This window comes from Henriciella sp. (assembly GCF_029937755.1).
Taxonomy (GTDB): Bacteria; Pseudomonadota; Alphaproteobacteria; order Caulobacterales; family Hyphomonadaceae; genus Henriciella.
In genome coordinates this window covers 1-56130 of sequence record NZ_JAPYPG010000006.1, presented here as the reverse complement: position 1 = coordinate 56130, position 56130 = coordinate 1, and the positions used below count along the sequence as shown (strand labels likewise).

General features: G+C 62.4%; 53 protein-coding genes and 1 tRNA gene (1 of these 54 only partly in view). 29 read left to right on the top strand and 25 right to left on the bottom strand.

Annotated elements, in window-relative coordinates; all coding sequences use genetic code 11:
* The 3 genes from rpoD to Q1K29_RS13305 form a co-directional block, all read right to left on the bottom strand.
* Window positions 1-1537 carry the 5' portion of an RNA polymerase sigma factor RpoD gene (gene rpoD, locus Q1K29_RS13315; RefSeq protein WP_300395577.1) on the bottom strand. Its footprint begins 434 nt before the window's first position, so only the first 1537 of its 1971 coding nucleotides appear in the window; the start codon lies at window positions 1535-1537; its stop codon lies off the left edge, out of view.
* Between the two features lie 63 nt (window positions 1538-1600).
* On the bottom strand, window positions 1601-3433 hold the full coding sequence (gene dnaG, locus Q1K29_RS13310; RefSeq protein WP_300395576.1) for a DNA primase: 1833 nt from the start codon (window positions 3431-3433) through the stop codon (window positions 1601-1603).
* Between the two features lie 86 nt (window positions 3434-3519).
* Complete coding sequence (locus Q1K29_RS13305; RefSeq protein ID WP_300395575.1) at window positions 3520-4284, bottom strand: CPBP family intramembrane glutamic endopeptidase; 765 nt, start codon at window positions 4282-4284, stop codon at window positions 3520-3522.
* Between the two features lie 223 nt (window positions 4285-4507).
* On the opposite strand from Q1K29_RS13305, the gene Q1K29_RS13300 reads away from it, so the two are divergent.
* Together Q1K29_RS13300 and Q1K29_RS13295 are read left to right on the top strand one after the other, a co-directional pair.
* Complete coding sequence (locus Q1K29_RS13300) at window positions 4508-5113, top strand: TetR/AcrR family transcriptional regulator (RefSeq protein WP_300395574.1); 606 nt, start codon at window positions 4508-4510, stop codon at window positions 5111-5113.
* Between the two features lie 83 nt (window positions 5114-5196).
* Complete coding sequence (locus Q1K29_RS13295) at window positions 5197-5595, top strand: hypothetical protein (protein WP_300395572.1); 399 nt, start codon at window positions 5197-5199, stop codon at window positions 5593-5595.
* Window positions 5596-5606: 11 nt separating this feature from the next.
* On the opposite strand, the gene Q1K29_RS13290 is transcribed toward Q1K29_RS13295, so the two are convergent.
* Together Q1K29_RS13290 and Q1K29_RS13285 are read right to left on the bottom strand one after the other, a co-directional pair.
* A complete protein-coding gene (locus Q1K29_RS13290; protein ID WP_300395571.1) occupies window positions 5607-7631 on the bottom strand; it encodes a caspase family protein in 2025 nt (674 codons plus the stop codon).
* A gap of 212 nt (window positions 7632-7843) precedes the next feature.
* The gene (locus Q1K29_RS13285) at window positions 7844-8332 is read right to left on the bottom strand and encodes a GatB/YqeY domain-containing protein (RefSeq protein ID WP_300395570.1); all 489 of its coding nucleotides are present in this window, start codon (window positions 8330-8332) and stop codon (window positions 7844-7846) included.
* Between the two features lie 130 nt (window positions 8333-8462).
* On the opposite strand from Q1K29_RS13285, the gene carA reads away from it, so the two are divergent.
* Window positions 8463-9638 (top strand): glutamine-hydrolyzing carbamoyl-phosphate synthase small subunit, encoded by a 1176-nt coding sequence (gene carA, locus Q1K29_RS13280; RefSeq protein WP_300395569.1) that lies wholly within the window; start codon window positions 8463-8465, stop codon window positions 9636-9638.
* Window positions 9639-9943: 305 nt separating this feature from the next.
* Complete coding sequence (locus Q1K29_RS13275; RefSeq protein ID WP_300395567.1) at window positions 9944-10297, top strand: 2OG-Fe(II) oxygenase; 354 nt, start codon at window positions 9944-9946, stop codon at window positions 10295-10297.
* A 4-nt stretch (window positions 10298-10301) separates the two neighbouring features.
* Here Q1K29_RS13275 and Q1K29_RS13270 read toward each other — a convergent pair whose 3' ends face one another.
* From Q1K29_RS13270 to Q1K29_RS13260, 3 genes are all read right to left on the bottom strand, one after another.
* The gene (locus tag Q1K29_RS13270; RefSeq protein WP_300395566.1) at window positions 10302-12305 is read right to left on the bottom strand and encodes a prolyl oligopeptidase family serine peptidase; all 2004 of its coding nucleotides are present in this window, start codon (window positions 12303-12305) and stop codon (window positions 10302-10304) included.
* A 53-nt stretch (window positions 12306-12358) separates the two neighbouring features.
* Window positions 12359-12865, bottom strand: coding sequence for a hypothetical protein (locus Q1K29_RS13265; RefSeq protein WP_300395565.1), 507 nt, complete (start codon window positions 12863-12865; stop codon window positions 12359-12361).
* A gap of 69 nt (window positions 12866-12934) precedes the next feature.
* A complete protein-coding gene (locus Q1K29_RS13260) occupies window positions 12935-13846 on the bottom strand; it encodes a M48 family metallopeptidase (protein ID WP_300395564.1) in 912 nt (303 codons plus the stop codon).
* 116 nt (window positions 13847-13962) lie between these two features.
* Here Q1K29_RS13260 and Q1K29_RS13255 point away from each other — a divergent pair, with 116 nt between their 5' ends.
* The 12 genes from Q1K29_RS13255 (at window position 13963) to Q1K29_RS13200 (ending at window position 27304) form a co-directional block, all read left to right on the top strand.
* The gene (locus Q1K29_RS13255) at window positions 13963-14490 is read left to right on the top strand and encodes a paraquat-inducible protein A (RefSeq protein WP_300395562.1); all 528 of its coding nucleotides are present in this window, start codon (window positions 13963-13965) and stop codon (window positions 14488-14490) included.
* A gap of 5 nt (window positions 14491-14495) precedes the next feature.
* Entirely contained in the window at window positions 14496-15233 is a 738-nt protein-coding gene (locus Q1K29_RS13250; protein WP_300395561.1) for an MBL fold metallo-hydrolase, read from the top strand.
* A 49-nt stretch (window positions 15234-15282) separates the two neighbouring features.
* Window positions 15283-16482, top strand: coding sequence for an acyl-CoA dehydrogenase family protein (locus Q1K29_RS13245; protein ID WP_300395560.1), 1200 nt, complete (start codon window positions 15283-15285; stop codon window positions 16480-16482).
* 103 nt (window positions 16483-16585) lie between these two features.
* Window positions 16586-17857 (top strand): Tad domain-containing protein, encoded by a 1272-nt coding sequence (locus Q1K29_RS13240; RefSeq protein WP_300395558.1) that lies wholly within the window; start codon window positions 16586-16588, stop codon window positions 17855-17857.
* 129 nt (window positions 17858-17986) lie between these two features.
* Window positions 17987-18325, top strand: a complete 339-nt coding sequence (locus Q1K29_RS13235) for a YMGG-like glycine zipper-containing protein (protein WP_300395556.1) — start codon at window positions 17987-17989, stop codon at window positions 18323-18325.
* Window positions 18326-18527: 202 nt separating this feature from the next.
* Window positions 18528-18857 (top strand): hypothetical protein, encoded by a 330-nt coding sequence (locus tag Q1K29_RS13230; protein ID WP_300395555.1) that lies wholly within the window; start codon window positions 18528-18530, stop codon window positions 18855-18857.
* A gap of 130 nt (window positions 18858-18987) precedes the next feature.
* The gene (gene carB / locus Q1K29_RS13225; RefSeq protein ID WP_300395554.1) at window positions 18988-22266 is read left to right on the top strand and encodes a carbamoyl-phosphate synthase large subunit; all 3279 of its coding nucleotides are present in this window, start codon (window positions 18988-18990) and stop codon (window positions 22264-22266) included.
* A 69-nt stretch (window positions 22267-22335) separates the two neighbouring features.
* Window positions 22336-22809, top strand: a complete 474-nt coding sequence (gene greA / locus Q1K29_RS13220) for a transcription elongation factor GreA (RefSeq protein WP_300395553.1) — start codon at window positions 22336-22338, stop codon at window positions 22807-22809.
* Between the two features lie 185 nt (window positions 22810-22994).
* The gene (locus tag Q1K29_RS13215; protein ID WP_300395552.1) at window positions 22995-24095 is read left to right on the top strand and encodes a mitochondrial fission ELM1 family protein; all 1101 of its coding nucleotides are present in this window, start codon (window positions 22995-22997) and stop codon (window positions 24093-24095) included.
* Between the two features lie 78 nt (window positions 24096-24173).
* Window positions 24174-25091: a cation diffusion facilitator family transporter gene (locus tag Q1K29_RS13210; RefSeq protein ID WP_300395551.1), complete on the top strand. Its 918-nt coding sequence runs from the start codon at window positions 24174-24176 to the stop codon at window positions 25089-25091.
* Window positions 25092-25200: 109 nt separating this feature from the next.
* Complete coding sequence (gene trxB, locus Q1K29_RS13205) at window positions 25201-26169, top strand: thioredoxin-disulfide reductase (RefSeq protein ID WP_300395550.1); 969 nt, start codon at window positions 25201-25203, stop codon at window positions 26167-26169.
* 148 nt (window positions 26170-26317) lie between these two features.
* On the top strand, window positions 26318-27304 hold the full coding sequence (locus Q1K29_RS13200) for a hypothetical protein (RefSeq protein ID WP_300395549.1): 987 nt from the start codon (window positions 26318-26320) through the stop codon (window positions 27302-27304).
* 3 nt (window positions 27305-27307) lie between these two features.
* Here Q1K29_RS13200 and Q1K29_RS13195 read toward each other — a convergent pair whose 3' ends face one another.
* Window positions 27308-28060 (bottom strand): hypothetical protein, encoded by a 753-nt coding sequence (locus Q1K29_RS13195; protein ID WP_300395547.1) that lies wholly within the window; start codon window positions 28058-28060, stop codon window positions 27308-27310.
* A gap of 65 nt (window positions 28061-28125) precedes the next feature.
* Between Q1K29_RS13195 and Q1K29_RS13190 the strand changes: the two genes are divergently transcribed.
* The 3 genes from Q1K29_RS13190 to Q1K29_RS13180 all read left to right on the top strand — a co-directional run bounded on the left by Q1K29_RS13190 (window position 28126) and on the right by Q1K29_RS13180 (window position 30798).
* Window positions 28126-29238: an NAD(P)/FAD-dependent oxidoreductase gene (locus Q1K29_RS13190; protein ID WP_300395545.1), complete on the top strand. Its 1113-nt coding sequence runs from the start codon at window positions 28126-28128 to the stop codon at window positions 29236-29238.
* A gap of 91 nt (window positions 29239-29329) precedes the next feature.
* Window positions 29330-29406: transfer RNA gene (locus Q1K29_RS13185), tRNA-Met, on the top strand.
* Between the two features lie 570 nt (window positions 29407-29976).
* On the top strand, window positions 29977-30798 hold the full coding sequence (locus tag Q1K29_RS13180) for an alpha/beta fold hydrolase (protein WP_300395543.1): 822 nt from the start codon (window positions 29977-29979) through the stop codon (window positions 30796-30798).
* A 9-nt stretch (window positions 30799-30807) separates the two neighbouring features.
* Here the strand turns inward: Q1K29_RS13180 and Q1K29_RS13175 are convergent, their stop codons facing one another.
* The 4 genes from Q1K29_RS13175 to Q1K29_RS13160 form a co-directional block, all read right to left on the bottom strand.
* On the bottom strand, window positions 30808-31398 hold the full coding sequence (locus Q1K29_RS13175) for an ATP-dependent Clp protease proteolytic subunit (RefSeq protein WP_366524217.1): 591 nt from the start codon (window positions 31396-31398) through the stop codon (window positions 30808-30810).
* Between the two features lie 94 nt (window positions 31399-31492).
* A complete protein-coding gene (locus tag Q1K29_RS13170) occupies window positions 31493-33526 on the bottom strand; it encodes a hypothetical protein (RefSeq protein WP_300395539.1) in 2034 nt (677 codons plus the stop codon).
* Window positions 33527-33547: 21 nt separating this feature from the next.
* A complete protein-coding gene (locus Q1K29_RS13165) occupies window positions 33548-34078 on the bottom strand; it encodes an adenine phosphoribosyltransferase (protein ID WP_300395537.1) in 531 nt (176 codons plus the stop codon).
* The gene (locus Q1K29_RS13160; RefSeq protein WP_300395535.1) at window positions 34075-35142 is read right to left on the bottom strand and encodes a hypothetical protein; all 1068 of its coding nucleotides are present in this window, start codon (window positions 35140-35142) and stop codon (window positions 34075-34077) included. Before Q1K29_RS13160 ends, Q1K29_RS13165 begins: the two co-directional genes overlap by 4 nt.
* A 115-nt stretch (window positions 35143-35257) precedes the next feature.
* Between Q1K29_RS13160 and Q1K29_RS13155 the strand changes: the two genes are divergently transcribed.
* Window positions 35258-36508 (top strand): hypothetical protein, encoded by a 1251-nt coding sequence (locus Q1K29_RS13155; protein WP_300395533.1) that lies wholly within the window; start codon window positions 35258-35260, stop codon window positions 36506-36508.
* Here Q1K29_RS13155 and Q1K29_RS13150 read toward each other — a convergent pair whose 3' ends face one another.
* Window positions 36509-37402 (bottom strand): S-methyl-5'-thioadenosine phosphorylase, encoded by an 894-nt coding sequence (locus tag Q1K29_RS13150; RefSeq protein ID WP_300395531.1) that lies wholly within the window; start codon window positions 37400-37402, stop codon window positions 36509-36511.
* A gap of 116 nt (window positions 37403-37518) precedes the next feature.
* On the opposite strand from Q1K29_RS13150, the gene Q1K29_RS13145 reads away from it, so the two are divergent.
* Window positions 37519-38325: a DUF1206 domain-containing protein gene (locus tag Q1K29_RS13145; RefSeq protein WP_300395530.1), complete on the top strand. Its 807-nt coding sequence runs from the start codon at window positions 37519-37521 to the stop codon at window positions 38323-38325.
* A gap of 45 nt (window positions 38326-38370) precedes the next feature.
* On the opposite strand, the gene Q1K29_RS13140 is transcribed toward Q1K29_RS13145, so the two are convergent.
* The 4 genes from Q1K29_RS13140 to Q1K29_RS13125 are packed head-to-tail and all read right to left on the bottom strand — an operon-like array spanning window position 38371 to window position 41739.
* Complete coding sequence (locus Q1K29_RS13140) at window positions 38371-39393, bottom strand: cytochrome c1 (RefSeq protein ID WP_300395528.1); 1023 nt, start codon at window positions 39391-39393, stop codon at window positions 38371-38373.
* An 11-nt stretch (window positions 39394-39404) separates the two neighbouring features.
* Window positions 39405-40859, bottom strand: a complete 1455-nt coding sequence (locus Q1K29_RS13135) for a cytochrome b N-terminal domain-containing protein (protein ID WP_300395526.1) — start codon at window positions 40857-40859, stop codon at window positions 39405-39407.
* A gap of 16 nt (window positions 40860-40875) precedes the next feature.
* Entirely contained in the window at window positions 40876-41445 is a 570-nt protein-coding gene (gene petA, locus Q1K29_RS13130; protein WP_300395524.1) for a ubiquinol-cytochrome c reductase iron-sulfur subunit, read from the bottom strand.
* A 42-nt stretch (window positions 41446-41487) separates the two neighbouring features.
* On the bottom strand, window positions 41488-41739 hold the full coding sequence (locus Q1K29_RS13125) for a hypothetical protein (protein WP_300395522.1): 252 nt from the start codon (window positions 41737-41739) through the stop codon (window positions 41488-41490).
* A 10-nt stretch (window positions 41740-41749) separates the two neighbouring features.
* Here Q1K29_RS13125 and hemF point away from each other — a divergent pair, with 10 nt between their 5' ends.
* A complete protein-coding gene (hemF, locus tag Q1K29_RS13120) occupies window positions 41750-42622 on the top strand; it encodes an oxygen-dependent coproporphyrinogen oxidase (RefSeq protein WP_300395520.1) in 873 nt (290 codons plus the stop codon).
* A gap of 4 nt (window positions 42623-42626) precedes the next feature.
* Here the strand turns inward: hemF and Q1K29_RS13115 are convergent, their stop codons facing one another.
* From Q1K29_RS13115 to Q1K29_RS13090, 6 genes are read right to left on the bottom strand one after another with little or no spacing between them, the layout of a single operon-like run.
* Window positions 42627-43016, bottom strand: coding sequence for a type II toxin-antitoxin system death-on-curing family toxin (locus Q1K29_RS13115; protein WP_300395518.1), 390 nt, complete (start codon window positions 43014-43016; stop codon window positions 42627-42629).
* A complete protein-coding gene (locus Q1K29_RS13110) occupies window positions 43013-43306 on the bottom strand; it encodes an AbrB/MazE/SpoVT family DNA-binding domain-containing protein (protein WP_300395516.1) in 294 nt (97 codons plus the stop codon). The genes Q1K29_RS13115 and Q1K29_RS13110 overlap by 4 nt, the downstream gene beginning before the upstream one ends.
* A gap of 56 nt (window positions 43307-43362) precedes the next feature.
* The gene (locus Q1K29_RS13105) at window positions 43363-44559 is read right to left on the bottom strand and encodes a CCA tRNA nucleotidyltransferase (protein WP_300395514.1); all 1197 of its coding nucleotides are present in this window, start codon (window positions 44557-44559) and stop codon (window positions 43363-43365) included.
* Window positions 44556-44996, bottom strand: a complete 441-nt coding sequence (locus Q1K29_RS13100; RefSeq protein ID WP_300395512.1) for a DUF6111 family protein — start codon at window positions 44994-44996, stop codon at window positions 44556-44558. The genes Q1K29_RS13105 and Q1K29_RS13100 overlap by 4 nt, the downstream gene beginning before the upstream one ends.
* Window positions 44993-45631 carry a CoA pyrophosphatase gene (locus tag Q1K29_RS13095; protein WP_300395510.1) on the bottom strand — a complete coding sequence of 213 codons (639 nt, stop codon included), beginning with the start codon at window positions 45629-45631 and terminating at the stop codon, window positions 44993-44995. Before Q1K29_RS13095 ends, Q1K29_RS13100 begins: the two co-directional genes overlap by 4 nt.
* A 5-nt stretch (window positions 45632-45636) precedes the next feature.
* A complete protein-coding gene (locus Q1K29_RS13090) occupies window positions 45637-46236 on the bottom strand; it encodes a DUF1285 domain-containing protein (RefSeq protein WP_300395508.1) in 600 nt (199 codons plus the stop codon).
* Between the two features lie 52 nt (window positions 46237-46288).
* Here Q1K29_RS13090 and Q1K29_RS13085 point away from each other — a divergent pair, with 52 nt between their 5' ends.
* The 5 genes from Q1K29_RS13085 to Q1K29_RS13065 all read left to right on the top strand — a co-directional run bounded on the left by Q1K29_RS13085 (window position 46289) and on the right by Q1K29_RS13065 (window position 53484).
* Window positions 46289-47278, top strand: coding sequence for a MoxR family ATPase (locus Q1K29_RS13085; RefSeq protein WP_300395506.1), 990 nt, complete (start codon window positions 46289-46291; stop codon window positions 47276-47278).
* A 29-nt stretch (window positions 47279-47307) separates the two neighbouring features.
* Window positions 47308-47730 carry a hypothetical protein gene (locus Q1K29_RS13080; RefSeq protein ID WP_300395504.1) on the top strand — a complete coding sequence of 141 codons (423 nt, stop codon included), beginning with the start codon at window positions 47308-47310 and terminating at the stop codon, window positions 47728-47730.
* Complete coding sequence (locus tag Q1K29_RS13075) at window positions 47727-48593, top strand: DUF58 domain-containing protein (RefSeq protein WP_300395502.1); 867 nt, start codon at window positions 47727-47729, stop codon at window positions 48591-48593. The genes Q1K29_RS13080 and Q1K29_RS13075 overlap by 4 nt, the downstream gene beginning before the upstream one ends.
* The gene (locus Q1K29_RS13070; RefSeq protein ID WP_300395500.1) at window positions 48590-51451 is read left to right on the top strand and encodes a DUF4159 domain-containing protein; all 2862 of its coding nucleotides are present in this window, start codon (window positions 48590-48592) and stop codon (window positions 51449-51451) included. Before Q1K29_RS13075 ends, Q1K29_RS13070 begins: the two co-directional genes overlap by 4 nt.
* 71 nt (window positions 51452-51522) lie before the next feature.
* Window positions 51523-53484 carry a hypothetical protein gene (locus tag Q1K29_RS13065; RefSeq protein ID WP_300395499.1) on the top strand — a complete coding sequence of 654 codons (1962 nt, stop codon included), beginning with the start codon at window positions 51523-51525 and terminating at the stop codon, window positions 53482-53484.
* A 1-nt stretch (window position 53485) separates the two neighbouring features.
* Here the strand turns inward: Q1K29_RS13065 and Q1K29_RS13060 are convergent, their stop codons facing one another.
* Window positions 53486-53923: an FKBP-type peptidyl-prolyl cis-trans isomerase gene (locus tag Q1K29_RS13060; protein ID WP_300395498.1), complete on the bottom strand. Its 438-nt coding sequence runs from the start codon at window positions 53921-53923 to the stop codon at window positions 53486-53488.
* 259 nt (window positions 53924-54182) lie between these two features.
* On the opposite strand from Q1K29_RS13060, the gene Q1K29_RS13055 reads away from it, so the two are divergent.
* Window positions 54183-55235 (top strand): energy transducer TonB, encoded by a 1053-nt coding sequence (locus Q1K29_RS13055; RefSeq protein ID WP_300395497.1) that lies wholly within the window; start codon window positions 54183-54185, stop codon window positions 55233-55235.
* Between the two features lie 242 nt (window positions 55236-55477).
* A complete protein-coding gene (locus Q1K29_RS13050; RefSeq protein ID WP_300395496.1) occupies window positions 55478-56092 on the top strand; it encodes an SIR2 family protein in 615 nt (204 codons plus the stop codon).
* Window positions 56093-56130: the final 38 nt, after the last annotated feature.

Below are 56130 nucleotides of genomic sequence, written 5' to 3'. Positions count from 1 at the left end.
TTTGGCGCTGCGAGCGGACGATCTTGTTGATCGTCTCGATCATGTGCACCGGAATACGGATCGTGCGGGCCTGGTCGGCGATGGAGCGCGTGATGGCCTGGCGAATCCACCAGGTCGCATAGGTCGAGAACTTGTAGCCGCGGCGGTATTCGAACTTGTCGACCGCCTTCATCAGGCCGATATTGCCCTCCTGGATGAGATCCAGGAATTGCAGGCCGCGATTGGTGTACTTCTTGGCGATCGAGATCACGAGGCGCAGGTTGGCCTCGACCATTTCCTTCTTGGCGACGCGGGCTTCGCGCTCACCCTTCTGGACGCGCTGGACGATCAGGCGATAGTCGTCGATCGGCACGCCGATCTCTTGCGCGACGGCAGAGATTTCCTCGCGGATTTCGTCGACCTGAGCTTCTTCCCTTTCGAAGAACTTGTCCCACTTCTTGGTCGACTTCGACCTCTCGAGAACGGTCTCCTTCCAGTTCGGATTGAGCTCGTTGCCAAAATAGAAGTCGAGGAATTCCTTACGCGGAACGCCATGCGCATCGGCCAGCCGCATCAGCTTGCCCTCAAGGCCCATCAGCTTCTTGTTGATGGCATAGAGCTGCTCGACCAGCGCCTCGATCCGCGCATTGTTGATGTGCATCGTCTTGAGATTGTCGACGATGGATTGGGCAAGCGTGTCGTATTCCTCGCGCTGCTTGTCGGTCAGGCCCTTGCCCTCAAGACGCTTGTCGACCAGCTTTTCCTGCAGCTTGCGGTACTGGTGGAAGGCGAGCGCCATCTCGTCGAGCTTGCCGAGCACACCGTCGCGGAGTTCCGCTTCCATGGCCGACATGGACATGGCCGCGCCTTCTTCCTCGTCCTCGCGCTCCTCGCGGGCGAGACGCTCTTCGGTGGTCTCGTTCTCGCGTTCCTTGGCTTCGGCTTCCTTCTGCTCTTCGGTCTTCTCTTCCGGCTCCGGCGTCGGATTTTCCGCGCCATAGGTCGTTTCGAGATCGATCAGGTCGCGCAGCAGGATGCGCTCATTCATAAGCTCGTCGCGCCACACCATCATGGCTTCGAAGGTCAGCGGGCTTTCGCACAGGCCGCGGATCATCGCATCGCGGCCAGCCTCGATGCGCTTGGCAATCGCGATCTCGCCTTCGCGCGAGAGCAGTTCGACCGCGCCCATCTCGCGCAGATACATGCGCACCGGATCATCGGTGCGGTCGGCGCCACGGGCATTGCCCTTCTTGGCGACCGCGCCCGTGCCGGTCTTTGTGACGGCCGTTGTCTTGGCGCCGGAAGAGTTGTCGACATCGTCTTCGTTCTCGACGACCTGAATGCCCATTTCGGACAGGGCCGACATGGTGTCTTCAATCTGGTCGGATGTCAGTTCATCGGACGGCAGGACATTGTTGAGCTCGTCATGCGTGACATAGCCCTTGGCCTTGGCCTGCTTGATGAATTTCTTGACGTTGGAATCGTTCAGATCGAGGACCGGACGGTCTTCCGTTTCCACTTCGCCGTCCTCATGTTCACTCTTCTGGGCTTTCGCCATGTAGTTCTCCCGCCTGTCGCCGCAGCCGCTCTCTGCAACAACTTGGTCCTTTATGCCAGTGGATCAATCCCGATCCACCTGCTCTGCTGCCTCGTTGAGACGCGCCGCACGGGCCTTGCGTTCCGACACCTCGTGATGCAGCCGCCGCCAGCTTTCGGGTGACGACGTCACCTCATCACCGGCACCGGCCGAACCGTAAGGTCCGGACTCTTCTCTGGCCACATATTGCTCCAAGGCGATCAGCCATTCCCGTTCCTCTGGGCCATCCGGGGCAATCTCAGGAATTTCGGGATAAGATTCCAGCAAGTCTGCAGCGCGCGTGTTACCTCGAGATACTAAATGGTCACGGATTACGCCCCGGTCAACACCCTTGTCTGCCTCGGCTGAGGAAATCAGCACATCGCGGATCGCGGCGACATCCGGATCGGGGAATGCCGCCATTGTCAGCGTTTCCAGCGCAATGTCGATCAGGTGGGGGCTATCGATGGCGCGCACGAGCAGGCCGAGGCCGCGTGTCTTGGCGGGCGTGCCGGTCTGCGGGGCGCCCTTCGGAGCAGGCTCTCCACGCTGCCCCCGCTGGCCGCCACTGCCGCGCTTCGACTTGCGCTGCTGCCAGAGATGGTCGCGCATGCGGGATTTCAGGTCACGCTCATAGGCGGACTTCACTGCCGGGTTGCGGATCTGGGCGGCCGCCTGCATCAGCCGCGACTCCAGCCCGGCCTGGCGTTCCGGCGTGTCGATGGCTTCGGCGTCACGCTCGCGCCGCCACAGAACCTCGACCAGCGGCAGGGAATGCTCCAGCGCCGAGCGCATGGCCTCAGGGCCAGACTGGCGGATCAGGTCATCCGGATCCATGCCGTCGCCCAGCAGGCAGAAGAAGAGCGACCGGCCCGGCTCCAGGTGTGGCAAGGCCCGCTCGATGGAGCGGTAGGCGGCGCGCAGGCCGGCGGCATCGCCATCGAAGCACAGCACCGGTTCCGGCCCGGCGCGCCAGAGCAGGCCAAGCTGGTCTTCCGTCAGCGCGGTGCCCAGCGGGGCCACGGCATGGCCAAAGCCGGCTTCCGCCAGCGCGATGGCATCCATATAGCCTTCGCAGACGATCAGCCCGCCTTCATCGGTCGAGCCGAACGCCTCGCGTGCATCCTTGTAGCGATAGAGCACGCGGCCCTTGTGGAAGAGCTCGGTATCATTGGAATTGAGATATTTCGGCTTGGCATCCGGCTGCAGCCCCCGGCCCCCGAATGCGATGACCTGGCCGCGCACGTCCGTGATCGGGAAGATCACCCGGCCGCGGAACCGGTCATACGGGTCGCCGCCGCCCTCTTTCTGGACAGCGAGGCCGGCCTCCATGATCTCCTTCATCGTGAAGCCCTTCGACTTCAGATGCTCGATCGTGGTGCGCCAGTCATCGGGCGCATAGCCCAGACGGTGGCGCGCCCAGGCGCCCGCGCTGAGCCCCCGGCCTTCGAGATAGGTCCGCGCCTCGGTGCCTTCGGCCGCACGCAGCCTGTCCTCATAGAACGCACACGCCGCCTCACAGCACTCATAGAGCCGCTTGCGCCGGTCATAGGTTTCCTCGTCCTGAGGCGTCGCCTTGGGGAGTTGCATCCCCGCCTCGTCGGCGAGCTTCTCGACCGCTTCCATGAAAGAGAGCCGCTCGGTCTCCATGATGAAGGCGATGACGTCGCCCCCGATACCGGAGGAGAAATCCTTGAAGATGCGCTTCTGGTCGTTGACGTAGAAGCTCGGGCTTTTCTCATTGGTGAAGGGCGACAGGCCAACCCATTCCTTGCCCTGCTTCTTCAGCTTCACCTTGCGCCCGATCACATCCGAAGGGCGGATGCGCGCCTTCAGTTCTTCGACGAAGCCATCGGGGATGCGGACGGGTGAGGACATAGCCAGCCAGTGTAACGCACAAGACCGCCCGGCGGAACGATCTGATTGCGGTGATGCACAGGCTTGAGCGCAGCCTGTGGACAAAATCAGGCTGGCGCCCCTTCGGTCCTGGGCTGGACCTCGACATAGCCCTCGCGCGGCAGGATCACCCAGACCATCAGCCCGCTCAGCACATCGACGGCCACATGCAGGAAGATGCCCGGCCACAGCGATCCCGAGAGGACGTAGCAGAGCGTCAGCACAATGCTCACCGGCAGGATCCGCACCAGCCCCTGCACACCCTGATAGGCATGCGCCACGATGAACATGGCGAGCGCCGCCACGGCCGCGAGCCAGATTGGCATCCACAGCGCAAACAGGCTGATCAGGAAGGCCCGGAAGACCACTTCCTCGGTGATACCGGCCGTGACAGCAAGAAGCTGGTAGCCCCAGACATCCTTGCGCCGGCGCGGCATGATCTGGTCATAGTCACCGCTCCCGAACACGACGTCCTTCACCTGGGTACGGGTCTCTTCATTGCGCCGGATAGCGATGAGCTGGATGACCTGCTGCCCGGCAAAGGCAATCGCCAGCCCCCAGGCAAGCCCGAGGCGCCAGCCACCGGCCTCCCCCGAACTGAAGCCGAGATCGGCAAGCGTGCGCCCGGACGCCATCCACGCCCAGACGGAGATCGCAGCCAGGCCCCACAGGATGCCAATGCTCGCAAACCACTGGCGCATGGGGCTGGTGGTCCGGCGCTTCAGGCCCTTCGCCCGGCGCCAGACGTCCATGGCAATCATGACAAGCCAGATGACCGCGACGGCGGCAAAGCCGAGAAGGAGTTCAGCCTCCTTCATGATCCCCTCAAACATCGTTCATTCCTTCTGTTCCTGCTCCATCAGGGCGCGCGCGGCGATCAGGTTCCGGGGGCCTGCATTCCAGCCTGCAGACCATCTTACCTGAATTGACTTCCGTGTGACGCACCCATAATGTGAATGTGAATTCACTTTCGCATACTACGGAGAACGTGACGTGTCAAAGCCCCGTGCCAGACCAGCGGCCCAGACCCGGTCAAAACAGACATGCGAGAAACTGATGGCAGCACTCGAACGCCTGCTGCGCGAGAAGGACTTCGACACGATCGGTGTGGCCGAGCTCGCCCAGGAAGCCGGCGTCGCGGTCGGAACGGTCTATCGCCGCTTCGAGAACAAGCAGGCCCTCGTGCCGTTGCTCTTCGATCTCTGGCGCGACCGCAGCCGCGAACAGCTGTCGCATGCCGCGATCACCGAAGACGACATTGCCCAGAGCGACCTGCGTTCTCTCCTGCGCCGCCAGATCCGCGCCGCGCACGCCTTTATCTGCGAACAGGCCCACATCCTGCGGGCGGTTCACCTGCAGGGGCGGCTGAGACCGGATCTCATCGGCGAAGACTGGAAAGACCTCTGGGACGAGGCCCGCGCCGGAAACCGCGCCTTTCTCGACCTCGTGAAAGACCGCATCGCGCGTGACGATCTCGACCGCGCCGCCGACACGATGATCTACCTCGCCAACACCGCGCTCGTCGAAAAGGCCCTCTACGGCAAGGATGGCGCCGGCCATGTCATGCGCCTCGAGGGCCAGGCCTTCGCCGACGAAATGGCCGATGTGATCTATGCCTACCTCACCCTGCCTGAGGTCAGCTCTGACACCGCCGCCCCATAAAAGCTCGCCACGTTTTTATGGTTAATAAAAGGCTAATTTCTGCTATGGGTTGAGCGTCTGACATCTAGAGAGGGAGAGATCGGGTGGGTCATCTGAGAAAAGAATTATTCTTGGAGCTGGCGAATTTTGAAGCCAGCAAAGAGCTATCAGACGAACAGAAGGAGGTTGTTTGCAAAAAGCGTGAACAACTTTTCAAACTTCTCATGTTGAGAGCAGCGAATTTCGTTGAAAAGACTTCACAGGCACGACCCGTCAACGATCAGCACGTGAAAGGGATGGAACCAAAGGACCGATTGGCAGAGGTGACACTAAAGCTGAGTTTGGGAAACATTCAGTTTCATGGGAGTGATGATGACGAAAGTGGCGGTTCGGCCAACACTTCTAACCTGGATGTGCCAGCCGCGGTTGACCCCGTCTTCTTTGATGATGAAACAAACATGAATTTGATCGCGGAGCTAAGCACCAACTGGCCCTGCATCTGAGCGCCACGCCGCTAGTCCAGCGCGCTGACCTCGATCAGGTCTGACGGACAGCCCAACCCCTTGATGGTCTCGACGGTCGAGGGGCTGACGCGCATGTCGTCGCCATAGAGCAGGCCGGCGCGGGCCACCGTTTCGCAGGCCGCCTCGCCCTGCCCCGCGGCAGACTGGGTCTCTGCAATGCCGAGCAGGCTGAAGAACTCTCCCACCGGCGAATCCATGTCACGCGACAGCTCCAGCGACCTCAGATATCCGGCCCTTGCCACGTCGGCATGGCCGAGCTTCAGGTCGATCGACGCGAGCTGCCGGTATCCGGTCGCCAGTGAGTGCGGCCGCCCGGTCGCCTCTTCAAGCGCCACATAAGCCTCGAAGAAAGGCCGGGCCGCATCCAGCCGGTCTTCCAGCAATGCCATATTGCCCATCGTCGAGAGGGCGACACCAAAGTCCCGGTCAAAACCGCGCTGCCTCTGCCACGGCATCAGTTCTTCCAGCATCTCGCGCGCTGTCTCATGCTCGCCGCGAATGGCGAAGCTGAGAGCGGCATTGGTACGTGCCTGCGATTCCAGCCGGTCGAGACCGGCGGCTTCAGCCCTCTCCGCCGCGTCCAGCAGGATCTCGCTAGCCTCGGCCAGCTTATCCTCATAGACCCGGATCGTCCCATCCTGGATGTCGAGAAAGATGCTATCTTCCGCCCGGCCCGGCGACAGTGTGCGGGCCCGCTCAAGGTAGCGGCGGGCAGCCCCGATATCGTGGGTAAACCGCGCCAGCCGGATCAGCCTCAGATGGGCATAATAGTCTGACGGCGCCACATCGATCAGGGCCTCATAGGCTTCGCGCGCGACCGGCATGTCGGCATCGGCAGCAAAGGCGCCGATCTGGTGCAGCATGACGCGTTTTTCGTCCGGCCCGAGCGCATCTTCATTGTCGTCATAATAGGCCTGCAGCGCCTTGATGGCCGCGTCGAGATTCCCCTCTTCCAGCAGCTTCAGAATGGCCTTGTCGATATCCTGTTCCGACTGAGCCAACCGCGAGATAATGGCGCGCAGCATGCGCATGTCGACCGGCAGGGCATCGGGGCTCGCAATTGTGTCAACGGCGGCCTCGATGCGCAGGGTACGGGCTGGTCCGGGGAGGGCGCGCAACTCCTCGACGCGGGCCTCGACCAGGCTTCGGCTGGCGGCCTTCGGATAGCTGCGCAGGAAAGCGTCGAGCAGGTCGGCGCTGTTGCTCTTCATGGCAAGTTGCAAAGCCACCGTTTCGGCCGATACGGTGCTCACCGTCTCATCACAGCCGGCAAAGCAGAAGTCGGTTTCACCGCGAAGACCGGATTCGGTCCAGGGCTGCTGGGTGTATTTCGTGTCCCGTTCGACGCGTGTCGCAACCCGGCGGAACATGGTTTCGGCGGCCAGGCCCGGCTGGACGAGATAGGTGGCCAGCGCCGCGCTATAAGGGCTATTGGCACCGAGCCCGTCAGACGCCGTCTTGCCCGGCGCGGTCGCATAGGCGATCAGCGTGCCGCGCACCCGTTCCGGCGCCGCCAGACCGCCCCCACCAGAGCGCACACTCATCGGCATCGGATTGTCGCGGCAGGCATCGAGGACGATGAAATTCGCCTGATTGCCGGCAATGGACAGCAGCTCCACCAGCTGGCCGAGCCGCGGGGCCTGCGCCCAGACATCGGCTTCCGATCGCGGCGCGGCATCCACCGGGATGAGATAGTTGAGCCCCTCGGACTGGATGGCATGTCCGGCATAATAGAAGAAGCCGACACTCTCCTGACCGGCATCCTTGAGCTTCTGGCCATGCCGGATGAAGGCAGCCTCAAGATCACTTTCGCCAAGATCGGTCAGCACCTCGGTTTCGAAGCCGACAGCCTCAAGGGCAGCCGCCACGAGGCGTGCATCGCTTGCAGGGTTCGGGAGGTCCCAGCCACGCTGGGTATAGTCCGAATTACCGATAATGGTCGCAATCCGTTGCGCTGTGGCTGGCGTGACAAGCCCCAGACACCAGATCAGACACAAGATGAAAGCTACCCGCATGCCGGATTCCCCTCATGAGGGCATCATAGCACGCTATTCACAATTTATTAACCATGTAGCGTTGACAGGCGCACGAATCGTGAGGCGGGCAGCGGCGCGCCTGCCGAGTCCGTCACAGCCGGACTGTTTCCGGACTATAACCGGACTGTTTTCGGACTGTCGTTTTTGCGGAATTTTAGCGGGAGATTTCTCGGTCCGTCCCGCCTCTGTCCCTACACCAGAGCGCGGCGTACGGCCTTACCGGCAGTGCCGGTATCGATACGGCCGGGATAACGATTCTGCAGCTCGGCCATACAGCGGCCCATATCCTTGAGCTTGTGGGCTTCAAGATCCTCGACGACCTGCTCGACAGCGCCTTCAAGCGCATCACCTTCGAGCGGACGGGGCAGGAAAGCCTGCAGGATTTCCATTTCCTCGCGCTCACGCTCGGCATCGCTGATGCGGCCGGACTCGTCATATTCGCGCGCTGAAATTTCCCGCTGTGCGACCATTGTTTCCAGCAGTTTCCGGACTTCCGTCTCCTCGCAGCCTTCGCAATGACCCTGGGTGCGTGCCGTCACGTCCCGGTCGCGCATGGCGCATTTGACCAGACGGAGCGTCCGGGCCCGGATTCCCTGGGGGTCGTCCTGTTCTGCGGATTGGAGCGCGGCCACGAGGCGGTCGCGAATGGTGGTAGATGGAGAAACGCCTGTCTGTCCCATACCTGCACTTTTCACATGGACCGCCCGCTTGACGGGCAGGTCACTGCACGCCTATCTCGCGCCGGAAGGATGCGGTCGATTGGTGACCGAAGTCCTAATGGCGCCCGACAGGACGCGAGGAGATACGCTCATGGCCAGCAAAAATCAACCAGACTCTCCAGCTACGGGTGCGATCGCTCTGGCGGATGGAACGGTCTTCCTTGGCACGGGTTCCGGCGCGCCGGGCGTTGCGGTGGGGGAACTTTGCTTCAATACATCCATCACCGGCTATCAGGAAATTCTGACCGACCCGTCCTATGCCGGCCAGGTTGTCCTCTTCACTTTCCCCCATGTCGGCAATGTTGGCGCCAACCCGGACGACCATGAGGAATCGTCTGAACCTGCAGCAAGGGCGGCCACGGGCGCGGTGTTCCGCGAACCGATTACCCCACCCTCGAACTGGCGCGCCAAGGACCATTTTGACGCCTGGCTCAGCAAGAAGAATATCACAGCCGTCTCCGGCGTGGATACACGGGCGCTAACCCGCATCATCCGGGAACGAGGCATGCCGAAATGTGCAGTTGCACACTCGCCAGAGGGCAAAATCGACATCGAGGCCCTCATCGAGGCGGCCCGCGCCTGGGAGGGTCTGGAACATGCGGATCTTGCCCTGAACGTCGTCGGCGATGCCGCCTATGAAAATTCCGAGCGGCTGTGGGACCTCGTCACCGGCTACGCCAATAACGACCAGACTGAATATCACGTTGTTGTGCTCGATTATGGCGTGAAGAAGAACATCCTGCGCAATCTCGCCCATGTCGGCGCCCGCGCCACCATCCTGCGCGGCGATGCGCCCTATGACGAGATCATGAAGCTTAATCCGGACGGCATCGTCCTCTCTAATGGCCCCGGCGACCCGGCCGCCACGATCAAACGCTGCGGCGACACGATCCGCCAGCTCATCGACAGCGGCAAACCCCTGCTCGGCATCTGCCTCGGCCACCAGCTGCTCGCCCTCGCCCTCGGCGCGAAGACCATGAAGATGCCGCAGGGCCATCATGGCGCCAACCATCCGGTCAAGGATTTCGAGACCGGGAAAGTGGAAATTGTGTCGATGAATCACGGCTTTACAGTCGATCCCGAGACCCTGCCCGAAGGCGTCGAGGAAAGCCACAAATCCCTCTTCGACGGCACCAATTCCGGCCTGCGCGTCATGGGCAAGCCAATCATCTCGGTCCAGCACCACCCCGAAGCGAGCCCCGGCCCGCAGGACAGCTTCTACCTGTTCGAACGGTTCGCAAGCTTCATGAAGGACCAACGCAGCTGAACGCCATCACCCTCGCGCCGGGCGACAACCGCCTCGGCGCCATCGCCGACGATCTCGCCACAAAGGGCTGGACGTGGCAGCCGGACCTCCTTCCGGACGCGCTGACCCGCGCTCTGCGCGAAGAACTGCTGGCCCGTGACGCAGCAGCTGATCTTGCGCTGGCAGGCATTGGGCGGGAGGAAGACTACCAGGTCGACCGGGATATCCGCCTTACCCGCATCACATGGTTCGACGGCTCAACGGCCGCCCAACAGGAATTCCATCTCTGGAGCGAAGCCCTGCGCGGCGGGCTCAATCGCGAACTGATGCTCGGTCTTTTCGAGATGGAAGTCTGCTTCGCCGTCTATCCGCCGGGTGGTTTCTATGACCGTCATCTCGACAGCTTCGCCGGCGCGCGTAACCGGGTTGTCTCCCTGGTTGCCTACCTGAATGAGGACTGGGACGAAGACTGCGGCGGCGCGCTGGCCGTCTGGCCGGAAGGCGCGAGCGAGGATCAGCCCCCAGCCGCGAGGATAATTCCCGAGGGCGGTGGTGTCGTGCTGATGCTGTCGGAGACCATTCCTCACCAGGTCGAGGTCACGCACAAAAAGCGCCTCGGCCTGGCCGGATGGTGGCGGGTCAACCAGTCGGGCATCGACCGGATCGACCCGCTAAGCTAGCCGCTTACTCGGTATCCAGCACCTTCCTGATGAACATGGTCTGGGCTTCACTCTGGAAGTCGCGATTGGACTTCTTCTGGAAGCCATGACCCTCATCCATGGCGAGCAGGAACCAGGCTTCGCCGCCATTGGCACGGACCGCACGCAGGATCTGTTCGGCCTCGGACGCTGGCACCCGTGGATCGTTAGCGCCCTGGATGATGAAGAGCGGCTTGGAAATCTCCCCAGCGTTCCTGAGCGGCGAGATTTCCCTGAAGAAGGCGGCGATCTCCGGATCGCGCTCATCCCCGTATTCGGCGCGGCGCAGATCGCGGCGGTAGCCTTTGGTGTTCTCAAGGAAGGTACGGAAGTCCGAAATCCCGACGATGTCGATGCCGCCGGCGAGCCGCTCATCGTAATCAACCATGGAGGCCAGCACCATATAGCCGCCATAGGAGCCGCCAAAGACAAGGACATTGTCGCTGTCGAGGTCAGGCTGCGTTTCGATCCAGTCGAGTAGCGCGCCAATATCCTCGACTGATTTCTTGCGGTTCAGGCCGTTGTCGAGACTCACATAGGTCTTGCCATAGCCGGCCGAGCCGCGAACGTTTGGAACGACGACCGCCGCGCCCAGCTCGTTCACCCAATACTGATAGGTCGATGAAAAGTACGGTCGTGACTGTCCTTCCGGCCCGCCATGTATGGAGATAATGACCGGATGCGGCCCGTCGCTTTCAGGACGGTAGACGAAGGCCGGAATGTCCATGCCGTCGTCATTCGGATAGTCAAAAAAGGTCGGGCTGACGAATTCACCGGTATCGAGCCCGCCGACCTCGGCTTCTGTCCAGCGTGTGAGTTCGAGGGTATCAACGTCGAAAGAATACGCGTCCGCCGGGCTGGTCGCCCCGGTGAAGGTGAAGCCGACATTCTGGCCCATCGGATCGAACACAAGTCCGCCCGTGACGCCGACTGGAAGGTCCGGCCCGTCGATGACCATGCCGGAGTCCATGTCGAGTAGCTTGATTGAACTCAAGCCGCCCTCATTAATGGAAAACGCGACGAGATCCTCATCGGGCGACAGCGCATAGGATTCCACATCCCAGTCGATCGCATCGGTATAGGACGTCATTTCGCCGGTGGCAGGGTCAACGCGGACAAGGTTCTTGAATTCCGACCCCTCGTCCGTCGAGGTCAGGACCGAGCCGTCCTCCAGCAGGTACAGGCCGTCATAAGCAACATCGAGCCCCGGATTGATCTCGGTGAATGCGCCCGACTGCAGGTCGAGGGTGAAGATACCGCTTTTCTGGATGGATATGTACTGCTGCACAGCCACCGTCCCGCCGTCAGCCGAAAAATCGACCGGAAAGAGGGCCCCCTCCCCTTCATGAGCGACGCGGATGGTGGACGGCTGGGCCGGATCACCAACCATGATGTCATAGTCCGGGTCCCCGTCGCGAGCTTCATACCACACCGCCCTGTCACCCTGATCGGACCAGATCAGGCCACCATTACGGGTGCCCGGTTCGGTAAACTGGGTGACACTGCCGTCTTCCAGGTCCTTGAGATAGCCCTGATAGAACTCGTCACCGCCGGTATCCTTGGCAAACAGGAAAGCGCCGCCCTCCGGATTGACGTCAGCACCGCGAACGGGCTCTTCGTAAAAGGTGATCTGCCGGCGCACTGCGCCCGGAAAGCGCACATGGTGGACCTGGCTCACCTCACCGAACCGCGTCGTGATCAGAATGCCCTGGTCGGTCCAGTCGGCGAAGCTGTGCGTGCGGACGTTCTGGTACTGTCGGAGACCTTCGCTAACGGCCGCGGGAATCTCGGGGATGTTCTCCATGACGAGATTGCCGTCGGTGACCCGCTCGACTGGCTGCTTGCCACCACCCGGTGTGTTCATCGCCGTCGGTGGCGCAAGCGGATCAACAGGCGGGGCCCCTTGCGGCAGGTTGGAGGTGGCGCAGGCGCTCGCCAGCAGCATGGCACCCAGCGCGCTTGCGCCGGACTTCGCAGACTTGAAGGACATTTTCAGCTCTCCCCGGGGACGGTTGCATCAGCCCCCGTTATAGGGCGGCGAGCCTAGTCGTGAAGCCCACAAGCTGAAGCAGGCAGCGGATTGAGGACAAGCTTTCGCGCTGTCGGAATTGATACGCCTCGCACGAGATAGCAGCCCGTCAGGCGGATCCTCGCCCAATCCTGTTGCGCGTCTCCACCCGTGACGGGCGAGTACTCGCAGGACAGTCCGTTGGCAGCATGATTTTCGCGGTCCCCAAGCCAGACCGACATCAGGAGATGGTTCGACCCGGTGGGGACAGACACCTGTTCCACGCCCTCCATCATGCCGAATTCGCAGGTTTGCGGCGTCGTGATCTTGCCCTCAGCGTCCATGACAGACGGCCAGGCCAGTGGCAGCATGTTGAGATCCAGCAGCGCGACATCACCATCCTGAAGGTCCTCAAGGCCCTGAAGCGCCTCGAACTCCGCTTCGCCCGGCAAATCCCCCTGGACCGTTTTGACTTCAGTCTCGGCGGTGGCTGCAGCGCTCAAGCCGCAGGCGAAAAGACCTGCAATCAGGTGGCGTTTCATAAGGCGTCCCCTTCTGGTTCTTTATCCGCGACCTCACTGCAGGATTGCGGCGAGCCGAAGGCGGCGTGCTCAGGACGGCAAGGCCCCGCAGCGGCGCTCATACTTCTCGACATATTCCGGCATCCATTCGCGGAAGTTCTGCGCGCGGGTTTCCGACGCCGGGTGTGTTGAAAGCCATTCGGGTGGGCGTTGACCGCCAACCTGCCCCATCCGTTCCCACAGGTCAGGCGCTTCCCGTGGGTCGTAGCAGGCCCGCACGAGCAGCTCGAGGCCAATCCTGTCCGCTTCGGTTTCGTGCTGCCGGGAGAAGGCCATGAGGCCGCCTTGTGTGGCGACACCCATGGCCTGAAGGACCATCTGGCGCTGGCCGGTATCCATGTCGCCAATGCCGACGGCAACGGCCGCCATGCCAAGCTGGGCCAGCTGACCCTGGCTCATCCGCTTGGCCCCGTGATGGGCCAGCGCGTGACCGATCTCGTGGCCCATAACCACGGCGAGCATGTCAGGATCCTGAATATCCGCCTGCGTCACCAGGCCGTTATTGTCGCCAGTAATGTCGATAATGCCCGTATAGACCGCGACATAGCCGCCCGGCAGACAGAACGCGTTAGGCTGCGCGGACTCGATGACATTGTAGGTCCACGCGAAATCCGGCGCGACGGGCTCGAATTCCCAGCCTTCTTCGAGCAGGTCCTGCTCGTAATCGATCGCGGCTTCCTGCAGGCGCTGGCCAATCTCGCGTACCGTTGCCACGAGCTCCCGGGCGTTCGGATCGCACGGCGACGCACCCGTCCGGCATAGGACGCTGCCGCGCTCCTGCTGCAGGATCTGCTGGTAGGACTGTGCGCCAAGCTGGCTCGCCTGCTCAACGGAAATGGCGTTGAACTCGCTCTGCCCCGAATAAGGGTTCGTTTCCTGATTTGAGAAATAATAGACAGCCAGACCGGCAAGCGCGATCAGAACGATGATGCCGCGTTTCATGTATTGAGCCTCTCCCGGTTGCCAGCTTTGAAGCGCCTTTCCGTGACACTAGTTCCGAACGCGCATGGTTGGAAGCGTTGACAGGGCACGTGCGAGCCGCTGAAGGTCACCCACCCATGAGCGATACCCCGTCTTCATCAGAACAGACCGGCGCAAAGTCCGGCAAGCTGCCGAGCAAGCTGATCGACGTGCTGGCCGAATGGACACTCTATGTCTCGGCCGCGCTGATCATCATGGGCATTTCCCAGCCCTCCATCATGAAGCCGAACACAATCGGCCTGCAGATCGAGTATAATCTCTGGGGCGTAGTGCGGACCCTGTTCGAGTTCGATCTCGTCTTCATGGGGCTCGTCGTGATCTTCTTCTCCGGCGTCTTCCCGCTGTCGAAGTCGCTGCTCGCGGCGATCATCTTCCGGCGCGGCGCACCGCCCTCGCCGAAGCTCGCCTGGTGGCTGAACGTGCTCGGCAAGTGGTCGATGCTGGATGTTTTTCTTGCCGCCCTGCTCATCGGCCTGTCGCAGACCATGGCCTATGTCGGCTTCTATCCGCGCATCGGCCTCTACTATTTCACCGTCGGTGTGGTGTTGAATAATATCGCAACACTCCGACTATCCTTTTCGAGATGGAAACCGGACACTAACTAGAAGCCATGACAGACCAACAGCCGAACAAGCCGAAGCTCGAAATCCGCGTCATCCCGACGACGCCGCTGCAGCAGAACACCTCCATGATCTGGTCGATCGAGACCATGGAAGGCGTGTTTGTCGATCCGGGCGGCGACATCGACAAGCTGATGGGGGCGGCCGAACAGTTCGGCGTGAAGATCGTCGGCGTCTGGCTGACGCACGGCCATATGGACCATGCCGGCGCCGCAAAGGCCGTGAAGGACCGCACGGGCTGCGAGATCATCGGCCCGCACAAGGACGACCAGTGGCTGCTCGACATGATCGAGGAGTCCGGCAAACGCTATGGCATCACCGATGGCCAGGACGTTACGCCCGACCGCTACCTCGAGGATGGCGATGAGCTGGAACTCGACGGGGTAAAATTCGGCGTTGCGCACTGCCCCGGCCATACGCCGGGCCATGTGGTCATTCACAACAAGGATGCAGCCCTCGCCTTCGTTGGCGATGTCCTTTTCCAGGGTTCGATCGGGCGGACAGACTTTCCGCGCGGCAATCACCAGCAGCTGATCGACTCGATCACGTCAAAGCTCTGGCCGCTCGGCAACGAGATGCGCTTCATCCCGGGCCACGGCGCGATGAGCACCTTCGGTCAGGAACGCCAGTCCAACCCCTTCGTGGCGGATGCCGTCACAGGCTATGCCGGCGCGCAAAAGGGCGAAGCCAGCGAGATGGACCAAAGGCTCGCAAAGCGCTGGAGCTGACCCGAGGGCATACCCTGACCGGACGGAGCCCTTGAGGTAAGGTCTCCGCATGGACCTCAAGACCGATCCCGCCCTCGAAGGCTTCCGCGCGGATGTGCGGGCCTTCTTCGCCAATGAGTTTCCGAAAGACATCCTCGAGAAGACCCGACGCGGCGCGTCGCTAACCACAGAGGAAGTCCGCAAGTCCGAACAGGCCCTAGGACAGAAGGGCTGGCTGGCCACCGCCTGGCCGAGCGAGCATGGCGGGCCGGGCTGGTCGCTTGAGGAGCAATACATCTTCGACGAGGAACTGGAGCGCGCCGGCGTGCCGACCGTGACGCCTATGGGCGTCGTCTATGTCGGGCCGATCCTCTACACTTTCGGCACCGACGCGCAGAAACAGCGCTGGCTGCCCGGCATCCGCGAGGGCCGCGAAGGCTGGGCGCAGGGCTATTCCGAACCCGAGGCCGGGTCCGACCTCGCCTCGCTGCAATTCTCCGCCGTGCGCGAAGGCGATGAGTATGTCCTCAACGGCACCAAGATCTGGACGTCTGCGGCCCAGCACGCCGACTGGATATTCTGCCTCGCGCGAACCGACAATTCCGGCAAGAAGCAGGAAGGCATCAGCTTCATCATCTCCGAGATGGACCGGCCGGGCGTCACCGTTACCCCGATCATCACCATCGACGGCAAGCACGCCCTCAACCAGGTACATTTCGAGAATGTCCGCGTGCCGGTGGACTATCTTATCGGCGAGGAGGGCAAGGGCTGGACCTACAGCCAGTACCTGCTCGGCCATGAGCGCACGTCCTATGCGCGCATCGGCGGCAAGCGTAAGCAGATCAGGCACCTGCGCGAGATCGCAAGCGCCGTTCCGACGGGAGGCAATTCACGCCTCATCGATGATCCGGACTTCGCCCGAAAACTGTCGGATGCCAGCCTCGCCGTGGATGCGCTCGAGATGACGGTGTTGCGGGTACTCTCTGCGGTCAAGGATGGCGGAGCGCCCGGCAAGGAGGCTTCCATCATCAAGGTCCTCGCCACCACTGCAGCTCAGCAGATCACCACGCTCTACCTCGATGCCGCCGCGCTGAACGGCGTTCGCGGGTTCGCTGACTCTGTCAGCCCGGGCTGGCTGGAGGGCGATGCTTCGGCTGCATTCGCGGCCCCGGGGGTCTCGGTCTATTTCGGCACACGGGCGCAATCGATCTATGGCGGGACGAATGAAATCCAGCGCAATATTATCGCCAAGAGAGTATTAGGTCTTTAAAGTTTACAACACTCCAATACCGAAACTGCGGTAGTCTCTGCCTCTGCTAAATTAAAGCAGTAAGTATTAAGCATTGTTAACCCCTATCAATGTTAGATATGGCATGAGCTTTCGCAAGGTCAAAAAAACCTTCCCGCAATTGTTGTCGCGCTCTGCCGGCAGCACCATGCCGATTTTTGCCATCAGCCTGATGTCCATCATGGCTATGGTTGGCGCGACCATTGCGCTCGGGATGGACACACGCTCAGGGCATCAGCTGCAGCTTGCCGCCGATGCATCGGCCCTGGGTGGGGCAACAGTCTTCCTGAACCACGCCTCGCCGAAGTCCAATGAACGCCTTGAAGCCGCCAGGCACGAGGCGACCATACTGGCGACGAACAATTCCAATTATGAGCTGCGCGACCTTGATGTTGCGGCAGTCACTGAGGATGCCTACGGGCAGCATACGCGCCTGTCGGTCGAACTTGAATTCAAACCGGTGAATTACTTCTCGAAATTTGCCGGGAAGAGTGCCACCACGCCGATGCGCCGGCGTTCCGTGGCCGAGGCAACCTGGGGCTTCCCCCTCTGCATACTGACGCTGGAAGAGCGAAACGCAGGGATGCGCATCAAGGACCAGGGAACGCTCGACGCAACGAACTGCATCGTCTGGACCAACTCAGACAGTTCTCAAGCGATGCGCTTTTCCGGTGGCAGCGCAACCGCGCGCGCCTTCTGCGCCGTTGGCGAAGTCGATCAGGATATTCGTGCCGGTGTCGAGCCCGAACCGGAATCTGATTGCCAGCCACTTCCCGATCCGCTGGAGGGCTATGACCTGCCTGTGTCCGGGCTGTGCGACTCTGTCAGTGCAAATATTGTGCGCATTGGCTCGACACGGCTTACGCCCGGCCTCTACTGCGGCGGGCTAACCATTAGGGCGCGTAATGTAACGCTCGAACCCGGTGTCTACATCTTTCGCGGCGGTGGACTTAAAATTGATGCGCGCGGATCTCTCACCGCTGAGGGCGTTACTTTCATTTTTGATGATCGCACCGGGCAGATCGACATCAAGAGCGGCAGTGAGCTCAAGATCACCGCGCCCGCACACGGCGAGACGGCGGGAATTGCCTTCGCACAGATCAATTTGTCAAAAAACTGGAAGCGCCAGATGCGCATTCGCGGCAAGATCGATGTCGAAGGCGTGATCTACATGCCCTCCTACGATATCGAGGTCACTCAAGGCGGCGGCGGACGCACCAAGTCGCCCTATCTGCAGATCGTCAGTAATACCCTTGAGGTTTCCAACCAGGGCCGGCTCGCCATCGATTTTGATATGACCGAAACGGATCTCCCCCTCGTGATCAAGCCGCGGCGAGAGGCCAGGCTGGTCGAATAGGCAGGCCTGCGGGCCCACGGGAGCCATCGCCGCGCCCCAAAGCTTTCACAGAGTTCACCATATGGGGCCGGAACCCTTCATGTGACGCGACGTTGGTCCGGCGCGAAACAAGCAAAGGGAGCTATCCCCATGAAGACCCTGATGAAAACCACCGCTATTGCAGCAACGGGCCTGATCATGGCCGCATGTACCCAGTCGGGTTACACTGAACGCAACGCCGCCGCGGGCGCCGCTGCGGGTGCCGTGGCCGGTGCTGTGATTGGTAACAACACTGGTGATGGCGACGCTGGCAAGGGCGCGGCCATCGGTGCTGCAGTCGGTGGCGCTGCTGGTGCTGCCAAGGGCTGCACGGAAGCAGCCGATTGTGACACGCCCGGCGTGAAGGACCAGCCCGATGAAAAGGATAGTGATGGCGACGGCTACGCCAACGCCTATGACGAGTATCCCTACGATCCGAACCGCTGGTAGGCCAGCGCGACAAGTTCCTGCCTAGTCCCCCCTCCACGAGGCAGGCACAAGCCCCCGCATCCATGTCCCCGGATGCGGGGGCATTTTGTTTGTACAGACAATTTTCGGCAAATGGCACGCCGCCTGCTTGGCCCCAGTTCTTGGGTCGAATTTCAGGAACCTTTCAGTTCGGATCGGCTTCAATGCTTGGAAAGGCTCGCTCATGATCCGGTTTCTCACCATCGTCACAATTTCAGTCGCCCTTTGGCTTTGTGCCTGTACCGCAGAGCCGGCACCGAATGAGACCGCGATGACGGCGTGCGAAGCAGCCCTGGACAAGGCCGCCGAGATTCTCCCGACCGACCTGGTCTCAGACGTTACGGATATGGAGGCCGGCCAGAGCGGAACAGCCGTTTCTTGTGCCGTCCGATCGGACAAGGCCCATCTGATGATTGATGCACGCATTACCTGCGCCGGACCTGAAGTGGGTTTCGCCAAATGCACCGCGATCGAAGCGGTACAGACGATGGACGGTGTCTCACTCTATCCCTGACGGTTGGTTGTATTTGTGGACCAAAACGCCACAGACAGCAGTTTTGCCCCACACCGGCCTTGCCCACACCCTCGACTCCTCGCTATAGCGCACGCGTTTGACTGACGGTCACGAGTAGCGAGGAAAGACGATGCCAAAACGCACCGATTTGAAGTCCATCCTCGTTATCGGTGCTGGCCCGATCATTATCGGGCAGGCCTGCGAGTTCGACTATTCCGGTGTCCAGGCAGTAAAGGCCCTCAAATCCGAGGGCTACCGGGTCATCCTGGTGAATTCCAATCCCGCTACCATCATGACCGATCCCGACCTTGCGGATGCGACCTATGTCGAACCGATCACGCCGGGGTTTGTCGAAAAGATTATCGCTGCAGAAAAGCCGGACGCGATCCTGCCGACCATGGGCGGCCAGACAGCGCTGAACTGTGCGCTCGATCTCTATCGCGACGGCACGCTCGAAAAATATGGCGTCGAACTGATCGGTGCGCGCGCCGATGCGATCGAGATGGCAGAAGACCGCCGCCTCTTCCGCGAGGCGATGGACCGGATCGGCCTGGAAAATCCCAAGGCCGCTATCGTTGCCGCGCCCGAGATCAAGAACGATGCCGGCAAAATTATCGGCTATGACCGGATTGGTGGCCTGCAGCAGGCCATGGACGTGCTGGAAGAGGTCGGCCTGCCCGCCATCATCCGCCCGGCCTATACGCTCGGCGGGACGGGCGGCGGCGTTGCCTACAATGTCGAGGAATACGAGGAAATCGTTCGCTCTGGCCTCGCCGCATCCCCGGTGGGCCAGGTGCTTATCGATGAGAGCCTGCTCGGCTGGAAGGAATTCGAGATGGAGGTCGTCCGCGACAAGGCGGACAATGCGATCATCATCTGCGCCATCGAGAACATCGATCCCATGGGCGTGCATACCGGTGACTCGATCACCGTGGCCCCGGCGCTGACGCTCACCGACAAGGAATACCAGATCATGCGCAACGCATCGATCGCGGTGTTGCGTGAGATCGGCGTGGAAACCGGTGGCTCGAACGTTCAGTTCGCGGTCGATCCGGATTCGGGCCGCCTTGTCGTCATCGAGATGAACCCCCGCGTCTCGCGCTCGTCAGCCCTCGCCTCCAAGGCCACCGGTTTCCCGATTGCCAAGATCGCTGCCAAGCTCGCTGTCGGCTACACGCTGGACGAGCTGACCAATGACATCACGGGCGTGACGCCCGCCTCCTTCGAACCGACGATCGATTACGTTGTCACCAAGATCCCGCGCTTCGCCTTCGAGAAGTACAAGGGCGCCGAACCGCTGCTGACCACGGCGATGAAGTCGGTCGGCGAGGCGATGGCCATCGGCCGGAACTTCCAGGAAAGCCTGCAAAAGGCACTCTGCTCGCTTGAGACCGGCCTGACCGGCCTCAACGAAACCGAAGCCGAGACTGAAGAACAGCTCCACTCCGAGCTTGCCCGCCCCACGCCAGACCGTCTGCGCCATGTTGCCCAGGCCTTCCGCAAAGGCTTCACCGTCGAAGACATCTACCGGATCACCGGTATCGACCGCTGGTTCCTGCGCCAGATTGCGGCGCTTATCGAAACCGAGGAGGGCCTGCGCCGCGACGGCCTGCCGGACAACGCTCACGACATGACCGTGATCAAGGGCATGGGCTTCTCGGATGCGCGCCTCGGTGAGCTGACCGGCCAGAGTGAGAAGGCTGTGCGCACCGGCCGTCACAAGCTTGGCGTGCGCCCTGTCTACAAGCGTATCGACACCTGCGCGGCCGAATTCGCCGCCAAGACACCTTACCTCTACTCGACCTACGAACACCCGCCTTATGGGCAGACACAGGCCGATGACGAGGCCGGTGTGTCTGACCGGAAGAAAGCCATCATCCTTGGCGGCGGTCCCAACCGGATCGGCCAGGGGATCGAGTTCGATTACTGCTGCTGTCATGCGGCTTTCGCCATGGAAGAGATCGGCGTCGAGTCGATCATGGTGAACTGCAATCCGGAAACCGTGTCGACCGATTACGATACCTCCGACCGGCTGTACTTCGAACCGCTGACCGAGGAGCACGTCTCGGAGATTATCGCCAAGGAGCAGAGCGCCGGCGAACTGCAGGGCGTGATTGTCCAGTTTGGTGGTCAGACACCGCTGAAGCTCGCAACCCCGCTGCATGAGGCCGGCATCCCGATCCTGGGCACCAGCCCGACCAGCATCGACCTTGCCGAGGATCGCGAACGCTTCGCGGCCATGCTTGACCGGTTGAACATCCAGCAGGCGCCTTCAGCCACCGCACGCTCCGAAGAAGAGGCGCTGGAGAAAGCCAGGGACCTAGGCTACCCAATCATGCTCCGCCCCAGCTACGTGCTCGGTGGCCGCGCCATGGAAATCTGCCGGGACGATGCAGACGTAAAATCATTCGCCAAGGAGGCCATGAAGGTCTCCGGTGACCAGTCTCTCTTCCTCGATCGCTATCTTGCCGACGCCATCGAGGTCGATATCGACGCCCTGTGCGACGAGACCAATGTCCACGTTGCCGGCATCATGGAGCATATCGAGGAAGCCGGCGTGCACTCGGGCGACTCTGCTTGCGCACTTCCGCCCTACTCGCTGTCTGAAGAGATCAAGAAGCGCCTGTCTGACTCTGCCGCCGCCCTGGCGCGCGAGCTCAAGGTGCGCGGTCTGATCAATATCCAGTTTGCGGTGAAGGGCGACGAGATCTTCGTCCTTGAAGCCAATCCGCGCGCCTCGCGCACCGTGCCGTTCGTGGCAAAGGCGGTTGGCGCACCGATCGCCAAGATTGCAGCCAAGGTGATGGCGGGCGCCAGCCTTACCGACTTCGACCTTTCGAAAGCGGTGCCGCGCCGCGTGGCCGTCAAGGAAGCGATCTTCCCGTTTGCCCGCTTCCCGGGTGTCGATCCCGTGCTCGGCCCGGAAATGCGCTCGACCGGCGAGGTGATGGGCTGGGACGACGATTTCGGCGCAGCCTTCCTCAAGTCGCAAGCCGCCGTCGATGTTCACCTGCCGACCGAAGGCTGTGTCTTCATGTCTGTGAAGGACGGCGACAAGGAGAACGTAATCGCTCCCGCGCAGGATCTTGTCGATCTCGGCTTCTCGCTGATTGCCACCAGTGGCACGGCCGCCTTCCTCGAAAGCAAGGGCCTGCCCGTCAAAGCGGTGAACAAGGTCAACGAAGGCCAGCCGCACATTGTCGATCTCATGATCAATGGCGGCGTCCAGCTCGTCTTCAACACGACCGAGGGTGTCCAGTCGCTCAAGGACTCCGCCTCGATCCGGCGAACAGCCCTCACCCGCAAGATTCCCTACTTCACGACCCTTGCGGCCTCACGCGCCTCTGTGCAGGCGATCCGGGCGCTTCGAGACCGAGACCTGACGGTCCGGCCCTTGCAGACAGCCTGATTGCAACCTACTTGACGCAAAACCCGTTTGGTCGGAACCTACACGTTTACAAAGACGGTTATCCAGAACATGCAAAGAACACCCATGACCGCCGAAGGGCATGCTGCCCTCGACGCAGAACTGAAGCATTTGAAGTCAGTGGAACGCCCCGCCGTGATCGCGGCGATCGCCGAAGCACGCGAACATGGCGACCTGTCGGAGAACGCCGAGTACCACGCTGCGAAGGAAAAGCAGAGCTTCATTGAAGGCCGCGTTGCCGAGCTGGAAGACAAGCTGGCCCGTGCTGAGGTCATCGACGTCTCCAAGCTCAAGGGCGAGAAGATCGTCTTCGGCGCGACGGTGACGCTGATCGACGCGGACACCGAGAAGGAAGCCACTTACCGCATCGTAGGCGAAGACGAAGCCGATATCGCCAAGGGCAAGGTATCGAACACGTCTCCGATCGCACGTGCGCTGATTGGCAAGTCTGTTGGTGATGAAGCCGAAGTGGCAGCACCTGGGGGCGCGCGCGTCTACGAGATTTCCTCGGTCGAATTCAAGTAACAAGACCACGATCCTGACTCCCCATTCCTGTAAGGGACTGGACAGGATGCAAGATACAGCCGGCCTCGTCGCATTGAGGCCGGAACCTGAGAGCTGTGCGTCATCTTTCAGCGCGACGTGCAACTTGGCCGAAAAACTGGCAGACTCGCCTTAACCACGAATCGCGGGGATCGATCCTGACCGCCATGACCGCGCCGCAAACGAAACCGCCGATTGCCCCGCAAGTGGGTCCGTCCGTCTGGGCGGTCTCCGATGGACGTGCCGGAAATGCCGCCCAGGTCCGCTCGATTGTGCAGGCGCTGGGCACCACGGGGCGCTGGATGCGCATTGCGCATATCCAGGGCGAAGGCCATCGCGACAAGCCGATCACGCTGACACCTCGCGCGCCATGGACATGGCTGCCGGGCGGCCGCTGGCCGCTCGAAAAACTCGCCCTGCCCGCCGAGCAGCGAGCGCTGTTCTCACCGCCCTGGCCGGATGTCTGGATCGCCGCAGGCCGGCGCAGCGCCCCCTACACGGCCGCCATCCGTCAGATGTCCGGGGGCAAGATGCTGACAGTCCAGATTCTTGACCCAAAGACCGACCGCGATGCGTTCGACCTCATCGTCGTGCCCGAACATGACGAGCTCGACGGCCCGAACGTCATTCGCACCGTCGGTGCGCCCTCCTTTTTCGCGCCGGACGATATCGAGGACGCTGGACAGGCCTTCGCCGACCTCGCCGACGAAAACGGCCGGGCCTGTATTGTCATTCTAGGGGGCGACTCCAAGGCGCACACATTCACAGAAGCGGTGGCCGACAAGCTCGGCGAAGACCTCGCCCGGCTGTCGGGGCTCGGCTGGCGTCTCAGGATCACCGCCTCCCGGCGCACGCCAATTCCCGTGGTCGCCAAGATGCGGGCGCTTTCCGACCGGATCGGCGCGCGCTTCTGGGCAGGGCCGGAAGATGGCCCGAACCCCTACCTGGCCTGGCTCCTCTATTCCGATGCCGCCATCGTGACCGAGGACAGTGCCAACATGCTGTCGGATGCGGCCTGGCACGGCCTGCCAATTCATATCGCCCGGCTGGAGGGGACGAGTGCGAAGTTTGACCGGTTGCATGAAAGCCTGATCAATCGCGGATGTGCCCGCTGGTTCGACGGATTTCTTGAAGGCTGGTCCTACGAGCCGCTGCGCGAAGCTGACCGGGTCGCGGATGAAATTGTCAAAAAGCTTCTCGATCGCCATCCACAGCCGCAGCTTGGCGGGACCGGCGACAAGGTCGTCATGCCAGACTGGATGCAATGAAACGGAATAACATATCTAAACTGTTGTTTTTTATGTGTTTTATTGACTTCCCGAACAAGTCGCCACATCTGTAGGCCAATGGCACACGAGCACTCTCATGAGCATGGGTCCGGCGGGCATCACCACGCGCATCATCATGCCGTTCCAGATTCCGCCGACGCCCGGAAGCGCGTAGCGCTGGCAGCACTGCTGACCTTCACTTTCATGATTGCGGAAGTGGTCGGCGGCGTCATTTCCGGGTCACTCGCCCTGCTTGCCGATGCCGCTCATATGCTGACCGATGCCGGGTCGCTTGCGCTTGCCTGGCTTGGCTTCAAGCTGGCTGAGCGACCCGCCGACGACCAGCGCAGCTTTGGCTGGGCACGGTTCAAGATACTCGCCGCTTTTGTAAACGGCATGGCACTTCTTCTGCTGGCCGCATGGATCCTGTTCGAGGCCGTCCAGCGCCTGATCACACCGGAACCCGTCATGGGCAACGTCCTGATGGGCGTTGCTGTGGTGGGCCTGCTCGTGAACATCATCGCTTTCTATCTCCTGCATGGCGGCGACCAGGAAGATCTCAACCTGCAGGGCGCGCTCTGGCATGTCGCCGGCGACCTGCTGGGCTCTGTCGCTGCGATCGCCGCAGCGCTGGTGATCATCTTCACTGGCTGGATGCCCATCGATCCCCTGCTGTCCATCCTCGTGGCCCTGCTGATCGTGGTCGGCGGCATTCGCGTCACCATGCAGTCGGCTCACATCCTCATCGAGGGCGTGCCATCGGGGCTGGAGCCAGCCGACATCAAGGCGGACCTGGAAGACCATCTCAGCGATGCCATCAAGGTCAGCCATATCCACGCCTGGGCGCTGACCGAGCAGAAGCCCCTGGTAACGCTGGAAGTCACAGCGAAGGAAGGCGTGTGCCTCGATACGCTCCGCAAGGCTGTAAAGGCGCGACTTTCGGAGAAGTTCAATGTGAGCCATGCGACGGTGGAAGTGCGCAAGCCTGTGCAATAGTGCTGCTTCACGCCGGGTTGAGCACGCCGGGGGTTTATTCACCGGCCAAGAATCCCCATACCTGTAGGCCGATAAAGACAACACTGACCAGACAAGTGGAGTGTGGGCGATGAGCGAAACGATCCATTCCGAAATCCTGATTATCGGCTCCGGCCCGGCCGGCTGGACAGCTGCGATCTACGCTGCCCGCGCCATGCGCGATACCCGTGTGGTTGCCGGCCTTCAGCCTGGCGGCCAGCTCACCATCACGACCGAAGTCGAGAATTATCCGGGCTTTGCCGAGATCCAGGGTCCGGAACTGATGGAGAAGATGCGCGACCACGCCGAGAAGATGGGCGCGAAAGTCTCCGAGGATCACATCGCAGAAGTCGATCTGGAAAACCGCCCATTCAAGGCAATCGGCGAAAGCGGCACCGTCTACACCGCAGACGCGATGGTGATTTCAACGGGCGCTCAGGCAAAGTGGCTTGGCCTGCCCAGTGAGGAAAAGTTCCAGGGCTTTGGTGTCTCCGCTTGCGCGACCTGCGATGGTTTTTTCTATCGCGGCAAGGAAGTCATCGTTGTCGGTGGCGGCAACACCGCCGTCGAAGAAGCGCTCTTCCTCACGAACTTCGCCTCCAAGGTCACCGTCGTGCACCGCCGCGACAGCTTCCGCGCAGAGAAGATCCTGCAGGACCGCCTGTTCAAGCACCCCAAGGTCGAGATCCTCTGGGACACGGTCCTTGAAGAAGTGATTGGGGACGAGAACCCGCTCGGCGTCACCGGTGCCCGGCTCAAGAACGTGAAGACCGGCGAGGAAGAAACCCGTGATGTCCACGGCGTCTTCATTGCGATTGGCCATGCTCCGCAGACGGAACTCTTCAAGGGCAAGGTCGATATGAAGGCCAATGGCTACATCATCACTGACCCGGGCACGACCAAGACCAATATTCCAGGCGTTTATGCGGCTGGCGATGTCACTGACGAAACCTATCGTCAGGCTGTGACGGCCGCGGGCATGGGGTGCATGGCTGCCCTGGAAGCCGAGCATTGGCTGGAAGAACAGACGGCTATCGAGGAAGCTGTCGCTGCGGAGTAATCGCCGTTACGCAGTACACGACCACCGCTTATGCACCCCCTCGCAAACGACAGGCACAGACGCGCGTAAAACGAGCGGCTGCAATCGGCACCACCATGCCTGCCCTGAAATGCTGGACGCGTCCTGCGGCCTCTATAAAGTGCCTGTCATGATGCGGTTCGTCCTGGCAGCTCTCTTCACCAGCCTTCTCTTGCCTTTAAGCGCTTCCGCACAGTCGGAAGAGCTTGATGCGGCCATCGATGCCTATCGCGCCGAAGATTACAGCCATGTCGATGTGATTGCGCGTTACGCCGAAGACGGCGCACCCCAGGCGATCGCGCTCCTCGGACAGGCCTATCTTTATGGCTACGGCCTCGAACAGGACCAACCGCTCGGCGTGGCCCTGCTCGAGCAGGCAGCCGGCCTCGGCGAACGCTCATCAACCATCCATCTCGGACGGGTTTTCGAATTCGGCCTTGAAGGCATTCCAGCGGATCCGGAGACGGCAGCCAAATGGTACGTCATGGCGGCCCGCGCCGGTGACACCCAATCGGCGCCCGCCGCGTTGAGACGCCTTTCGCGTGACATCGTCATCGCTGCCGGCGGCACGGCATGGGCCAACGACAGGGAAACGATCGCTGACAATAAGGATGCAGCACCGAACCGTTCAGTCGCACAGGAAACAATCTCCCCTGCAAGTGCCCTGCTTGGCACGGCGAACGTCCCTGCTCCGCTTGCCATGAAGGATGGCTCAAGCTTTCCGATCCTCGCTGATACACGCCTGAACCGGATCGGCGACGCCTCGGCCAGTTGCGTGGCCGTCTTGCGCCCGGAAATCGAGCGACAGAAGCTTGCCATGGAAGACCTTATGAAACTCGATGGATTTGGCGCTAGCGTCACTACGGGCAGCCGACACACCGAACTGGCCGAGTCGGACCAGCGTGTCGCTTCGATGACCCAGGCCCTGAACGCCAGCGAGGCTGTCTTGAACGATCCCAGGCGCAATGGTGGCCTCGGCGCTGATGAAGTCCGCACGGCCCTGCTCGTCCACACCGAAGCGCTGGAGAAGCGCCCTAACAGTGCTCCGGCAGCATCGCTATGCGCGAGCCGCATTATCCCGCTCATCGGTGAGAGCGCTGCCTGGCCACAGCCCTAGTCTCTAGAGCAGGACTTCAGCAGCCCGCTCGATATCCTTGCGCGAATGCGTTCTGACATAGAGCTGGAAGGAGCGGGCACGCGCCTGCATCAGTTCAGCAAGGGCGGTTTCGGCTTGTGTGGTCATCGCCCGCTCAAGGCACATCTCGATATCACTTTCGTATTTTCGGGCATTCAGGGCTGCAAGCGCGCGGGCATACTGCCAATGCAGGGAGGGGTCTGCTTGCCCTGTCTCGATCGCTTGCACGTAATGGTTTCGCGCCTTGCGCATACTCGCGCCCATGAAGGCCGAGCCGATCGCTCCACCGCGGCGCACCACCTCGATATTCCACACCGCCATGAAGCCATGCGCGTAGACATTGTCCGGATCATCCTCAATCACCGCCTCGGCAAGGTCGCGAGACATGCCGCCATAACCGGAATCCAGCGCTTCGCGTGTGCTCATTTCACGCGATTTGAGAGACAGGGCGATGGCTAGCTGAAGGCGCCCTTCGGGGTGTTTCGGATCAAGGGCGACCGCCTGCCGCGCCATGGCTTCCGCTTCGTCGAGCCGTTCAACGGTCGGCCGGCCGCTGGCAACGGCATCAGCAAGAAGCGCCCGGGCAGCCCGCGCATAATTGTCTGCGCCGCCTTCAGCGCGCGCCAGCTCTGCCGCCTCAAGGAAGCGCCCCGAAGCAAAAGCCTGCTCTACCCTGTCTGCAGACGCCGTCTGGCAGGACAGGAGCAGGGCAATAAAAATGGCACCCACCCATTTCATGATGGTTGATAATAGCGCGAAATGCCGCCTCGCCCAATCGCGGTTTTTTCTCTAGATCGCGATATATGGAAACGCTCGAAGCAGACCTTGTCATTATCGGTGCCGGTGTAGTCGGCCTGGCGGTTGGCCGGGCTGCGGCCATGCGCGGACGGGATGTCATCATCCTCGAAGCGGAAGACGGCATCGCGGTTCACACATCCTCACGCAATTCCGAGGTCATTCATGCCGGGCTCTATTATGCCACCGGCTCATGGAAGGCGAAATTCTGCGTCGCCGGGCGCCGGGCGCTTTACCGCTATCTGAAGGACCATGGCGTCGCCTACAAAAATTGCGGCAAGCTCGTTGTGGCCCAAGCGGAAGAGGAAGAGGCGCTTGGCGGGATCCTCGAACGGGCCCGCAACAATGGCGTCGAGGAGCTGGAGCTCATTTCGGGCGAGGAGGCCCGCGCCCTCGAACCCGCGCTGAGCCAGGATATCACCAAAGCCATTCGATCGCCCGTCTCGGGCATCTTCGACAGCCATGGCTATTTCCTGGCCCTTCAGGGCGAGCTTGAGGACCATGGCGGCATGATCGCCTTCGGAACGCCGGTCGAGAGCGGGACGCTGACCGGGGACGGCGTCGAGCTGGTTACCGGCGGCGAAAGCCCGGCCCGTATCAAGGCGCGCTCGGTCATCAATGCCGCCGGTCACAATGCCACCGCGATTGCGCGCCGAATTGACGGCCCGCACATCGATCACCTGCCAACGCCCCACTTCGTGAAGGGCAGCTATTTCAGCGTGCTGGGCAAAACGCCGTTCACGCGCCTCATCTACCCGATGCCGGATCGCGCCAGCCTCGGCCTCCACCTCACGGTCGACCTGTCGGGACGCGGCCGCCTCGGACCGGATGCCGAGTGGCTGCCGGAGGGCTCGACCCCGCCCTTTGACTATCGTGTCGATCCTGAGAGGGCCGTACACTTCTACGCCTCCGCCCGGCGCTACTGGCCCGGCCTGCCGGATGGGGCGCTGGCGCCCGACTATGCCGGCGTGCGTCCCAAGATCGTTGCAGAGGGCGAGCCTTCGGGAGACTTCATGATCGATACCGTGGATACGAGGCTCATCAATCTGCTCGGCATGGAAAGCCCCGGGCTTACCTCTTCGCTGGCGATTGCAGACCATGTGGCAAGCCTGCTGGATTAGGCGGTTGCGAAGCCCTCACGCAATGTGTATTCAGCCCGCTTCGGGACCGCATGCCGGTGCCGGCAGGCCCCTGCGGCAATTGAATGGTTAGGGTTGGGTAGCTCAGCTGGTTAGAGCGCATGACTCATAATCATGAGGTCGGGAGTTCAAGTCTCCCTCCAACCACCATTCATTCCGGGTGGCCCTGCGGGCCAGAAATCAGTCCAGTTTCAGCCCATTTCCAGCCCACCTGCCGGAATGCCTCGAGGGCCACTGCGATCACGTCGTGATCGAGAGCCCTCCAGGGTTGGCGTGGGGTGTAGAGCGTCCAGTCGGCAGGGTCCGGCGCATCGCCCTCATACACCCGTCACGATGATCCAAGCGCGGGTCATGCTGAAATTGGACCACAGGATTTCAGGGGTGGGATGGATTTCGGTCTTCCTTCTCTCCGTCAGGAAGAAAGAAACAAGCGCCCAGTGATCGCTAAAATTGCCGCCAGATATACAAGCCGCTTGCGCCGACGGTCAGGAATTACACAGTCATTTACAAGGAATGGGTTGGCAAGATCAGCGAAAACCCTTACCTTTTCCGACACTAGTAGAGTATCCGAGTAGAGTGTTTAAGGGAGACCTGTCTGGTCTCCCTTTTTCTTTGGCCCTGTTGTTGCAACTGCAGTGTGTGCTGGATACCGCGGCCCCGCCCCGGATAGGTTCACGACCGCGTCAGGCGACGCGAATCACATCAGGATGACGACACAGTTTGACACTCGCTGAAACCCAGACCACCGCGCGCGGAGACTTGCCGCCGGACTATTGGTGCCGATCCGGCGGCGTAAGCTTGCGGGCCAAGGTCTGGCATGAAGAGCGTCCGGGCCTTCCTGTCCTGTTTCTGAACGGTGTCGGCACCAGTCTCGAAATTGCGGCACCGCTGGCGAAGCGATTTCCCGGCAGGCGCTTCATCGCGCTGGAAATGCCTGGTTCCGGCCTGACGCCAATGACCGACCTCCCCCTGCCGCCACCCCTGCTTGCCCGGCTGGTAATCGATTCAGCCCGCCAGCTTGGCGCGTCCCGTTTCGACCTGATCGGCCTGTCGCTCGGCGGCGCGCTTGCCCAGCAGATCACGCTTCAGTATCGCGACCGTGTGGCGCGGCTCGTGCTCGCGGGTACGTGTAGCGGCTTCTCCATGATGCCGCATGACTGGACCGATGACGGCCTGCTGCGCACGATCAATCCGTTTGCAGCGGTTCTGAGCGATTTGATGTCCGATATAAGCGGGCCGCATCTGAGCGGCCTGATCCATCCGAGCCCCTCATCCATGGCCGCGCAATTCGCGTCCTTTGTCGGCTGGTCGAGCCTTGCCTTCCTGCCGCTGATAAGAACGCCTGCCCTGGTGCTGGCCGGCGCGCGCGACCGGATCATTCCGCCCGCCAATGCGCTTCAGCTCTCGGCCTTCATACCGAATGCGGAGCACCGCATCCTGCCGGATGCCGGACACCTCTTCCCCTTCACCGAGCCTGAGCGCACGGCGAGCCATGTGATGCGGTTTTTCGACAAGACGCCGGCGGACGACGCCGCCGGCTAGGGAGATCGATTAGCTGATCTCTTTCTTGCTCGTGACGATCTTGCCAACCAGCCCGTATTCCACGGCCTCTTCGGCACTCATCCAGTGATCGCGGTCGGTATCGGACTTGATCTTTTCCAGCGTCTGCCCGGTTGCATTCGCGAAGATCTTGTTCAGGCGCTCGCGCATGCGCACGATTTCGCGGACCTGAATGTCGATGTCGGAGGCCTGGCCACCAAAGCCGCCCCGCGGTTCATGAAGCAGGAAGCGGGTATTCGGCAGCGCGTAGCGGTTTTCCTTCTTCGCCGCAGCATAGATCAGCGCGCCGGCAGAGGCGACCCAGCCGGAGCCCAGCACCTTCACGGGCGCATCCACGAACTTGATCATGTCATGGATCATGTCGCCGGATTCGACATGGCCACCCGGCGAGGAAATCACCAGCAGGATCGGCTTGTCGCTGTCGGACCCAAGGGCCAGCAGACGCTCACAGACGCGGCGCGCCTGCTTGTCATCAATGCCACCGGTCAGGAGGATGGTGCGGGCCTTGAACAGAGCCTCCTCAAGGAAGGCATTCGGCTCGTTCATCGGCTTGTCTTCATGTTCGTCGTCAAGCTTGGGCATCGTCTGGTATTCGAGCTGAGGCATCGTCACTCCATGGAAAAGTCTGACGCCATAGGTGAGACGCCGTAGCCTTATGGTCAAGCGGTTTGCTGCCCTATTCGGCGGTCTGCGTCACCGACAGTCCCAAATCCTCCACAATTTGTTCGGGTGCGGTGTCGGGACCGAGCTGTTCGAAGTCGTCCGGCGTGAGGGGCGTGGGCGGTTCGGCCTTGATCTCAAGGCTTCCACCGGAGGTCTCGTAATAGAGAGCCACCGATTCCAGCCAGTCCGCGGCAGGCGGGAATTGCTGGGCAGCGGCCTGCTTGCCAGAGCGGACCATGGTCGCGATGAGGCTCCGCATCTGCTGGGGCTCCATGCCGCCCAGCGTCGCGCCCCAACCCTGGTCTGGATAGAGCTTGGCCACCTCACTGACATAGCCAAACAGCTTGTCATAACCGCCATCATCGGCCTCGTAGAAACGCGCACCGCCAAAGGCAAACGCTTCCTTGAACGCGTCTTCGAACGCGGCTTCCCGGTCTTCGGCATTGAAGGCGGCCTGCAGGGCGGCATAGTCCGGCAGGGTGACGTCGATGGACATCGCGCCCTCGCCGAAGCCTTCGGAGCTGGTGTCCAGCGTCAGGCCCGTCTCGCCGCTATCGGCGCCCCATTGCCAGCGTGTCGAGATATCGAAAGGAATGGCCTCAAGGCCGTGCTCATCGAGCTTGTCGACCGCCGCCTGGAGGTTGGCCTTGAAGTCAGCAGCCTCTTCCTCGGGCGTTTCCATATCGTCTGCCTCAGGCGCTTCGGTCCCGCTGTCTTCGGCAGGGTCCTCGGCGATTTCCTCGATCGCTTCTTCGGGGATGAAGGCCAGCGCAACTTCACCGACATCCTGAACGTCAATCTTCGCGCCGCTGATATCGAGGCCGAAATCCTCGGGGATGAACCAGGCAAAGGAGTCAGCATCGATGGCCACACGGTCAGCCTCGAAGACGTCCCCGTCATTGAAGGTCAGCGAATAGTCGCGCGCTTCCCACGTCCCGAGGCTCATCAGGTCGCGCTCGTCCATGGTCGGGAATTCCGAGCGGACAAGATAGCCGGCGAGCTTGTCGAGCTTGATGTCCTGATAGGAAATGAACGCCGTCTTCTCGACCTGTTTCAAGGAGAACCCTTCAAAGCCGGCCTCCTCCATTTCGTCCGACGGATCGGTCATGTCCATCGACTGGGACTGGACGGTGTTGACGATGACAGCGCGGCCAAGATCGAAGCCGTCCATATCCTCATAGCCGTAGAAGTCCCATGAGACCTCGACATTCTGCTTCATGCCCTGCTGGTCCATGGCGAAGACTGCGACCGTGTCATAAGCGGCGAGATCCTCGATGGAAAAGGAGCGGGAAATGGCAACAACCTTCTGCGCCAGGCGAACAAGGTCTGTGGCCAGGGCCATCTGTTCGCGTTCTTCCTCCGTCATCTCTTCCGGATCTTCATCCGGCGTGAGGTCCGTAAAGAAGGTGTCGGACACCGGCACCAGTTCAAACGGCCTGAGCGAGACATTGCTGAAGACCATTTCAGCTGTCGTGGAATCGAACGTCTCGACACCGAAGCTGACGTCTTCGCCAGCGTCTTCCTCAATCTGCTCTTCCATCGCATCGAACAGCGTGTTCAGCGCGCCCCCGACCCCGAAATAGGAGACGTCGCGTACTTCCAGCCGGTTGAAGGCCAGCCCCGTCTCATCGAGGCGTTCCCCGCGCAGGCGGGCCGCGATCAGGTCCGAATTCAGACCCCACACTTCTGCCTCGCCGGCTTCCATGCCGAATTCCGGATCAGAATTGATGGTGACCGTCAGGCCGGAGAAAACTGTCGCGCCCGTCCTCTCATCGAAGCTCTGCTCGTCCCAGCTGACAGAGACCAGGTCCGGCAGGGCCTCGTTGATCGGCCCCAGGTCGGCTTCCAGCGCATCCTCGAGACTGAAAGCTTCCTCCGCCAGCCCCTGCAGCGTGGCGATCGAGGCCTGCCAGTCGGCATTGGCATCAGCAGCGCGCTCGCTGGCCGGCGCCTTTTCAGGTTCCGGCGCTGGCTCTTCGTTACGGTCGCCACATGCCACCAGCGATCCGGCCAGCAACAGTGCGCTCAGGGAGGTAAGGGACTTCATGGGGCAGATCCTTCTGCTGGTTCAGTGCCCAGTAAATGTCACAAGGCTCATCACATCAATGCCAAGCTCGCGGAGTCTCCGCGAGCCACCAATTTCGGGTAAATCTACTAGAAAAGCGGCTGCAACGATATCCGCCTTGCCGCGGCGCAGGAGCTTCACCCCTGCCTCCGCCGTACCGCCGGTGGCGATCAGATCATCAACGAGCAAGACATTCTCGCCTTCCGAGACGCCATCGGTATGCATGTGCAGGGCATCGCTACCATATTCGAGCTCATAGGGCTCGCTCCACGTCTTGTAGGGCAGCTTGCCGGGCTTTCGCAGGGGCAGGAAGCCCGCACCGAGCTTCAGTGCCATGGCCCCACCCAGGATAAAGCCGCGCGCATCGATGCCGGCGACCTTGGAGATGTTCATGTTCTCGAACGGTCGGCAAAGATCCCCGATAGCATTGGAAAAGGCGCCCGGATCACTCATCAGCGTCGTCACATCCCGGAACATGATCCCCTGGGCTGGATAGTCGGGGACCGTGCGAATTTTCGTCTTGTAGTTGTTCAACTGCCACTACCTCTTTCAGTGGCGTCTTCCGGGGAGCCCTCACCGGTCGGCGCCGAAGCCTGACCAGTACTGGCAGACTTACCGAACGGTATATAGGTCGAACTGGCCTGATCTTCAGCCGCCACGGCTTCCGCGGGCGCATCTTGTGCAGCTGTGACCGGTTCGGTCTCATTCGACGGGGCCGTCTGAGCGGGGTCAGGCGTGCCGGAGCCGGGGGTTTCTACTGAGGCGGGAACCTGCTCTTCATCCGGGCCCGCGTCGGCCTTTTCCTCCGCTATAGTCTCAAGCGGTGTTTCGGGAGTGACAGGTTCAGCGGTGGCCTCTTCCTCGACGATGGCTGCCTTTTCAGCATCCTCCTCCGTGCCACCAGCATGACGGCGTTTGCCGAACACGCCGCGCGGGTCGGCCTTCCGGTCATAGTGGCGGGAATAGTATTCGTGCGCCGTCAGCGTAAGCGGATGCGGTGTCAGCCTCATGCCGGCGCAGCGCAGATTCTCCACCACCGCATCCCGCAGGGCGAGCCCGGGCAGCAGATCCTGATGGAAGCCATGCGCCTTCATCCAGTCGCGCACCCACCAGCTGCGGGTAGCATGAGCCTTTTCGGGCGGACGCCCATCCTGCTTTTCCCAGAGATAGAGCGTGCAGATGCCGTCAATCGCCGCGGCCTTGGCATCCTCCAGCGGCGTCCCGATCGGTTCTCCCCGGTCCAGCGCATAGCGCAGGCGGCGCTTGGAGGCCTCAATCGACTGGTAGGTTGCCTGGAGGGCGGCCAGCGCCCGCTTGTCAGCGGCCATGGTCTCGGCCAGCACGCCATCGAGTTGCGGGTGGTCGAGCACCGGCAGGTCACCGGTCAGCCCGAGACGCCCGCTCTCGACATCGGCCAGCTCCCGCACCGTCTGGAACATGTTCAGCCGGAATTCGGCCCCTATGCCCTCCAGCGAAAGCTTGATGGCGTCACGGCGTATATCCTCCTGGCGCCACAGCAGCCAGGCGATCGCCAGAGCCGCCGCCACAAGCAAGCCGAGGCCGCCAACGAGAAAGGTTTCAAAATATGTCCCGGTCATTGTCCTCACCCACTTTCAGGGAGCTTAGCAAAAGGCGTCTGAGGCGTCGACAAAAGGATTTGTGGCGCTTGACCTGATCCAATTGTTCGTGTTTTGTTCCAGTCGGAGGCAGATCATGCGCAAGCCGGATACCATCGAATGCCTGTACATCGATTTCGACTGTTACTTTGCCAGCGTTGAAAAACAGCTTCGCCCGGAACTGCGCGGCCGTCCCGTCGGCGTCGTCCCGCTCGACTCACCGCATACGAGCCTCATCGCGCGCTGCTACGATGCCAAGACCTATGGCATCCAGCGCGGCACCCGCGCGACCGAGGCAAAACGCCTGTGTCCTGATATCGCCCTGCCCGTGGCCCGCCATGATGTCTATGTCCGGATGCATCACGAGATCCTGCGCGTCATCGACCGTTTCGTGCCCGTCGCGAAGGTCTGGTCAGTCGACGAGATGGAGTGCCGGCTCTGCCCCCGTGAGCGCGCAGGCGCAGCCAGGCTTGCCGAACAGATCCGCGAAGGGCTGCGCGAGGAGATCGGCCCCTGGGTAACGCCGTCCATCGGGCTCGGGCCGAACCAGTTTCTCGCCAAGGTGGCCGCTGAAATGAACAAGCCGGACGGCCTCACAATCCTCCCGCCCGATGCCCTGCCCGGCCCGCTGTTCGACCTGCCGCTCGACGACCTTCCCGGCATCGCGAAAGGTATGCTGGCGCGGCTTCATGACGGCGGAATATTCACGATGGAGGCGCTCTGGAATCTATCGCCGAAACATGCCCGGGCCATCTGGGGCGGTGTCGAGGGCGAACGCTTCTGGGCGCAACTGCGTGGCTATGCCGTCTCCCGGCCGGAGACCAGCCGGCGCATGTTCGGCCACGGACGCGTCCTTACCAGCGGATGGCGAAACCTCGACAGGGCGTTCGAGATCGCTCGCCTGCTGACCGTCAAGGCGAGCCGGCGGATGCGTCGTGAGGGCTTCCTTGCCCGCCGCTTCAGCCTGTCGCTGAAAATGCGTGAGGGCCGCTCCCTGGACTGGCAAACCAGTTTCTTCCCCGCCCGCGACGACCAGACTTTCCTGAAGGCGCTGAGCCGTTTCCAGCAGGAGGCGATCATGAAAGGTCACGGAGGGCAGGATTTTTCCCGCCTGTCAGTCTTCATGCATGACCTGGTCAGCACGCATGAGCATATGGGCGACCTGTTCGCCCAGCCCGGCCTGACCGAGACACGCGACCGGCGCGATCAGCTGAGTGACCTTGTCGATACGCTCAATGCCCGCCACCAGCAGTCGGTGATCGGCTTCGGCCTCAACCGCCAGCCGCCGGGTGGCTATGCAGGCGCCAAGATTGCTTTTGGCCGGGTGCCGGATCTCAGCGATTTCTGATCAAATGGAATAGCTTGCCGGTCCGAGGACGCGCCCGGCAACCGCATCCAGCTTCCTCAGGACGGCGGGGTCACGAGCCTCCGGGGCGGTGATCATCGCATAGTCGAGACAGGTCTCGATGGCCTGCGGAGACGGCGTGCGCTCCACGCCATCGAGTGACGCCACAAAATTGAGGATGGCCTGCTTCGCCCGTTCCGTATTCTGCTTCATGACGGCGAGCACATTGGTCACGGAAACCGCCTCCATCTCATCATGCCAGCAGTCGTAATCGGTGACCATCGCCATGGTCGCATAGGGAAGTTCTGCCTCGCGGGCGAGTTTGGCTTCGGGCATGTTGGTCATGCCGATCACGTCGCAACCCCATTGGCGGTAGAGATGGCTTTCCGCGCGCGAGGAGAATTGCGGCCCCTCCATGCAGAGATAGGTCCCGCCGCGATGAACCGTGACGCCCGTCCGCTCGGCCGCGTCGCCGGCAAGCCCCGAAAGCCTCGAGCAGATCGGGTCCGCCATAGACACATGGGCAACCATGCCCGGCCCGAAGAAGCTCTTCTCTCGCGCAAAGGTCCGGTCGATGAACTGGTCGACCATGACATACTCACCCGGCGCATAGGCCTGCTTGAGAGAGCCGCAGGCAGAAATGGAAAGGATGTCCGTGCAGCCGGCCCGTTTCAGTGCATCGATATTGGCGCGGTAGGGCACTGAGGTCGGTGTCAGCCGGTGGCCTTTGCCGTGGCGCGGCAGGAAAACCAGCGTCACGTCTCCGACCCGCCCGCGCACAAGCACATCCGAGGGTGCCCCCCATGGCGTCTCGATCGCCAGGTCCTCGGCGTCCTCCAGGCCTTCGATTTCATACAGGCCGGAGCCTCCGATAACGCCGATCGTCCATTTGCTCATGCCTGGTCACACTCCATTGTTTTCTCTCCCGTCGCAGAAGCAGGCTGGAGAGGGGAAATCAAGTCAACGTGATGGTGGCACAGGAACCGGGACCATAGCTCCGGCGTCTCTTCTGTATGGACAACAACTCGATTTCCGCGCCGGCCACCGAAGCAATCGCCCGGATTGGACTTGGCGCGAGAGCTTTCGTCTACTTCGCCGTCGCGTGGCTGCTAGCCGACGGCGCCTTCTCATCGAGACCGGATGACGGCGCCAGCCCCGGGGATGCCTTTCGCACCATTGAGCACCAGCAGGGTGGACGTATCCTGCTCATCGCCCTGGCAATCGGGCTGTTTCTCTATGCGCTGTGGCGCTTCCAGCAGGCAATCCTGGATGCGGAAAACCAGGGTCATGACGCCAAGGGCGTTTTAGCGCGGCTTGGCATGATGTCGTCCGGTATCAGTTATCTGCTTGTCGGCATTGCCGCCTTCGCCGTCACACGCGGCGCGAATGACGAGAGTGGCAGCAGTGGTGGCAAGACCGAAGAGACCGCCCGATGGCTGATGGAGCAACCTTATGGCCGCTGGCTCGTGGCCCTGGGTGGGCTGGTCCTTGCCGGGATTGGCTGTGCGCAGATGTGGCGGGCAAAGTCCGGTCAATGGAAGCACAATATCGACCTCACCGGCTGGGCCGGACGGCTGACCGGTCTGATCGCTTTCGGCATTGCCGGGCGTGGTGTGCTGTTCATTCTGGTCGGGCTTTTCCTGCTCCTTGGCGGCGTATCGGCTGACCAGAGCGACGTGAAGGGGCTCGCCGCAACGCTTGGCTGGGTGCGTGGCCAGCCTTTCGGTTTCTGGCTGTTCCTCGCCTCGGCAGCGGCCATCGGGATTTACGGCATTTATTCCGCCGTCCAGTCCCTCAGATACAAATTCCCGGACAGCTGAGGCCGCCCGGGAATTCGGTTCTGTCGATTGTCAGGCCCTGTGGCCCTAGTGGTCGACCTTCCGCCAGATGCGGTGGAAGGAGAACCAGAGCAGGACTGCCAGGATCACGAGATAGATCATTGAAGCAAAACCGGTCGACTTGCGCTGCTTCTGCTTCGGTTCGCCGGCCCATTGCAGGAAGGCGGAAACATCGCGCGCCATCTGGTCGACGGTCGCTTCCGTGCCGTCCATATAGGAGACGCGGCCCGGCGTCAGCTGCGGCGGCATGGCCAGGAAGCCACCCGGCGGCGCATGGCGCGGATCACCCTCCCATTGAGGGGTGGTGTCGCCAGCGAAGTACGGGTTGTAGTACTGGCCGAGAGGCTGGATCAGTTCGCCTTCATAATGGGCATCGCCATGGGAAAGCTTGTCCATATGGCCCACGTCGATAACCGTCTCGGTCTCCTCGACAACGGCTGCCCCTTCTTCCGCCTCAACTTCTTCTTCTGACGCTTCGCTATCGGTGACGTCTTCGGCCGGCACTTCAACCGTGCGGGTGGAGATGACGGCATCCTCCGGATAGCCGGTCAGCAGGCTGTAGATATAGCTCGCACCACCAGGACGTGCCTTGGTGATCACTGAGAGATCCGGGGGGTAGGCGCCGCCATTGGCCGCGCGGGCCGCCTGCTCGTTCGGATAAGGCGACTTGAACGGGTCCGAGGTGCGGGCCGGCCGATAGTCATAATCGCCGACATCGTTTGGCTCGGTGCTCAGGATCTCGTCCTGGGCGGCAAAGGACTTCACCAGCGGATTGTCGTTCGCATTCGGATATTCCGGGTCGTAGAACGGGCCACCCGGCTCACCCAGATTGCGGTAATGCATCAACCGCATCCCGTGGCAGGACGCACAGACCTCGCGATAGACCTGATAGCCGCGCTGGACGCTCTCCATGTCGAGTTCGCCAAGCGGACCGGTGAACTCCCATCCACCTTCGGGCTCGTGCGGATGCAGGGCGCCACCGGCGGCATGTGCACTGGCAACCAGCGCCGCCGCGCCTAGTCCAGCAGAAATGAAACGCAGGAATTTCATGTCCATACCTCTTATTCGGCGGGCGCAGGCGCGGCACGGTCATTCCCGAGCACGGCCTTGTGAATTGATGTCGGCTCGTCCTTCGGCTTCTCGCGCAGGCCAAGCAGCGGCAGGATCACGAGGAAGTAGGCGAAGTAATAGAGCGTCAGGATCTGGGCGAGGTGCACGAACCGGAAGGCCGGAGCCTTCGCGACAGCGATTGCCGCATCGACACCTTCGTCCAGTTTCTGGTCGCGGAATGTCGCAGCCGCTTCGTACTCTTCATACGTCTGGGTGGCTTCATTGCCGTTAGCATCCGTGTAGCTGACCACGAGCTGGTCGGAGCCCATCGGAATGATCGGATCGTCCGGATTGGACGCGCCACACCAGCCGAGCAGAAGCATCGTTGCGATGAAGCCGAAGAAGAACTGGCGAGCGACCGGGCGATAGCGCATCGAACGCACCTTCGACGTGTCCAGCCAGGGCAGCACGAACAGGATGGCGATCGACCCGAACATGAAGATCACACCGAGCAGCTTCGCATCAATCGGACCGATATCGAAGGTGATCGCGCGCAGGATGGCGTAGAACGGCAGGAGATACCATTCCGGCACGATGTGCGCCGGCGTCACCAGCGGGTTCGCCTCGATATAGTTGTCAGCGTGGCCGAGAACGTTCGGCATGTAGAACACGAAGGCTGCGAAGATGATCAGGAAGACCACGATCGCGAAGCCGTCCTTGACCGTATAGTACGGGTGGAACGGAACCGTATCCTTCTTGAGGCCTTCGGGGTCCTTGCGGGCCTCGACGCCAGCCGGGTTGTTATTGCCGGGCACGTGGAGCGCCCAGATGTGCAGGATCACAACGCCGGCGATCATGAAGGGCAGCAGGTAGTGCAGCGAGAAGAAGCGCTGCAGCGTCTGGTTCCCGATCGACGGACCGCCCATCAGCCAGGCCTTGATGCTGTCACCAACGACCGGCAGGGCGCCGATGAGACCCGTGATCACGTTGGCGCCGTGGTAGGACATCTGGCCCCAGGGCAGGACGTAACCAAGGAACGCGGTGCCCATCATTAGCAGGTAGATCACGCAGCCAAGAATCCAGAGGACCTCGCGCGGCGCCTTGTAGGAACCGTAGTAGAGCCCCCGCGCCATATGGATATAGACGGCCAGGAAGAACATCGAGGCGCCATTGGCGTGGATGTAGCGGATGAGCCAGCCATAAGGCACGTCACGCATGATCCGCTCGACGGAGGCGAAAGCGCCATCGACGGTCGGCGTGTAGTGCATGGCCAGCACGATGCCGCTGAGGATCTGGGTCGCCAGGCAGACGGCCAGAATACCACCAAATGTCCACCAGTAGTTCAGGTTCTTCGGCGTCGGGAAATCGACAAAGCTGTCATAGGCCAGCCGCACAACGGGCAGGCGTGAATCGAGCCACTTCGTGAAGCCGGTCTTCGGCTCGTAGGCAGAGGGGTGTCCGCTCATCTCTCAGGCGTCCTCTCTAAAGCGAAATGTTGATCGTCGTCGGGCTGACATAGCGATAGTCAGGGACCGGCAGGTTGGACGGGGCCGGACCTTTGCGGATGCGACCGGACGTATCGTAGTGCGAGCCGTGGCACGGGCAGTACCAGCCGCCGTAGTCACCGGTATTGCCCTGCGACGGGCCGACCGGCACACAGCCGAGGTGCGTACAGGTGCCCGATGTCACCAGCATGGCGCGGTTCAGCTCACCATTCTGCATGGGAATGAGGCGCTCTTCATCGGTCTGCGGGTCGCGCAGCTTGCTGACATCGACAGCCTCGGCCGCCTTGATCTCGGCTTCGGTGCGGTGCCGAATGAAGAACGGCTTGCCGCCGATCAGCACGCGTACTTCGCCGCCAAGGGGCACCTTGGAAATGTCGACATCCAGGCTGGAGGCCGCTTTCGTGTCGCTGGCGGCATTCATCTGATCGATGAAGACATAAGCCAGCGCGCCTGCGCCGGCAGCCGCTGTCGCAGCTGTCGCGATGTGAATGAAATCACGGCGATCTTCGTCGATCGTCTCGTGGGGGGTCGATTGGGCTTCGCTCACTCTTCCGGTCCTTTGGTCAAGGATTGCTCCGAGATGCATACATTATCGGTTCGGGAAATCATTGCGGCGCAACGCCGCAAAGTGCCCTCCCCGTAATCTTCTGCGGCTGCGGTTAGCGCGCTCGCTCCAGCAATGCAAGCCACGCATGTCGGCCTGCGACGCCAAGACGCCGTTGAAGCTGCATTTGATACAGCGCCCGACAAGCGGCATCGCGTCGCATAGGTAACTGTCCGTAGGCGCTTTTTGCCCGCCCACGGCAATCGCAGGCTTTACCAGCGTCTGCAGAACGGCCATCACCTGCCTCATGTTGGAAGACCGCAAGCAAAAAGCCCGTGACTGGTTCGAATCCTTGCAGGGCGACATCATCGCCCGGTTCGAGGCGCTGGAAGACGAAGCCCAGCCGCCACTCTACCACGGTGAGCCAGGCCGATTCGTGAAAACCCCCTGGACACGCGGCGACGGATCGGAAGACCTCGGCGGCGGCACCATGGCCATCATGAAGGGCAAGGTGTTCGAGAAAGTCGGCGTGCACGTCTCCTGCGTCTATGGCGACTTCTCCGAGGCGTTCCGGGCCCAGATCCCCGGCGCCGACAAGTCGGGCGGCAAGTTCTGGGCCTCGGGCATCTCGCTGATCGCCCACCTCACCAATCCACGCATCCCGGCGGTGCACATGAACACACGCATGCTGGTCACGGCCGACAGCTGGTTCGGCGGTGGCGGCGACCTCACGCCCCTGCTCGACTACCAACGCCAGGACGATTTCCCTGACACCGCCGACTTTCACGCCGCCTTCAAGGAAGCCTGCGACAAGCATGACCCGGAATATTATCCGCGCATGAAGCAGCAGTGCGACGAGTATTTCTACCTGCCCCACCGTGAGGAGCCCCGCGGCACAGGCGGTATCTTCTATGATCGCCACAATACCGGTGACTGGGACAAGGACTTCGCCTTCACGCAGGATGTCGGCCGCGCCTTTGCAGACATCTATCCGCAGCTGGTGCGCCGCCGCATGGTCGAGAGCTGGACGCCCGAACAGCGCGAGGAACAGCTTGTCCGCCGGGGCCGCTATGTCGAGTTCAACCTGCTCTATGATCGCGGCACGACCTTTGGCCTGAAGACCGGCGGCAATGTGAACTCGATTCTCTCATCCATGCCGCCCGTGGTGAAGTGGCCCTGAAGCATCAGGCGGGCTCGGTATTCTCCCTGAGCCAACTGGCGTAGGCGTCAGCTTCGATCTCACCTGCCGCCAGCATAAGCGTCCAGGCGAGTCGGTCCGCCATGGGCGCCGTCAGCTTCAACCCGTTCGCGCGCATAAAAGTGAGACAGGCGACATAGCCCGTCCGCTTGTTGCCATCGACAAAAGGATGGTTCTGGATAATCCCTGCGCCATAAAGTGCGCCCAACGAGCAGAGATCGGTTTCACCATAGCCGTAGGCATTCAGCGCCCGCGCCAGGGCGCTGTCGAGCAGGCCCTCATCCCGCAGTCCGCCTGCCCCGCCATGCAGGGCGAGCTGGCGATCATGAACCTGCAGGATGAAGGTCTTGTCGAGCCATCGTGGCTCGCGGCTCATTTGGCGAGCGCGCGCAAGACGGCGCGGTTCTCGGCCATGATCTCTTCGGCCATTGACATGAGATCATCGGCTTCATGGTCGACCACAGCGAGTTCGATCCGGCCATCATGCGTCTGCACCACATCCACCGTATCGCCCTCCTCAACGCCAAGCGCATTGAGGATATCCCGCGGCAGAATCACGCCCAGCGAATTGCCAATCTTGCGGACTTTCATGCTGGCGGAGACTGGCGGCGTCAGCGGCGCGGCGCCAGCTTCCTTCATGCCCTTGTCTGTCTTGCGGTCCGTCATGGCGAGCCTCCTTGCGTTAGAACATGCGTTATAACATGCTCGCCTTTAACGGGCAATCAGCTCTTTTTCCCCAGTCGCTCGAGCAGGGCTTCCCTGTCTGGCTGGAAGTCCTCAGCCATCCACCATTCTTCGAGCGCGCGCAGCGTCTGACCGATCTCAGGGCCTTTCAATCCGGCCGCCAGCGCATCATCGCCACCAATCGGAAACTCCGGACGTCTCCAGGCGCGCGTGGCATGCAGCAGGTCGCGGACATTCCGGCCTGAAGTCAGCGCCCGGTCCACGACCGCCTGCTTGCCATGCCAGTAGAGCGCCTGACGCAGCTGGCGGGCGTTCAGCGTTGACACGTCGGGCAGGTTGTCGGCGGCCCACATGGTCAGCCGGTTGGCTTCAGCATTCGACAGCCGCAGGCGTTTCGAGACGGCAACCACGGAATTCGCGCTGCGATGGATAAGCCCCATCAGGCGAAGCATCGGGTCCGGCTGCACACCGGAAAGACCCTCGCTGACCCGCAGGTCGTGTAGCCCGTCCAGCGTCTCGGCCTCAGGCAGCAGGATGGAAAGAACACCGCTTTCCTTCATCGCCGCCACCGCCTCTGTCGGGTCGGGCGCGGCCAGCAGTTTGTGAAGCTCCTTCCAGATGCGTTCCGATGCGATCTGTTTCAGCCCGTCTTTCTGGCGCGCACAGGCGGCAAGGCCATCTTCATCGATGCCGGCACCATACCAGGCATTGAACCGGAAGAAGCGCAGGATGCGGAGATAGTCCTCTCTCAGGCGCTGGTCGGCATCCCCAATGAAGACGACGCGGCCATGCGCGGCATCCTCGAGCCCCCCCTCAATCGGATCGTGGATCGTGCCATCAGGCTCGGCGTAAAGCGCATTGAGGCGGAAGTCGCGGCGTGCGGCATCTTCAGTCCAGTCCTCGGTAAACGCGACCACCGCGCGGCGGCCATCGGTCTCCACGTCGCGACGCAGCGTGGTGATCTCGAATGGCTGACCCTGGTACACCGCTGTGATGGTTCCGTGCTCGATGCCGGTCGGGATGGCCTTGATACCCGCCGCTTCCAGCGCCCGGATGACGGCCTCCGGCGAGAGCTGTGTCGCAATGTCGATATCGTCGACGGGCATGCCCATCAGCGCATTGCGGACGCAACCGCCGACAAAGCGTGCACTGGCAGGGCGGGCCTGTTCAAGCGCGCGGATGACAGCCACGGTCTTCGGGTCGTTGAGCCAGTGCTGTCCTGAAAGAGAGGTCATTCTGGTAATTCAGGGTCGTTCGGCAGCGTATCTGAGGCTGGTGGGTCTGCTTCCGGCCGCTCTTCCAGCGGTCCGGCGGGGATGTTCGGGCCCGCAGGATCGGTCTCACCAAGGCCATGCGCCTTGCCACCGGGATCGCGGCTGGCGGGACTGCCGAGATCGGTCTTGAGCTTTTCACAAGGCACCTCGCGGCCACCGACCATCTCGCCATCGACCAGCCGACGCGGCTCGTAACACATCTCGCGCCCGCCCCGGTCCATGAAGATCAGGACGACCCATGCGGCCACAGCCAGTACGGCACCGATGCCGAACAGCGCCGCGATCGGCCACGGCTTGCGTCCCTCCTCGATCGCTTCGGCCGTTGCCAGCCGCCAGATCCCGAAGGCAGCGAATGGCAACAGGAAAATGACCAGTTCAAATATCAGCCTGTAGGTCACGCTTCAGTTTCCTCCTCGGGCTCATAGAGCCGTTCATATAAAGCGCGGATGATCCCTGCCGTCACGCCCCAGATCCTGTGCCCTTCATAGGGCATCTCAAAATAGTGTCGTGTCTGGCCGCGCCAATGCCCTGTCCGCTTCTGGTGATTCTTCGCACTCATCAGGAAAGAAAGCGGCGTCTCGAAGACATCGGCGACCTCTGTCGGATCGGGCTTGGCCACGAAGTCGGCCGGCAGCACGCCGACGACCGGCACGATGCGGAAGGCCGTGCCTGTAATGTAAGGCGCCCCGCGCGCGATCAGCTGCACGGTATCCGGCACCACGCCGACTTCCTCTTCCGCTTCGCGCAGCGCCGCTTCGATCTCGTCCGCATCGGCCGGATCGACCTTGCCTCCCGGAAAGGCGACCTGGCCTGCATGGGTCGGCATCGTATCCGGGCGGTGCGTCAGGAGCGCGGTCGGGCCGCTTTCACGCGGGATGAGTCCGACCAGCACGGCAGCCTGACGAATATTGGTGATGCCCTCTGCGTCGAGATACTCGATGTCGCCGCCTTCCGGCAGCCGCTCGCGGCCCTCGACAGGATCGAGGCGCAGGCGGGCGCGAGCCAGGAAGTCATCGAGATCGACAAATGCCATAAGGTCTATTCAGCCGCCCCGAGCGGAAAGAAAACCCCTTTCGACCAGACACCCAGCGTCTCGCCATCCTCCGGATCCGGCACGGCCATCCCGGCCAGCTCGTAGAAGACGGGCCGGGCGAGCTTTGCCTCCAGCCGTCCGCGCACGAGGACATAAGGCGAGGGCTCACCGGTTTCCGGATCGGTTTCCACGCGAATGGGATTGTCCGGACCGGCGACAACCACATCGCCGACACTGGTGGAAAAGGCGAGCGACTGGTCAGGCCCTGGCTCTCCGGCGCGGTCGACACGCACTGCGACAAAAGGCGCGTCCTCGACATGGACGACGACCTTTTCATAAGGGGTCACCAGCCAGGTGGACCCGTCCTCGTCCCTGCGCAGGATGGTCGAGAACAGCCGCACCAGCTTCTTGCGGTTGATCCGCGAGCCTTCGTGCCACCAGCTGCCATCGGACTTGATCTCCATGTCGATGTCGGTCGACCGTTCGGGCGACCACTTTTCGACCGGTGGCAATTTTCGTCCGCTCGGGTCTGGGGAAATCTCTTTCAGGAGCTCTTCCAGACTGATTACAGTATCGTATTTGGAATTCACATCGCGCTCCGCCATGATTTTGCCTAGACCTAGGTCTGTTGTAGGCGGGAGTGAAGACGGAGACCTCATGGCAGACGATAATCAGGCCATTGTTCAGGACGCAGAAGCGGCAGGCGACACGCTTGCAAAGGTCAAGGAGGAGATCGCCAAGGCGGTCTTCGGCCAGGACCGTGTAATCGAGCTGGCACTCTCGGCCATTCTGGCGGGCGGCCATGCCTTGCTGATCGGTGCGCCGGGCCTTGCAAAGACCCGGCTGGTCGATGCGATGGGCACCGCGCTGGGGCTCAATTCCGCCCGCATCCAGTTCACGCCAGACCTTATGCCGTCTGATATTCTCGGCTCCGAGGTGCTTGACGAAAGCGCCAGCGGCGAGCGCAGCTTCCGCTTCATCAAGGGCCCGATCTTCACGCAGCTCCTGATGGCCGACGAGATCAACCGCGCCTCGCCGCGCACCCAGTCCGCGCTGCTGCAGGCCATGCAGGAGCACCACGTGACCGTGGCCGGCGTCCGCTACGACCTGCCTGCGCCATTCCACGTCCTCGCCACGCAGAACCCGATCGAACAGGAAGGCACCTACCCGCTGCCGGAAGCCCAGCTCGACCGCTTCCTGCTCAAGATCGACGTCTCCTATCCCGACATCGACACCGAACGGAAAATCCTGATCGAGACGACCGGCGATGCCGACGCAAAGGTCGAGGCCGCGCTGACAGGTGACGACCTGATCAAGCTGCAACACCTGGTGCGCCAGATGCCGGTCGGTGAGAAAGTCCTGGCCGCCATCCTCACCACCGTGCGCGAAGCCCGGCCGGAACAGACCGCCGACGACCGCGTCAAACGTTTTGTCGACTGGGGCCCCTCTCCACGCGCCGGCCAGGCGCTGATGCTGGCCTGCCGGGCGCGCGCTCTCCTGCGCGGACGCCTCGCCCCCTCGCTCGAGGATGTCGAGGCGCTGGCCGAACCCTGTCTCGGCCACCGTATGGCCATGCGCTACGACCCGACCGGTCAGGCACCCGACCTTCGTGATCTCATAGGGGACCTTGCGAGGACCGCCGTCTGAAGATGACACCTGCTCTGCGATCCAGATGCATGCTGGCAGGCCTGGGGCTCGCTGGCGCAAGCGCGCTGTCAGCCTGCGCACGGGACGCCGGGCCGCCGGATGCCGACGCGCTGGCTGACTGTCATCGCTCGCTGCAGCGCGCTTCGCTTGCCGTGCAGGTGGCCGGGCCAGAAATGGCGCCGGGCGAACGCCAGGCCGCCCGCCGGCAGCTTTCTGATGCCAGCGCACGTGTCCTGCACGTCTGGGCAAAACGCGAAGGCCTCGACATCAGCGCCGCGCAATTTTCAGGTGAATCGGCAAAGGCCGAAGCTTTCCTTGAAGGGATCAATGCCGAGGCGGGATTGAGCGAGCAGCAACGCGCCGCTGCCCTGTCTTCCGCTGGCGACGCGCCGGAGCAGTGGCGAAACAGCATCGCCATTGCCCTCGATTGCGCAGAGAAGGTCGCGCCATGATGGACGCCGCCACCCTGCGCGCAGAAGCCGAGGTTCTTGCCCGTTCCCTTCCCGGCCTGAACCTGCAGGCCCGCGCCGCCGACACTGCGCATCTCGGCGCGGCCGGCCGCAAGCGTGCAGGCACCGGCGAACAGTTCTGGCAATACCGTCACTACGCCCAGGAGGATGCCGCCCAGCGGATCGACTGGCGCCGGTCCGGCCGGGGCGATGACCTGTTCGTTCGCGAGACCGAGCTGGAAACCTCGCGCACCGTGCTTTTCTGGTGCGACCCGCATGCCGGGTTTGACTGGTCAGGCGAACCGGCGCGCCTGCACAAGGCAGATGCCGCCCGTATTTCCATGCTGGCTGCTGCGCTGCTCCTGTCGAAGGCAGGAGAACGTATCGGCGCCCTGGGATCGGGCCGCACCCCCGGCTTCGGCAGGGCGGCCGGCGACAAGCTTGCCGAGGACCTGCTTGCCAAAACGGCGCAGGGCTTTCCGCCGCCGCCGAAATCCCAGTCCATCTTCGTCGTCGCGAGCGATTTCTATGATCCGGTTGATGTCTGGCGCGACCGCCTGGCGCCGCTGGCCGGCACATCGAAGGAAGGCATCCTTCTCGCCATCAGCGATCCCATCGAGGAAACGTTTCCGTGGCGCGGACGCGTGCGTTTCTCACGCCCGGGCGGAGCACTGTCCCGCATCTTCGGACGCGCAGAAACGATCCGCGAAGAATACGTCCAGCGCTACACCGCGCACTTTGAAGCGCTCGAGAACATGGCCGCCGGCATGGGCTGGCAGCTGGTGCGACATTCGACCGGCTCGCCGCTGCAGCGCTGCGCGTCTGACCTGAAACAGGCGCTCGAACTCTTCGGAGCGCGCCTATGATGTTCGGCCCCTTCCTGTTCGGTGCGCCGCTTGCCCTGCTCGGCCTGATCGCCCTGCCGGTGATCTGGTATGTGCTGCGCGCGACCCCGCCGGCCCCGCAGGAAGCCGACCTGCCATCCCTGCGCCTGCTCGACGATGTCACACCACGCGACGAGACCCCGGCGCGCACGCCATGGTGGATCCTGCTGCTGAGGATGCTGGCGGCCGCCGCGGCCATTATCGGCCTGTCGCAACCGGTCTATGCACCGGGAGCCAGCCCCGAAAGCGAAGCGTCCGGCCCCGTCCTTGTCGTGGTTGACAATGGCTGGACCAGTGCGGCCCGCTGGAGTGAGATCCGCTCGGTCGCCGCAGGCGCCCTTGATGGAGAAGGCCGCAACACGGCAGGCCACTTGCTGCTGACCGCACCAAAATCGCTGAATGCCGACCCGTCCGAACGGCTGACCAAGACCGAACTGCCCCAGCGGGTGAACTCGCTCGACCCGGTGGCGTGGGGCGTCGACCGCGAGGACGCGCTGGCGCGGCTGGAGGAAGCCGGGCTCGAGCCTGGCCGTATTTTCTGGGTGACCGACGGCCTCGATCCTGAAACCGCCCTGCCCTTTGCCCGGGCCTTGTCGGCTGTCGCACCGCTCAGCGTCTATGCCGCCCCACCCCGCGGGCCATCCGCGATTACCGCGCTGAGCTCCGACGCCGATGGGGCGACGGTGAGGCTCACCCGGGCCGATACCGCAGAGGACAGCCAGCGCTATGTCTCCGCGCTGACGCTCGACGGGGCTGCGCTCGCCACGGCGGAAGCCTCCTTCGCCAAGGATCAGGCCGATGCGCAGGCCGTATTCGACATTCCCGCGGCCGCTCTGGCCCGGATAGCCCGCTTTACCATCACGGGCTCTGAAGGCGCTGGCAGTGTATGGCTCTGGGATTCAGCAGCACGTTCCCGCCGAGTCGGCCTTGTCTCGGGCGACTCGGCGGCCCAGCCGCTGCTTTCTGACATGCACTATGTCCGAAAGGCGCTTGAGCCTTTCGCCACGATTACCGAGAGCAGCCTGCCGGACCTGATTGCCGCCAACCCTGATGCGATCATCATGACCGATATCGGCCAGTTGGCCCCGGACCTCGAAACAGAGGTGACCGAATGGGTCCGGAAGGGCGGCGCGCTGATCCGGTTTGCAGGTCCGCGCATGGCCGGACAGGTCGACAATCTCGTACCAACCCCGCTGCGCCGTTCTTCGCGTGCGATTGGCGGGGCGCTGACATGGGAAGATCCGCAATCGATCGGCAGCTTTCCGGCGACCTCACCCTTCACTGGCCTGCCCACGCCGGAGGATGTGAGAATCCGCCAGCAGGTTCTGGCGCGGCCCGATCCGGAACTCGCCAGCAAGACCTGGGCGCGGCTTTCGGACGGCTCTCCGCTGGTCACCGCTGCATCGCGCGGACAGGGCATGCTGATCCTGTTTCATGTCACGGCCGGGCCGGACTGGTCGGACCTGCCCTATTCCGGCACCTTCGTTGAAATGCTGCGCCGGGCCATCGCGGCCGGTCGCGGAGAGGCCGTCAGCGACAGCGAGGGCACCTATTCGCCAGACATCGTGCTCAACGGCTATGGCCGCCTGGTGACGCCCGATTCCAATGCGACGCCGGTCGCCGCCAGCGACTTTGCCGGGATCGAGCCGTCCGAGTCCCATCCTCCGGGTCTCTACCGTGGGCCATCCGGCACCCGCGCGATCAATGCCGCGGCGGGCTATGAAGCCGAGCTGGTTACAGACTGGCCGACCGGAACACGCCTGCTCGGCGATGCGGAAGCCCGGTCTGCCCGGCTCGGCGGCCCGCTACTGGGCCTTGCGGGGCTTCTGATTGCCATCGACCTGATCATCGCGCTCGCCATTGCCGGGCGCCTGCCGCTGGTCAACCGCGCCGCGCGCGCAGCCGTTCTCGTGGCGCTGGCCTTCCCGGCCGTCCAGGCTGTCCAGCTGCCGGCAGAAGCCCAACGCTATGATGTCAGCCCCAGCCCCTATAGCTACCGCTCGAGCCCCGGCTACGGCGTCGACGTCAATGTCTCCGGGGAGATCGACAAGGCGACGGAAGCGGCCCTCGACATGCGGCTGGCCTATATCAAAACGGGCGATGCCGCTGTCGACCAGGCGACATTGGCAGGCCTGCGCGGCCTCTCGCTCGTCCTGTACCGGCGTACCTCCGTGGAACCGGCCGAGCCGCACGATGTCGATCCTGAGACCGATGCGCTCGATGTCTATCCCGTGATCTTCCTCGCCCTGCCGGCAGGCGCCGAGCCGCTCAGCTCGCGGGCCGTCGAGCGGCTGAACGAGTATCTCCGCAATGGTGGCGCGCTCTTCATCGACACGCGCAATGGCGGCGACATGGCCGGGTCCGACAGTTTCGCCGACCTCGACCGGATGCTGCCCGGCCTCGATACGCCGCCCCTCTCGCCCGTGCCGCAGGATCATGTGCTGACCCGCAGCTTCTACCTGCTCGACAGCTTTCCCGGCCGCTACCAGAACCGCCGCCTCTGGATCGAGTCCTCCGGCGTCGGCGACAAGGCCGAGCGTCGCGGCGATGGCGTTTCCCGGCTGATTATCGGGGATGCGGACTATCTAGCCGCCTGGGCAGTCGATGAGCATGGCCGCCCGGTCTATTCCGTCGATGGCGGGGACCAGCAGCGCGAACTGGCCAAGCGCTTCGGGATCAATCTGATCATGTACGTGCTGACAGGCAACTACAAGGAAGACCAGGTCCACCTGCCCGCCCTGCTGGAACGCCTCGGCGAACGCGATGAGGACGCCCCGGCGCCGGAAGACCGCTTCGACTTCAACAATATCCCGCCAAGCCCCGATGGAGGCCCGAACTGACCGAGGCCGGACGCATAAGCTTTGACCCGCTGCTCGGCTGGCCGGTCCTCATCGCCCTGCTGGTGGTGTGTGTGCTGGCCTATCTCGCCTATCTGCGCTGGCGCGGACGGGCCTGGCTGACACGCGCCGCGGCGCTGACGGCGCTGGCCGCCGCCCTGTCCAATCCGGCTTATGTCCGCGAGGAGCGCGAACCGCTGCCGTCCGTCGCCGCCGTCATCGTCGACCGCTCCGAAAGCATGACCTTCGGCGAGCGCACCGAGATCGCGAATGCCGCGCGCGAACAGCTGCAGGACGAACTCGATGCCGATGCCTCGCTCGAGGTCCGCATCATCGAGACCGACAGCCAGTCGGATGGCACCAACCTGATCGGCGCGCTGGAAGGCCTGATGGCGGATGTCCCGCGTGACCGGATTGCCGGTGCCGTGCTGATCACCGACGGGCAGGTCCATGACATACCGGAGAGCCTGTCCCGGCTTGCCGAGCTTGGGCCCATCCATGCCCTGATTTCCGGCGACCCCGACAGCGGTGACCGGCGCATCTCGCTCGTCCAGTCGCCCGATTTCGGGATTGTCGGCGAGGAGGCGCAATTCGTCGTGCGCGTCGATGACCCGGTCGCCAACACCGCGACCGTCACCGTTTCGGTGAATGGCGGCCTGCCGGAACGCATCACCGTGGAGACTGGCGAGGACACCCCGCTGCCCATCGAGATCGAGCGGCGCGGCGACAATATCGTCGTGGTCGAGACGCCGGAGGGTGAGCAGGAGCTGACCATGGCGAATAACCGCACCGCCGCCACGCTCTCAGGCGTGCGTGATCGCCTCCGCGTGCTGCTGATCACCGGCAAGCCGAACGCCGCCGGCCGGGTCTGGCGCGACCTCCTGAAATCCGACCCCTCGGTCGACCTCGTCCACTTCACCATCCTGCGCCCGCCCTTCAAGCAGGACATCACCCCGCTTGAGGAAATGGCGCTGATCGCCTTCCCCACGGACGAACTGTTCGAGGGCAAGCTCGACGAGTTCGATCTCATCATCTTCGACCAGTATGAGCGGCGCACCGTCATCACGATGAGCTACCTCGCCAACATGGCGCGCTATGTCGCCGATGGCGGGGCCCTGCTGATCGCGGCGGGCGAGGATTTCGCCGGCCCGGCCAGCCTCGCCAACACACCGCTCGCAGGCGTGCTGCCCGCCCTGCCGACCAATACGATCGAGGTCGGCGAATTCACGCCGGAACTCTCAGACACGGGCAAGCGCCACACCGTCACCCAGAGCCTCGACGGCCAGAGCTGGGGCGGCTGGGTGCGCTATATCGAGGCGACCGCAGAGGCCGGTGACGTGCTGATGACGGCCAATGGCGACCCGCTGCTCGTGGTCGACCGCGTCGGCGATGGCCGGGTCGCGCAGCTCCTGTCGGGCCAGATCTGGCTCTGGGCGCGCGGCCATGATGGCGGCGGGCCGTTTGCCGAGCTGATCCGGCGCATGGTGCACTGGCTGATGAAGGAGCCGGAACTGGAAGAGCGCCAGCTGCGGCTGGAAGCCCAGGGCGACACGCTGCGCGCGACGCTGCGCACCCTGTCGGACAATGCCCCGCCGCTCTCCATCGAGACACCCGACGGCGCGCTGATGGAGCCGAACTGGCAGGAAGCCGGCCCGGGCGAGTTCGTCGCCGAAGCCCCGATTGACCGGCTCGGCCTGTTCCGTGCCCGCTCCGGCGGGCTCGAAGCCGTGACGCTGAACGGCCCGGCCAATCCGAAGGAATATGCCGCGCTGGAAGCGACGCCCGACATCCTCCAGCCGGTGGCCGACATCACCGGCGGCGGTGTCTACACGCTGGACCGCCCGGGCGACAGCCTGCCGGATATCCGCCGTGTCGGCCGCAATGCCTCGGCGCAAGGCGCCGGCTGGCTCGGCCTGCGTGAGCGGGGCGCCTATGCGGTCAGAAGCTCAACCAGCCTGCCGCTCCTGCCGGGACTATTGGCGGCGCTGGCGATTGTGGCGTTCCTGCTGCTGGCGTGGCGGCGTGAGGGGCGGTAGATCAGGCGGCCGGCTTGATCTCGACCAGTGTGAGCGCGAATTGCAGATCTTCACCAGCAAGAGGGTGGTTGGCGTCGGCCGTGACCTTTTCGTCGCCGACTTCGGTGATCGTAAGGTTCACCGTTGACCCATCCTGCTGTTGAGCCGCCAGGGTCATTCCAGGCTCGAGGGCCGGCTCACTCGGCAGTTGCTCGCGCGGAATATCGATAAGCATGTCTTCCCGGCGCGGGCCGAAAGCATTGTCAGCGCTGACCATGACGGACCGCTCTCCACCGACCTCCAGACCATCGAGGGCGGCTTCGACTTCCGGAAAGATCTGGCCCTCGCCTATGGTCACGGATGCCGGCGTGCCGTCTTCGGTCTTGCCAACAACCCGGCCGTCATTTGTTTGAACAGTGTAGTCTATCAGGACAGTGTCGCCCTTCGTTGCGGACTGCATAGTATAATCCTATCGTGTGTTGATGAGGTCAGGCGCAGGCATGCGCCCCAGCAACTCACAGTCGTCGCAATCCCAGCGCTGCCTGTCAAATTCAGGCACCGGGCATAGCTTTGCGCATGGCTCGCCATGCTGATGCCCGCGAATGCGGCGCCTGCGCCCTGCCAAGGGCAATAGCCATTACAGCCCGCGCCGGACTCGACCCTGCCGCGCAAGCGCTCTAAGCAGGAACTGTTTCTAACAGTGAGAGAGGGGCGCAACCATGGGATCAGGATCGTTCAGGGCCGTGCTGCTGGGGCTCGCCGCTGGCGCAGCCATCGCCGCAGCCAGCCCGGAAGCCGCCGCGCAAGCTGCAGAGGCCGCCCCCTGCCAGGTCAGCGACGTCAGCCCCCGCGCCGACAAGAAGATCAAGCAGTGGTACCGCAAGACCGCCCGCCTGCCCTCTTACCGCAAGGACGATATCCGCGACCACATCAACAGCATCCTCAGCGACATCCAGGCCGAGTCGCAGAAGGACAAGTACACCTGCCGCGACCGCGAAGCCTTCTACGGCGCCTCGATCTTCGTCAGCGCGGAATCGCCGGACCCGCTCACCGCTGCGGCGGCCCTCGACGTGATTGTCCAGAGCCTCGAATACGATGACAGCGGCACGAAGGAAGAAAAGGTCCGCACGCTGATCCACAAGCTGCGCGATGCCGAACGCCCGCAGGCGCTTGTCCTGATCGACCAGCGTGAGCGCGCCGCCGCGCCCGCCTCCCTCAAGCCTCAGCTTACATGGGCCCACGCCATCGGCCTGCTCGGCCAGGACAGGCCGGCCGAGGCGCTCGACCTGCTGCTGCCGCTCCTCGATACGTTTGGAGAAGAAGACAGCCGCACCCCCTTCAGGACGGCCTACGCCATTGCCCTTCACCAGGGCGATGAGGCGCTTGCCGCGGAGATCGAGGCCAGGGCCGAGACGTATTTCTCCGGCTTCGACATGCCGCCGCCGCACCCGCTGGCGGGCAATGACCTGCTGGAGACGATGAAGATGCGGCTCATCGGGACGCTTCTCTACCCGGAGCCGGGGGAGCCTCCAAGGCCCTCCTACCCGTCCGAGGCCGCCTCGCACGGGATGGAAGGCTATTGCGACGTCCATTTCGACATCGACACACGTGGCAGGCCCATGAATGTCGATGCCGAGTGCAGTGACAGGGAGTTCCGGAAGGAGTCCGAGAAGGCGGTCGCCGCGCTGCGCTTCGACCCGCTGATTGTCGACGGCCAGGCCTATGAACGCCACGCCATCATCTATCCGCTGGAATACCAGCTCGAGGACTAGGCCGGGTTGCTGGCTGGGGCTGCGTGAGCGGGGCGCCTATGCGGTCAGAAGCTCGACCAGCCTGCCGCTCCTGCCGGGTCTGCTCGCGGCGCTGGCGATTGTGGCGTTCCTGCTGCTGGCGTGGCGGCGTGAGGGGCGGTAGAGGGATGGGAGAAGACCTAAGTTCGATTGCTTTTTAGTCGCCACCTATCAATTTACATGCATTTTGGGTAGAAAATTGCGTGCAGATTGCGAGAAAATAAATGAGCTATCACGAGTACCAAGCCCGGATCGGCAAAGACATCTCTACCGTAATAAGCGACTTGCAATGTCAGCCGGTGCTATTCTTTGGCTCAGGTATGTCGAAACGATATTTTGGGGCACCCAGCTGGACTGAACTATTGCGGCATCTCGCTGAAGAGAACCCGCTAATTGATAAGGACTACGCCTACTACGCCCAATCGTGCTCATCGCAGCCGCAAATTGGTAAAGTATTTTCCGACTTCTATCGAGAGTGGGCTTGGTCAACGGGAAAAAATCGATTTCCGAAACAGCTTTTTGATGAGGCAACTCCAGCAGACTTGTTTCTCAAAACTGCGATAGCACAACACTTTGACGAGAGAACACCAAAGGAATTGAGCGACCTGCCTGATGAATCTCTCGCCAAGGAAATTGGCCTGCTGGCAGAAATAAAGCCCCACGCGGTTATCACGACCAATTACGACACATTTCTTGAAACCGTTTTTCCAGATCACGAAGTGATTGTTGGACAGAATGCACTTCGCGGCATGCCCTTCACTATAGGCGAAATATACAAGATCCACGGGTGCGTAACGGAACCAAATGAAATCGTTATTACAAGTGACCCAACCCCGTGATCCGGGCCGTTCATTCGGAGAGTCTGTTCGCCTTTCTT

What these genes read in the sequence shown, in the direction of transcription:
- Q1K29_RS13110 (WP_300395516.1), bottom strand. Translation starts at nt 43,306, where the DNA reads ATGACGGACCGCAAGACAGACAAGGGCATGAAGGAAGCTGGCGCCGCG.
- Q1K29_RS13155 (WP_300395533.1), top strand. Translation starts at nt 35,258, where the DNA reads ATGCGCAAGCCGGATACCATCGAATGCCTGTACATCGATTTCGACTGT.
- Q1K29_RS13080 (WP_300395504.1), top strand. Translation starts at nt 47,308, where the DNA reads ATGCTGGCAGGCCTGGGGCTCGCTGGCGCAAGCGCGCTGTCAGCCTGC.
- Q1K29_RS13060 (WP_300395498.1), bottom strand. Translation starts at nt 53,923, where the DNA reads ATGCAGTCCGCAACGAAGGGCGACACTGTCCTGATAGACTACACTGTT.
- Q1K29_RS13290 (WP_300395571.1), bottom strand. Translation starts at nt 7,631, where the DNA reads ATGCGGGTAGCTTTCATCTTGTGTCTGATCTGGTGTCTGGGGCTTGTC.
- Q1K29_RS13150 (WP_300395531.1), bottom strand. Translation starts at nt 37,402, where the DNA reads ATGAGCAAATGGACGATCGGCGTTATCGGAGGCTCCGGCCTGTATGAA.
- Q1K29_RS13115 (WP_300395518.1), bottom strand. Translation starts at nt 43,016, where the DNA reads ATGAGCCGCGAGCCACGATGGCTCGACAAGACCTTCATCCTGCAGGTT.
- Q1K29_RS13270 (WP_300395566.1), bottom strand. Translation starts at nt 12,305, where the DNA reads ATGTCCTTCAAGTCTGCGAAGTCCGGCGCAAGCGCGCTGGGTGCCATG.
- Q1K29_RS13055 (WP_300395497.1), top strand. Translation starts at nt 54,183, where the DNA reads ATGGGATCAGGATCGTTCAGGGCCGTGCTGCTGGGGCTCGCCGCTGGC.
- dnaG (WP_300395576.1), bottom strand. Translation starts at nt 3,433, where the DNA reads ATGTCCTCACCCGTCCGCATCCCCGATGGCTTCGTCGAAGAACTGAAG.
- Q1K29_RS13235 (WP_300395556.1), top strand. Translation starts at nt 17,987, where the DNA reads ATGAAGACCCTGATGAAAACCACCGCTATTGCAGCAACGGGCCTGATC.
- hemF (WP_300395520.1), top strand. Translation starts at nt 41,750, where the DNA reads ATGTTGGAAGACCGCAAGCAAAAAGCCCGTGACTGGTTCGAATCCTTG.
- Q1K29_RS13250 (WP_300395561.1), top strand. Translation starts at nt 14,496, where the DNA reads ATGACAGACCAACAGCCGAACAAGCCGAAGCTCGAAATCCGCGTCATC.
- Q1K29_RS13245 (WP_300395560.1), top strand. Translation starts at nt 15,283, where the DNA reads ATGGACCTCAAGACCGATCCCGCCCTCGAAGGCTTCCGCGCGGATGTG.
- Q1K29_RS13050 (WP_300395496.1), top strand. Translation starts at nt 55,478, where the DNA reads ATGAGCTATCACGAGTACCAAGCCCGGATCGGCAAAGACATCTCTACC.
- Q1K29_RS13265 (WP_300395565.1), bottom strand. Translation starts at nt 12,865, where the DNA reads ATGAAACGCCACCTGATTGCAGGTCTTTTCGCCTGCGGCTTGAGCGCT.
- Q1K29_RS13170 (WP_300395539.1), bottom strand. Translation starts at nt 33,526, where the DNA reads ATGAAGTCCCTTACCTCCCTGAGCGCACTGTTGCTGGCCGGATCGCTG.
- Q1K29_RS13125 (WP_300395522.1), bottom strand. Translation starts at nt 41,739, where the DNA reads ATGGCCGTTCTGCAGACGCTGGTAAAGCCTGCGATTGCCGTGGGCGGG.
- carA (WP_300395569.1), top strand. Translation starts at nt 8,463, where the DNA reads ATGGCCAGCAAAAATCAACCAGACTCTCCAGCTACGGGTGCGATCGCT.
- Q1K29_RS13105 (WP_300395514.1), bottom strand. Translation starts at nt 44,559, where the DNA reads ATGACCTCTCTTTCAGGACAGCACTGGCTCAACGACCCGAAGACCGTG.
- Q1K29_RS13175 (WP_366524217.1), bottom strand. Translation starts at nt 31,398, where the DNA reads ATGCCCAAGCTTGACGACGAACATGAAGACAAGCCGATGAACGAGCCG.
- Q1K29_RS13090 (WP_300395508.1), bottom strand. Translation starts at nt 46,236, where the DNA reads ATGGCGGAGCGCGATGTGAATTCCAAATACGATACTGTAATCAGTCTG.
- Q1K29_RS13305 (WP_300395575.1), bottom strand. Translation starts at nt 4,284, where the DNA reads ATGTTTGAGGGGATCATGAAGGAGGCTGAACTCCTTCTCGGCTTTGCC.
- carB (WP_300395554.1), top strand. Translation starts at nt 18,988, where the DNA reads ATGCCAAAACGCACCGATTTGAAGTCCATCCTCGTTATCGGTGCTGGC.
- Q1K29_RS13140 (WP_300395528.1), bottom strand. Translation starts at nt 39,393, where the DNA reads ATGAAATTCCTGCGTTTCATTTCTGCTGGACTAGGCGCGGCGGCGCTG.
- Q1K29_RS13095 (WP_300395510.1), bottom strand. Translation starts at nt 45,631, where the DNA reads ATGGCATTTGTCGATCTCGATGACTTCCTGGCTCGCGCCCGCCTGCGC.
- Q1K29_RS13230 (WP_300395555.1), top strand. Translation starts at nt 18,528, where the DNA reads ATGATCCGGTTTCTCACCATCGTCACAATTTCAGTCGCCCTTTGGCTT.
- greA (WP_300395553.1), top strand. Translation starts at nt 22,336, where the DNA reads ATGCAAAGAACACCCATGACCGCCGAAGGGCATGCTGCCCTCGACGCA.
- Q1K29_RS13160 (WP_300395535.1), bottom strand. Translation starts at nt 35,142, where the DNA reads ATGACCGGGACATATTTTGAAACCTTTCTCGTTGGCGGCCTCGGCTTG.
- Q1K29_RS13195 (WP_300395547.1), bottom strand. Translation starts at nt 28,060, where the DNA reads ATGAAATGGGTGGGTGCCATTTTTATTGCCCTGCTCCTGTCCTGCCAG.
- Q1K29_RS13275 (WP_300395567.1), top strand. Translation starts at nt 9,944, where the DNA reads ATGCTCGGTCTTTTCGAGATGGAAGTCTGCTTCGCCGTCTATCCGCCG.
- Q1K29_RS13240 (WP_300395558.1), top strand. Translation starts at nt 16,586, where the DNA reads ATGAGCTTTCGCAAGGTCAAAAAAACCTTCCCGCAATTGTTGTCGCGC.
- trxB (WP_300395550.1), top strand. Translation starts at nt 25,201, where the DNA reads ATGAGCGAAACGATCCATTCCGAAATCCTGATTATCGGCTCCGGCCCG.
- Q1K29_RS13285 (WP_300395570.1), bottom strand. Translation starts at nt 8,332, where the DNA reads ATGGGACAGACAGGCGTTTCTCCATCTACCACCATTCGCGACCGCCTC.
- Q1K29_RS13135 (WP_300395526.1), bottom strand. Translation starts at nt 40,859, where the DNA reads ATGAGCGGACACCCCTCTGCCTACGAGCCGAAGACCGGCTTCACGAAG.
- Q1K29_RS13210 (WP_300395551.1), top strand. Translation starts at nt 24,174, where the DNA reads ATGGCACACGAGCACTCTCATGAGCATGGGTCCGGCGGGCATCACCAC.
- Q1K29_RS13300 (WP_300395574.1), top strand. Translation starts at nt 4,508, where the DNA reads ATGGCAGCACTCGAACGCCTGCTGCGCGAGAAGGACTTCGACACGATC.
- Q1K29_RS13145 (WP_300395530.1), top strand. Translation starts at nt 37,519, where the DNA reads ATGGACAACAACTCGATTTCCGCGCCGGCCACCGAAGCAATCGCCCGG.
- Q1K29_RS13085 (WP_300395506.1), top strand. Translation starts at nt 46,289, where the DNA reads ATGGCAGACGATAATCAGGCCATTGTTCAGGACGCAGAAGCGGCAGGC.
- Q1K29_RS13200 (WP_300395549.1), top strand. Translation starts at nt 26,318, where the DNA reads ATGATGCGGTTCGTCCTGGCAGCTCTCTTCACCAGCCTTCTCTTGCCT.
- Q1K29_RS13075 (WP_300395502.1), top strand. Translation starts at nt 47,727, where the DNA reads ATGATGGACGCCGCCACCCTGCGCGCAGAAGCCGAGGTTCTTGCCCGT.
- Q1K29_RS13255 (WP_300395562.1), top strand. Translation starts at nt 13,963, where the DNA reads ATGAGCGATACCCCGTCTTCATCAGAACAGACCGGCGCAAAGTCCGGC.
- Q1K29_RS13190 (WP_300395545.1), top strand. Translation starts at nt 28,126, where the DNA reads ATGGAAACGCTCGAAGCAGACCTTGTCATTATCGGTGCCGGTGTAGTC.
- Q1K29_RS13215 (WP_300395552.1), top strand. Translation starts at nt 22,995, where the DNA reads ATGACCGCGCCGCAAACGAAACCGCCGATTGCCCCGCAAGTGGGTCCG.
- Q1K29_RS13260 (WP_300395564.1), bottom strand. Translation starts at nt 13,846, where the DNA reads ATGAAACGCGGCATCATCGTTCTGATCGCGCTTGCCGGTCTGGCTGTC.
- Q1K29_RS13070 (WP_300395500.1), top strand. Translation starts at nt 48,590, where the DNA reads ATGATGTTCGGCCCCTTCCTGTTCGGTGCGCCGCTTGCCCTGCTCGGC.